Source organism: Natrinema sp. LJW11 (genome assembly GCF_056135975.1).
Genome location: NZ_JBWBDM010000001.1, coordinates 225660 through 280698 on the forward strand (window position 1 = coordinate 225660; position 55039 = coordinate 280698).

Annotated in this window: 54 protein-coding genes (2 of these 54 only partly in view); 31 read left to right on the top strand and 23 right to left on the bottom strand. The window is 65.7% G+C overall.

The features are described from left to right. Positions 1 to 71 carry the beginning of a TiaS agmantine-binding domain-containing protein gene (locus AC0QDI_RS01095; RefSeq protein ID WP_474664401.1) on the bottom strand. Its footprint begins 1252 nt before the window's first position, so the window shows 71 of its 1323 coding nt (coding positions 1-71); the start codon lies at positions 69 to 71; the stop codon falls past the left edge of the window. A gap of 164 nt (positions 72 to 235) precedes the next feature. Here AC0QDI_RS01095 and AC0QDI_RS01100 point away from each other — a divergent pair, with 164 nt between their 5' ends. Then, positions 236 to 1201, top strand: coding sequence for a transcriptional regulator (locus AC0QDI_RS01100; protein ID WP_474664403.1), 966 nt, complete (start codon positions 236 to 238; stop codon positions 1199 to 1201). 330 nt (positions 1202 to 1531) lie between these two features. Here the strand turns inward: AC0QDI_RS01100 and AC0QDI_RS01105 are convergent, their stop codons facing one another. After that, positions 1532 to 1789: a glutathione S-transferase N-terminal domain-containing protein gene (locus AC0QDI_RS01105; RefSeq protein ID WP_474664405.1), complete on the bottom strand. Its 258-nt coding sequence runs from the start codon at positions 1787 to 1789 to the stop codon at positions 1532 to 1534. Between the two features lie 132 nt (positions 1790 to 1921). Beyond that, positions 1922 to 3358 (bottom strand): NCS2 family permease, encoded by a 1437-nt coding sequence (locus AC0QDI_RS01110; protein WP_474664407.1) that lies wholly within the window; start codon positions 3356 to 3358, stop codon positions 1922 to 1924. Positions 3359 to 3596: 238 nt separating this feature from the next. Here AC0QDI_RS01110 and AC0QDI_RS01115 point away from each other — a divergent pair, with 238 nt between their 5' ends. Next, the gene (locus tag AC0QDI_RS01115) at positions 3597 to 4259 is read left to right on the top strand and encodes a potassium channel family protein (RefSeq protein WP_474664409.1); all 663 of its coding nucleotides are present in this window, start codon (positions 3597 to 3599) and stop codon (positions 4257 to 4259) included. Between the two features lie 224 nt (positions 4260 to 4483). Here AC0QDI_RS01115 and AC0QDI_RS01120 read toward each other — a convergent pair whose 3' ends face one another. Beyond that, on the bottom strand, positions 4484 to 5638 hold the full coding sequence (locus AC0QDI_RS01120) for a DNA methyltransferase (RefSeq protein ID WP_474664411.1): 1155 nt from the start codon (positions 5636 to 5638) through the stop codon (positions 4484 to 4486). A gap of 119 nt (positions 5639 to 5757) precedes the next feature. On the opposite strand from AC0QDI_RS01120, the gene AC0QDI_RS01125 reads away from it, so the two are divergent. Together AC0QDI_RS01125 and AC0QDI_RS01130 are read left to right on the top strand one after the other, a co-directional pair. Continuing rightward, positions 5758 to 6747, top strand: a complete 990-nt coding sequence (locus AC0QDI_RS01125) for a calcium/sodium antiporter (protein WP_474664413.1) — start codon at positions 5758 to 5760, stop codon at positions 6745 to 6747. Positions 6748 to 6848: 101 nt separating this feature from the next. Beyond that, positions 6849 to 7859: a glutathione S-transferase family protein gene (locus AC0QDI_RS01130; RefSeq protein WP_474664415.1), complete on the top strand. Its 1011-nt coding sequence runs from the start codon at positions 6849 to 6851 to the stop codon at positions 7857 to 7859. A 38-nt stretch (positions 7860 to 7897) separates the two neighbouring features. On the opposite strand, the gene AC0QDI_RS01135 is transcribed toward AC0QDI_RS01130, so the two are convergent. From AC0QDI_RS01135 to AC0QDI_RS01145, 3 genes are all read right to left on the bottom strand, one after another. Beyond that, on the bottom strand, positions 7898 to 8224 hold the full coding sequence (locus AC0QDI_RS01135) for a DUF7535 family protein (RefSeq protein WP_474664417.1): 327 nt from the start codon (positions 8222 to 8224) through the stop codon (positions 7898 to 7900). Positions 8225 to 8324: 100 nt separating this feature from the next. Further along, on the bottom strand, positions 8325 to 9131 hold the full coding sequence (locus tag AC0QDI_RS01140; RefSeq protein ID WP_474664419.1) for an NAD-dependent epimerase/dehydratase family protein: 807 nt from the start codon (positions 9129 to 9131) through the stop codon (positions 8325 to 8327). A gap of 289 nt (positions 9132 to 9420) precedes the next feature. Further along, positions 9421 to 10377 carry a winged helix-turn-helix domain-containing protein gene (locus AC0QDI_RS01145; RefSeq protein ID WP_474664421.1) on the bottom strand — a complete coding sequence of 319 codons (957 nt, stop codon included), beginning with the start codon at positions 10375 to 10377 and terminating at the stop codon, positions 9421 to 9423. 279 nt (positions 10378 to 10656) lie between these two features. On the opposite strand from AC0QDI_RS01145, the gene AC0QDI_RS01150 reads away from it, so the two are divergent. Beyond that, complete coding sequence (locus tag AC0QDI_RS01150) at positions 10657 to 11460, top strand: class I SAM-dependent methyltransferase (protein WP_474664423.1); 804 nt, start codon at positions 10657 to 10659, stop codon at positions 11458 to 11460. Between the two features lie 268 nt (positions 11461 to 11728). Here the strand turns inward: AC0QDI_RS01150 and AC0QDI_RS01155 are convergent, their stop codons facing one another. From AC0QDI_RS01155 to AC0QDI_RS01165, 3 genes are all read right to left on the bottom strand, one after another. After that, positions 11729 to 12022, bottom strand: a complete 294-nt coding sequence (locus tag AC0QDI_RS01155) for a GYD domain-containing protein (protein WP_474664425.1) — start codon at positions 12020 to 12022, stop codon at positions 11729 to 11731. A gap of 316 nt (positions 12023 to 12338) precedes the next feature. Further along, complete coding sequence (locus AC0QDI_RS01160; protein WP_474664427.1) at positions 12339 to 13352, bottom strand: alcohol dehydrogenase catalytic domain-containing protein; 1014 nt, start codon at positions 13350 to 13352, stop codon at positions 12339 to 12341. Positions 13353 to 13497: 145 nt separating this feature from the next. Next, positions 13498 to 14769 (bottom strand): DUF7405 family protein, encoded by a 1272-nt coding sequence (locus tag AC0QDI_RS01165; RefSeq protein ID WP_474664429.1) that lies wholly within the window; start codon positions 14767 to 14769, stop codon positions 13498 to 13500. 223 nt (positions 14770 to 14992) lie between these two features. Here AC0QDI_RS01165 and AC0QDI_RS01170 point away from each other — a divergent pair, with 223 nt between their 5' ends. The 3 genes from AC0QDI_RS01170 to AC0QDI_RS01180 all read left to right on the top strand — a co-directional run bounded on the left by AC0QDI_RS01170 (position 14993) and on the right by AC0QDI_RS01180 (position 18080). After that, positions 14993 to 15439, top strand: a complete 447-nt coding sequence (locus AC0QDI_RS01170; RefSeq protein ID WP_474664431.1) for an SRPBCC family protein — start codon at positions 14993 to 14995, stop codon at positions 15437 to 15439. Positions 15440 to 15547: 108 nt separating this feature from the next. Further along, a complete protein-coding gene (locus AC0QDI_RS01175) occupies positions 15548 to 17056 on the top strand; it encodes an HTTM domain-containing protein (RefSeq protein ID WP_474664433.1) in 1509 nt (502 codons plus the stop codon). Positions 17057 to 17381: 325 nt separating this feature from the next. Beyond that, on the top strand, positions 17382 to 18080 hold the full coding sequence (locus tag AC0QDI_RS01180) for a DUF6735 family protein (RefSeq protein ID WP_474664435.1): 699 nt from the start codon (positions 17382 to 17384) through the stop codon (positions 18078 to 18080). Position 18081: 1 nt separating this feature from the next. On the opposite strand, the gene AC0QDI_RS01185 is transcribed toward AC0QDI_RS01180, so the two are convergent. Together AC0QDI_RS01185 and AC0QDI_RS01190 are read right to left on the bottom strand one after the other, a co-directional pair. Continuing rightward, positions 18082 to 19857 (bottom strand): MutS-related protein, encoded by a 1776-nt coding sequence (locus AC0QDI_RS01185; protein ID WP_474664437.1) that lies wholly within the window; start codon positions 19855 to 19857, stop codon positions 18082 to 18084. 198 nt (positions 19858 to 20055) lie between these two features. Beyond that, the gene (locus AC0QDI_RS01190; protein WP_474664439.1) at positions 20056 to 20424 is read right to left on the bottom strand and encodes a hypothetical protein; all 369 of its coding nucleotides are present in this window, start codon (positions 20422 to 20424) and stop codon (positions 20056 to 20058) included. A 469-nt stretch (positions 20425 to 20893) separates the two neighbouring features. On the opposite strand from AC0QDI_RS01190, the gene purF reads away from it, so the two are divergent. Then, positions 20894 to 22366, top strand: coding sequence for an amidophosphoribosyltransferase (purF, locus tag AC0QDI_RS01195; protein WP_474665641.1), 1473 nt, complete (start codon positions 20894 to 20896; stop codon positions 22364 to 22366). A gap of 173 nt (positions 22367 to 22539) precedes the next feature. Here purF and AC0QDI_RS01200 read toward each other — a convergent pair whose 3' ends face one another. Beyond that, positions 22540 to 24363 carry an SLC13 family permease gene (locus AC0QDI_RS01200; RefSeq protein ID WP_474664441.1) on the bottom strand — a complete coding sequence of 608 codons (1824 nt, stop codon included), beginning with the start codon at positions 24361 to 24363 and terminating at the stop codon, positions 22540 to 22542. A 165-nt stretch (positions 24364 to 24528) separates the two neighbouring features. Between AC0QDI_RS01200 and AC0QDI_RS01205 the strand changes: the two genes are divergently transcribed. After that, on the top strand, positions 24529 to 24918 hold the full coding sequence (locus AC0QDI_RS01205; RefSeq protein WP_474664443.1) for a tautomerase family protein: 390 nt from the start codon (positions 24529 to 24531) through the stop codon (positions 24916 to 24918). Between the two features lie 119 nt (positions 24919 to 25037). Continuing rightward, positions 25038 to 25493, top strand: coding sequence for a universal stress protein (locus AC0QDI_RS01210; RefSeq protein ID WP_474664445.1), 456 nt, complete (start codon positions 25038 to 25040; stop codon positions 25491 to 25493). A 25-nt stretch (positions 25494 to 25518) separates the two neighbouring features. On the opposite strand, the gene AC0QDI_RS01215 is transcribed toward AC0QDI_RS01210, so the two are convergent. The 3 genes from AC0QDI_RS01215 to AC0QDI_RS01225 all read right to left on the bottom strand — a co-directional run bounded on the left by AC0QDI_RS01215 (position 25519) and on the right by AC0QDI_RS01225 (position 29454). Continuing rightward, positions 25519 to 26766 carry an ArsA family ATPase gene (locus AC0QDI_RS01215; protein WP_474664447.1) on the bottom strand — a complete coding sequence of 416 codons (1248 nt, stop codon included), beginning with the start codon at positions 26764 to 26766 and terminating at the stop codon, positions 25519 to 25521. Positions 26767 to 26838: 72 nt separating this feature from the next. Beyond that, positions 26839 to 28299: a glycosyltransferase family 2 protein gene (locus AC0QDI_RS01220; protein WP_474664449.1), complete on the bottom strand. Its 1461-nt coding sequence runs from the start codon at positions 28297 to 28299 to the stop codon at positions 26839 to 26841. Between the two features lie 54 nt (positions 28300 to 28353). After that, positions 28354 to 29454 (bottom strand): pyridoxal phosphate-dependent aminotransferase, encoded by a 1101-nt coding sequence (locus AC0QDI_RS01225; protein WP_474664451.1) that lies wholly within the window; start codon positions 29452 to 29454, stop codon positions 28354 to 28356. A 116-nt stretch (positions 29455 to 29570) separates the two neighbouring features. Between AC0QDI_RS01225 and AC0QDI_RS01230 the strand changes: the two genes are divergently transcribed. Beyond that, positions 29571 to 30095: a CinA family protein gene (locus AC0QDI_RS01230; RefSeq protein WP_474664453.1), complete on the top strand. Its 525-nt coding sequence runs from the start codon at positions 29571 to 29573 to the stop codon at positions 30093 to 30095. 207 nt (positions 30096 to 30302) lie between these two features. Next, positions 30303 to 30788, top strand: coding sequence for a metal-dependent hydrolase (locus AC0QDI_RS01235; protein ID WP_474664454.1), 486 nt, complete (start codon positions 30303 to 30305; stop codon positions 30786 to 30788). A 628-nt stretch (positions 30789 to 31416) separates the two neighbouring features. Here AC0QDI_RS01235 and AC0QDI_RS01240 read toward each other — a convergent pair. Further along, positions 31417 to 32409 carry a cell division protein CdpA domain-containing protein gene (locus AC0QDI_RS01240; protein WP_474664456.1) on the bottom strand — a complete coding sequence of 331 codons (993 nt, stop codon included), beginning with the start codon at positions 32407 to 32409 and terminating at the stop codon, positions 31417 to 31419. A gap of 138 nt (positions 32410 to 32547) precedes the next feature. On the opposite strand from AC0QDI_RS01240, the gene AC0QDI_RS01245 reads away from it, so the two are divergent. The 3 genes from AC0QDI_RS01245 to AC0QDI_RS01255 all read left to right on the top strand — a co-directional run bounded on the left by AC0QDI_RS01245 (position 32548) and on the right by AC0QDI_RS01255 (position 35001). Beyond that, positions 32548 to 32835 (top strand): DUF5789 family protein, encoded by a 288-nt coding sequence (locus tag AC0QDI_RS01245; protein ID WP_474664458.1) that lies wholly within the window; start codon positions 32548 to 32550, stop codon positions 32833 to 32835. 4 nt (positions 32836 to 32839) lie between these two features. Continuing rightward, positions 32840 to 33535 (top strand): CPBP family glutamic-type intramembrane protease, encoded by a 696-nt coding sequence (locus AC0QDI_RS01250; RefSeq protein WP_474664460.1) that lies wholly within the window; start codon positions 32840 to 32842, stop codon positions 33533 to 33535. Between the two features lie 380 nt (positions 33536 to 33915). After that, positions 33916 to 35001 carry an AI-2E family transporter gene (locus AC0QDI_RS01255; RefSeq protein WP_474664462.1) on the top strand — a complete coding sequence of 362 codons (1086 nt, stop codon included), beginning with the start codon at positions 33916 to 33918 and terminating at the stop codon, positions 34999 to 35001. A 46-nt stretch (positions 35002 to 35047) separates the two neighbouring features. Here the strand turns inward: AC0QDI_RS01255 and arcD are convergent, their stop codons facing one another. Together arcD and nreA are read right to left on the bottom strand one after the other, a co-directional pair. Further along, on the bottom strand, positions 35048 to 36484 hold the full coding sequence (arcD, locus tag AC0QDI_RS01260; protein ID WP_474664464.1) for an arginine/ornithine antiporter ArcD: 1437 nt from the start codon (positions 36482 to 36484) through the stop codon (positions 35048 to 35050). 261 nt (positions 36485 to 36745) lie between these two features. Beyond that, positions 36746 to 38047, bottom strand: coding sequence for a DNA repair protein NreA (gene nreA, locus AC0QDI_RS01265; protein ID WP_474664466.1), 1302 nt, complete (start codon positions 38045 to 38047; stop codon positions 36746 to 36748). Positions 38048 to 38374: 327 nt separating this feature from the next. On the opposite strand from nreA, the gene AC0QDI_RS01270 reads away from it, so the two are divergent. Both AC0QDI_RS01270 and AC0QDI_RS01275 read left to right on the top strand, forming a co-directional pair. Beyond that, a complete protein-coding gene (locus AC0QDI_RS01270; RefSeq protein ID WP_098726470.1) occupies positions 38375 to 38554 on the top strand; it encodes an HVO_2753 family zinc finger protein in 180 nt (59 codons plus the stop codon). A gap of 8 nt (positions 38555 to 38562) precedes the next feature. Beyond that, positions 38563 to 38829: an elongation factor 1-beta gene (locus tag AC0QDI_RS01275; protein ID WP_180841800.1), complete on the top strand. Its 267-nt coding sequence runs from the start codon at positions 38563 to 38565 to the stop codon at positions 38827 to 38829. Between the two features lie 216 nt (positions 38830 to 39045). On the opposite strand, the gene AC0QDI_RS01280 is transcribed toward AC0QDI_RS01275, so the two are convergent. Together AC0QDI_RS01280 and AC0QDI_RS01285 are read right to left on the bottom strand one after the other, a co-directional pair. Beyond that, complete coding sequence (locus AC0QDI_RS01280; protein ID WP_474664468.1) at positions 39046 to 39483, bottom strand: hypothetical protein; 438 nt, start codon at positions 39481 to 39483, stop codon at positions 39046 to 39048. 190 nt (positions 39484 to 39673) lie between these two features. Further along, complete coding sequence (locus AC0QDI_RS01285; RefSeq protein ID WP_474664470.1) at positions 39674 to 40351, bottom strand: MBL fold metallo-hydrolase; 678 nt, start codon at positions 40349 to 40351, stop codon at positions 39674 to 39676. A 162-nt stretch (positions 40352 to 40513) separates the two neighbouring features. On the opposite strand from AC0QDI_RS01285, the gene AC0QDI_RS01290 reads away from it, so the two are divergent. Beyond that, positions 40514 to 41509 carry a terpene synthase family protein gene (locus tag AC0QDI_RS01290; RefSeq protein WP_474664472.1) on the top strand — a complete coding sequence of 332 codons (996 nt, stop codon included), beginning with the start codon at positions 40514 to 40516 and terminating at the stop codon, positions 41507 to 41509. A 92-nt stretch (positions 41510 to 41601) separates the two neighbouring features. Here AC0QDI_RS01290 and AC0QDI_RS01295 read toward each other — a convergent pair whose 3' ends face one another. After that, on the bottom strand, positions 41602 to 42792 hold the full coding sequence (locus tag AC0QDI_RS01295) for a cystathionine gamma-synthase (RefSeq protein WP_474664474.1): 1191 nt from the start codon (positions 42790 to 42792) through the stop codon (positions 41602 to 41604). A 211-nt stretch (positions 42793 to 43003) separates the two neighbouring features. On the opposite strand from AC0QDI_RS01295, the gene AC0QDI_RS01300 reads away from it, so the two are divergent. From AC0QDI_RS01300 to AC0QDI_RS01340, 9 genes are all read left to right on the top strand, one after another. Beyond that, the gene (locus AC0QDI_RS01300) at positions 43004 to 44365 is read left to right on the top strand and encodes an MBL fold metallo-hydrolase (protein WP_474664476.1); all 1362 of its coding nucleotides are present in this window, start codon (positions 43004 to 43006) and stop codon (positions 44363 to 44365) included. Positions 44366 to 44624: 259 nt separating this feature from the next. Continuing rightward, complete coding sequence (locus AC0QDI_RS01305) at positions 44625 to 44933, top strand: 50S ribosomal protein L21e (protein WP_474664478.1); 309 nt, start codon at positions 44625 to 44627, stop codon at positions 44931 to 44933. 6 nt (positions 44934 to 44939) lie between these two features. After that, a complete protein-coding gene (locus AC0QDI_RS01310) occupies positions 44940 to 45296 on the top strand; it encodes an RNA polymerase Rpb4 family protein (protein WP_474664480.1) in 357 nt (118 codons plus the stop codon). Positions 45297 to 45490: 194 nt separating this feature from the next. Then, complete coding sequence (locus tag AC0QDI_RS01315) at positions 45491 to 46087, top strand: DUF655 domain-containing protein (protein WP_474664482.1); 597 nt, start codon at positions 45491 to 45493, stop codon at positions 46085 to 46087. A gap of 319 nt (positions 46088 to 46406) precedes the next feature. Further along, on the top strand, positions 46407 to 47246 hold the full coding sequence (locus tag AC0QDI_RS01320; RefSeq protein ID WP_474664484.1) for a 16S ribosomal RNA methyltransferase A: 840 nt from the start codon (positions 46407 to 46409) through the stop codon (positions 47244 to 47246). Between the two features lie 126 nt (positions 47247 to 47372). Further along, complete coding sequence (locus AC0QDI_RS01325; protein ID WP_474664486.1) at positions 47373 to 48560, top strand: mechanosensitive ion channel family protein; 1188 nt, start codon at positions 47373 to 47375, stop codon at positions 48558 to 48560. After that, complete coding sequence (locus AC0QDI_RS01330) at positions 48561 to 49133, top strand: HemK2/MTQ2 family protein methyltransferase (RefSeq protein ID WP_474664488.1); 573 nt, start codon at positions 48561 to 48563, stop codon at positions 49131 to 49133. A gap of 198 nt (positions 49134 to 49331) precedes the next feature. Continuing rightward, positions 49332 to 50336 carry a 5-methyltetrahydropteroyltriglutamate--homocysteine methyltransferase gene (locus tag AC0QDI_RS01335; RefSeq protein WP_474664490.1) on the top strand — a complete coding sequence of 335 codons (1005 nt, stop codon included), beginning with the start codon at positions 49332 to 49334 and terminating at the stop codon, positions 50334 to 50336. Next, positions 50333 to 51406: a methionine synthase gene (locus AC0QDI_RS01340; protein WP_474664492.1), complete on the top strand. Its 1074-nt coding sequence runs from the start codon at positions 50333 to 50335 to the stop codon at positions 51404 to 51406. Before AC0QDI_RS01335 ends, AC0QDI_RS01340 begins: the two co-directional genes overlap by 4 nt. 181 nt (positions 51407 to 51587) lie before the next feature. Here the strand turns inward: AC0QDI_RS01340 and AC0QDI_RS01345 are convergent, their stop codons facing one another. After that, the gene (locus AC0QDI_RS01345; RefSeq protein ID WP_474664494.1) at positions 51588 to 52178 is read right to left on the bottom strand and encodes a hypothetical protein; all 591 of its coding nucleotides are present in this window, start codon (positions 52176 to 52178) and stop codon (positions 51588 to 51590) included. 135 nt (positions 52179 to 52313) lie between these two features. On the opposite strand from AC0QDI_RS01345, the gene AC0QDI_RS01350 reads away from it, so the two are divergent. From AC0QDI_RS01350 to AC0QDI_RS01360, 3 genes are all read left to right on the top strand, one after another. After that, on the top strand, positions 52314 to 53438 hold the full coding sequence (locus AC0QDI_RS01350; RefSeq protein WP_474664496.1) for a Gfo/Idh/MocA family protein: 1125 nt from the start codon (positions 52314 to 52316) through the stop codon (positions 53436 to 53438). A gap of 671 nt (positions 53439 to 54109) precedes the next feature. Then, positions 54110 to 54505, top strand: a complete 396-nt coding sequence (locus AC0QDI_RS01355; RefSeq protein WP_474664498.1) for an acyl-CoA thioesterase — start codon at positions 54110 to 54112, stop codon at positions 54503 to 54505. Positions 54506 to 54591: 86 nt separating this feature from the next. Continuing rightward, positions 54592 to 55039 carry the 5' end (the start) of a zinc-binding dehydrogenase gene (locus AC0QDI_RS01360; RefSeq protein ID WP_474664500.1) on the top strand. The gene runs 557 nt beyond the window's last position, so only the first 448 of its 1005 coding nucleotides appear in the window; the start codon lies at positions 54592 to 54594; the stop codon falls past the right edge of the window.

Here is a 55039-nt window from a genome sequence, read left to right on the forward strand (position 1 = left end):
GCTCTGGCGACGTACGTCGTACACATACCCCGCTCGCGCGAGTCGGTATCGTCGATCCCGACGACGGTCATCGCCGGTGCTTGTACGCCGGTCGAGTAACCCCTTTCGGGATCCCGGTCGCCGCAGTCGCGTAATCACCTATATAAGTATACTCCCGATACGTCCCCCAATCGCGACACGGGACACGGACATCCCGGGGAAAACGTCTTATAGGAGGAATCGCTTACAACCCCGTATGTCCCGCTCCGCACTTGTCGGTAACGTGACCGCGATGTTAGAGGACGCGGGATTCATGGTGAGTGATCGGTGTGCGATTCGACCGAAGAGTTTCGATATCGCCGCACGACGCGGTGAGGACCTCGTCCTCGTCAAGATCCTCGCGAACATCGACGCCTTCAACCGGGCGACCGGCCAGGAGATGCGACGCCTGGGAACCTACCTCAACGCGACGCCCCTGGTTATCGGCCTGCGCAGCCGCGACGAAGATCTGAAACCGGACGTCGTCTACTTCCGACACGGCGTCCCCGTCTTCAGCCCCGATACGGCGTACAACCTCTTCATCGAGGAAGTCCCGCCGCTGATCTACGCAGCCCCCGGCGGCCTCTACGTCAACATCGACGGCGACCTGCTGGCCGACGAACGCGAGAACCGCGACTGGAGCCTCGGCCAACTCGCGAGCGAACTCGGCGTCTCCCGGCGGACGGTCTCGAAGTACGAGGACGGCATGAACGCCTCCGTCGAGGTCGCGATGACCCTCGAGGAGATGTTCGAGGCCCCGCTTACGAGCCCCGTCGACGTGCTCGAGGGGGCCGACGACGTCCACGAGAGCGAGGCGACGCCGGACGATCCCGACGCGGATCCGGACGACGAACAGGTAGTCGCCGTCCTCACGCGGGCCGGCTACAGCGTTCACCCGACGGCACGTTCGCCGTTTACGGCCGTCAGCGAGGACGAGGACGACAGCGATATCGTCCTCACCGGCCACTCGAAATTCACGAAGGCCGCGGAGAAACGCGCCCGGATCATGAGTTCGATCGGCCAGGTCACGCGCACGCAGTCCGTCTACGTCGTCGACAGAGCGAAACAGGAGTCCGTCGACGGTACCGCGCTGGTCGAGCGCGACGAACTCGAGAAATTCCGGAACACCGACGAACTTCGAGACGTCATTCGGGAGCGCTCCGAGTACGAAGAAGCGGCTTGAGCCGATCGGACCCCCTCACGACAACCAATAGTTTTTCGAGTACCGACCGCGAGGAACGCCGTTGGAGAGGCAGTGGAGCGTCGAGATCGTCGGTCGGCGACGCGCGTTCCGTGGACTCTCCGTCGCAGTTCTCGGACTCCGCTGCAAGTACGGGCTGACCGTCGCGACGGCGGCCGATGTAGCGTCGTTCGTCCGCGTATTCGCCGATTGCTGCTCCCTCGTATTCGCGGCACTTACCCTCTTGTCGAACCGATTTCGGTTGAAACAGTAATCGCAGGGATCGCCGGCGAACTGCCTGCTAAAAAACGGACTGCGGTCGACTCTCGGCCTTCAGGCCGCGCCGTTTCCGTACGTTTCCTCGAGGTATTCGACGATGTCGTCACTCTCGCTCATCCCGTCGACGCCGTTCGCCTCGTCGACGATGACCGGCACGCCGGTCTGGCCGCTGACTGCCTCGACCTCGGTGCGCTCGTCGTGCGAGCGGGGCACTTCGATGATATCGTACTCGAGCTCGAGGTCGTCGAGCTTCGAGCGGACCTTCGCACAGAACGGACAGCCGGGAAGCTCGTACATCGTGATGTCTGCCATACGGGTGTATTGCCGCGGAAGACGTATCAGCCCACCGATCGACCGGGCGGTTGCCGGAACCGCGACTGCTGAGGGTACCTGCGGTCAGATCGGGGAAGGCCGGTCGTCGACGACGGAGATCGGCGGTCGACGCTAGAACGAGACCATTCCGGCGTCGACGGCGAAGAAGACGGCGAAGTAGAGGATGAACGCGGCGGCGAGTATCCACTGTCCGGCGGAGACGTCTTCGGTTTCACCCGTCGCGGCTTTGACGAGCGGATAGCTGATAATTCCGGCGGCGAGTCCGTTCGAGATCGACGCGGTCAGCGGCATGACCGTGATCGTCAGCCCGGCGGAGATCGCCCAGGCCGGGTCCTGCCAGTCGATGTCTGTAACGCCTTGCAGCATGATGATGCCGACGACGACCAGCGCGAGGTACGACGCGTACTGCGGGATGGCACCGATCAGCGGCACGATGAGCAAGGAGAGCACGAAGAGCAGGCCGACGACGAGGGCGGTGAAGCCGGTTCGTCCGCCCTCCTCGACGCCGGTCGACGATTCGATGTACGTCGTTACCGTGGACGTTCCGACCATCGCGCCGAGGGTGGTGCCGATCGCGTCGGCCATCAACGGCTTCTCGATTTCGGGGAGGTCACCGTCCTCGTCGAGGAAGCCGCCGATCTGCGAGACGCCGATGAGGGTCCCGGCCGTGTCGAAGAAGTCGACGAAGAAGAACGTGAAGACGACCAGCGCGAACACGAGCGGGTCGTCGGTGATCATCCCGAGGCCGTCGACGAAGCCGGCGGCCAGCGGCGTGAAGTCGTACTGGACGCTCGCGATCAGGCTCAGGATCCCGTCGTTGGAAATCTGATCGTAGGTAGCGGCGGGAACGAGCGTTCCCGGGGAGACGACGTCGGCGACGGTCAGTACCCATCCGGCGACGGCGGTGGCGAGGATCCCGATGACGATCGAGCCGCGAGTCCCGCGTGCGTGAAGGACGAGCATCAGCGCGAGGCCGACGACCGAAAGCGCTGCGACCGCGCTCGTCGCGACGTTACCCAGCGTGACGAGCGTGTCCGGATGGTCCACGACGATCTGCATCTCCTGGAGTCCCAGAAAGAGCAGGTAGACGCCGATCCCGGCCCCGACCGCGAACTTGACGGGTTCGGGAAACAGTTCGATGATGTACTTCCGCGCGCCGATCGCCGTCAGCGCGATGAAGATAATCCCTTCCACGAAAACGGCCGCGAGCGCGACCTGCCACGGGACGCCGAGGCCGATGACGACCGTGAACGCGAAGAACGCGTTCAGTCCCATCCCGGGAGCGAGACCGAACGGTCTGTTGGCCCAGAACGCCATGACGAAGATGGCGACTGCCGACGCGAGGATCGTCGCGACGGCGATCATCTGCCGGACTTCGCCGGCGTCGTACCCCTCGAGTACGATCGCTTCGCTGAGAATGAGCGGATTGACGACGATGATGTACGACATCGCGAGGAACGTCGTTATTCCCGCGACCGTTTCCGTCCCGAGGTCGGTATCGTGTTCGTCGAACCCGAAGTACGCCGCGAGTGTCTCGAATACCCCCATATTGGATGCTCGAGCATAACAACACCGATTAGTTAAAGGTTCTTGTCCGAATCGGCCGAGATTTGGGCACGGACGTGGATATAGTTAGAACATTTATATTTCTTCCCTCGATTCTTCGCGGCGGTCGAGCGATCGGACCGAACCGTCGCGAGCGAGGCGATGGCCCGTCGCGGTCGAAACGGGAGTTCTCGCGGGCGGGGACCAACGTATTTCACTACGGGACGCGTACCGTGGTACCATGAGGTTTGTCATCGTGGGATACGGTCGGGTCGGGTCGCGAACGGCGACGATCCTCGCGGAGGAAGGCCACGAGGTCCGCATCGTCGACGACGACGCGGATCGGATCGAACGCGCCAGCACCGACGGGTTCGAGACGGTCCGCGGCGACGGCGCTGACGAAGACGTCCTCGTCGACGCGGGGATCGAAACCGCGGACGCGATCGGCGCGTTCACGCCCGATCTCAACGCCAACTTCGCCGCGTGTATGGTCGGTACCCACCACGGCTGCCGGACCGTTCTCCGGATCGACGAGGACTACCGCGAGGACATCTACGAGAAGTACGCCGAGGAGGTCGACGAGATCATCTACCCCGAACGGCTCGGCGCTGCGGGCGCGAAGACCGCCCTGCTGGGCGGCGACTTCAACGTCGTCGCCGACCTCGCCGCGAACCTCCAGCTGACCGTCCTCGAGATTCGGGACGGCTCCCCGGCGGTCGGCAAACGAATGAGCGAACTCGAGTTGCCCGAGTCCGCGCGGATCTACGCCCACGGCCGCGCCCGAGAACCGCTGACGATCCCGCTCCCGGGGACCGAACTCGAGGCCGGAGACGAGGTCGCGGTCATCACCGACGCGGATCGCGCCGAGGAGGTTCGGTCGACGTTGTCGCCCGTAAACGCCTAGTCGGGAAGTCTCCGGGATCGAATCGACCCTCGAACCAACCGCTGTGACTCGACCGGGCTGGTCGACGGGACAAAAGGGGGAGAGAAACGGGAGCAGGCGCGCAGGCGGATGGATGGGGAGGGGTGGGGGAGGCCGCCTCGCGCCTGTTCTTTCCGTCGTACCGGTGCCCAATAAAACCGCGTCAGACGATCGACTGACGGGGGTCAGACGGACCGTCGTCCGTCTCAGTTGCCGCTTTCGCCCTCGGCCTCGAGGCGGAAGACGAGGACGTTCTGGTGGACCATCGAGGGGACGAAGGAGAACGGATAGCCGTAGACGTGGAGGTCCTTCGTGGGATCGTACCAGATCAGGTTCGCTGCGAGGGTCAGCGGCGCGGTCGATTCGATCGCCCGCGCGAGGTCCGCCGAGAGGAACTCGTAGGACTGTTCGCGGTACATGTCGCCGATGAAAACGACGACGTGGCCGTCCGGCGCGACGGCGTCGGTGAACCGGTCAAACTTGCTCGCCATGTCCGCCAGCCAGTCGGCTTTCGTGACCCACTCCCGACTCTCCTCGGGGGAGTTCGAACCGTCGTCCGCATCGGACGGTTCCGAACTAACATCCCCGTTGGACGACTCCGAGGGGGAATCCCCTTCCGTCGGCTCCGAATCGGCGTCGACCGCCGTCTCGCCGTCTCGTTGCCCGTCGAACGAGCCCAGTTTGCTCTCGCGAGTCCGGCGCTCGTTGCGCGTCTGCTCGAGTTCGTCCATGTGCCAGTAGGGGACGTCGGTCAGGAGGAGATCGATCGAGTCGTCGGGTACGTCCTCGATCAGATCGACGCAGTCGCCGTGGCGCATCTCCTGCTCGGCCAGCGGCGCTTCGCCGCGCTCGCGGCGTTCGTCGTTCTCCCGCTCGAGGACCGTCTCGTAGATCTCGATCCATCGTCTGGTCCGCTCGAAGCCGATCGCTTCCCGAAGGCCGGTGCCCTCGTGTTCACAGAAACTCGCGCCCAGCAGGGTGCCGCCGACGCCCGCGAAGGGATCGAGGACGGTGTCGCCGGCCTTGCTGAACCGGCCGATCAGCTCCGCGCAGAGTCGCGGGGGCTTCTGACCGCCGTGTTCGCTGCGGAGGTCGTGCTGGACGGCTGGGGGATAGCCCTCGGGGATCACGGACTTCGTGGCGTACTTCCACTCCTTGCCCGTGAGGTCGTTCACCCGGTTGCGCTCGTCGTAGATCCCACGGTTCTCGACGTAGCGCTGGTGATCCGCGAGGTCGTCGGTATCGATCACCTCGCCGTCCTCGACCGGCAGGGACTCCTCTCGCGCGCGGTCGGCGTCGAACTCGCCGTCGTCGTCCGTGAACAGGCGGCTCTGGCGGTGTCGATCCCCGTCGTCTGCCATACCTCGAGTGCTCACTCGGATCGCTTAAACACCCGTGCCTCTGGTCGGCCCTTCCGATCGATCGTCCCTTCCGCTTGCCCGCCGTTTTTCACGCTGCCCTCCGAACGTGTCTGCTATCGATGGTGCCAGTCGGCGATGTCGTCCTGTTCGGTATCGGCGTTCTCGCCCTGTGGATCGGGGCCCGGCTGCTCGTCACCGGTGCCTCGAGGCTCGCCAGCGCGGCCGGCGTCTCCGCGCTCGTCGTCGGTCTCACGGTCGTCGCGTTCGGAACCTCCGCTCCCGAAGTCGTCGTTTCGACCGAGGCCGCGCTCGAGGGTCGAGGCGACGTCTCGGTCGGGAACGTCGTCGGCTCGAACGTGTTCAACCTCGGCGTGATTCTCGGTCTCGTCGCCGTCATTTCGCCGTTTCGCGTCGCGGAGACGCTGCTCCGCCGCGACGCGCTCGCGATGGCCGCATCGACGATCGTCGCGGCCCTCGTCCTCGCCGACGGCGTCGTCTCGCGGCTCGACGGCGCGATCCTGCTCGCACTGCTGGTCGGCTATCTGGGCGCGCTCGCCGTCGCGATCCGAGGGGATACCGTTGGCGACGGCGATGAAGGTCGGCCGGAGGCGGCCGGCGGAGCGACCGTTTCTCCCGGAGACCGTGACGAACGCGAGGTCCGGTTCGGCCTCGAGGCCGGGCGCGTCCTCGCCGGCCTGCTCCTCGTGATCGTCGGCGGACGCGTGCTGGTCGATTCGGCGGTCGGGCTCGCCCTCGCCGCCGGGGTCTCGGAGTGGGCGATCGGCGCGACGGTCGTGGCGGCCGGGACCTCAATACCGGAACTCGTGACCTCCGTCGTGGCCGCTCGCGGGGACGACGTGAGTATCGCCGCGGGGAACGTCATCGGATCGAACGTGTTCAACGTCGTCGGCGTGCTGGGGATCGCCGCCGTCGTCAGACCGCTGACCGTCGACCCGGCCGTCTTCGTCGCGCTGGCGTGGCTGGCCGCACTAACCGCGTTCGCGACGGCCGTGCTCGCGACCGGGCGGTGGCTGACCCGACTCGAGGGCGTCGCTCTCGTCGTCTTCGGAGCGGGGTACTCGGTCGCGAGTCTGGTGCTGGCGTTCTAGGCCGCTGATCGACCGAATATCGATCGATTCCGGCCGTCGTGAGACGCCGGTGACACGAGGGTTAGCGAGAGCCTTTGTCGTTCCGGGCCCTCCGTTCGCCCATGAACATGCTCGTCGACGGCGAGTGGCGGACCGACGCGGGTGAGTACACCGACGACGACGGCTCGTTCGAACGGCAGGAAACGACCTTCCGGGACGAGATTCGCGACGCTCCCGACGCCCGGTTCCAGCCCGAAGCGGGCCGGTACCACCTCTACGTGTCGTACGCCTGCCCGTGGGCCCACCGGACGCTGGTGACGCGGGCGCTGAAGGGCCTCGAGGACGCGATCTCCGTCTCGATCGTCGATCCCTACCGCGACGAGGACGGCTGGCAGTTCACCCCCGAAAAAGAGGGCTGTACGCCCGATCACGTCCACGGCGCGGATTTCTTGCGGGAGTTGTACGTGCGTGCGGATCCGGACGCGACCTGTCGCGTAACGGTGCCGGTGCTCTGGGACACGCGGGAGGACACCATCGTCAACAACGAGTCCGAAGAGATCATGCGGATGCTCGACACCGAACTCGAGGACGTTGCTTCGCGTGACGTGGATCTCTACCCCGAGGGCTATCGCGACGAGGTCGACCGGATCCTCGACGAGATCTACGAGCCGATCAACAACGGCGTCTATCGCGCGGGCTTCGCGACGAAACAGGAGCCCTACGACGAGGCGATCGACGACCTCTTTTCGGCGCTCGACCACTGGGACGAGGTGCTGGCGGACAGGCGTTATCTCGCGGGCGATCGGCTCACCGAGGCCGACGTCGCGATGTTCACGACGCTCGTCCGATTTGACAACGTCTACCACACGCACTTCATGTGTAACGTTCAGTACGTCCGGGAGTACGACAACCTCTGGCCGTATCTGCGCGACCTGTATGGAACAGCAGGCGTGGCTCAGACGGTAAACATGACCCACATCAAGGAGCACTACTACACGACCCACCCCGACGTGAACCCCCACGGGATCGTCGCCCGCGGCCCCAACCTCGAGTTCGAGGCACCCCACGACCGCGATGAGCTACCGGGCGGCCCGCCGTCCGACCTCGTCGCGGCCGCGAACGCCGACGACTAACGAGAACTCGGCCTCGAGAGAACGACGGGACTGCGGCGTCAGGATTCGGCTGCCGTCCGGTCGGCTTCCGCGTCTGCCGGTTCGGCGTCTTCGGCCTCGGTGTCTTCAGTATCGGCGTCTGCGGGTTCGGTTTCCGCGGCTTCGAGACGGTCGGAACCGGTGCGGCCGGATTGGCGTCGCCAGGTCTCGAAGCTGTGGTCGAACTCCTCCTCGGAGACGAACACTTTCCAGAGAATCCACACGGGAACGAGAACGGGGATCAGCGGGAGGAGAACGATCAGGAGTACTGCACCCATAATATAGCCGAACAGGGACATCTGAGTGTTCGGCCCGTAGCCCGACGACTCGGACACCTTGACTGACATGTGCGACGCTACGGACGTGGCGCTATTCCGTCTTTCGAATCCGTGAGTCCCTCGAGGAAACGAACGGACCCCGTCTCCGCGGTCGCCACGGATCCATCGATCACGTCGTCTCGAGACCGTCATGACCGCTCGAGTCGTCGCTCAGGACCGCCTCGGCGTCGTCTTGTGGCCGATACTCGAGGGCTTGCATGGTCTCGGCGAGCGAGAGGAACCGTTCCGAGTTGTCGGAGATTCCGTGGGCGATCAGGGGCGACTCCGGGAGCGTCGCCGTCGCGGCGGCGTCGAGCAGCCGCCGACAGTCGCCGGGGCTGAGCCACATCGCGCGGGCGTAGCGCTCGCCGGCACCGTCGCGTTCGTCGCACTCCTGGCGGAGTTCGTCCCGGGTGAGCAGCCAGCCGATCCGGAGGGTCACCACCTCGAACCCGTGTCGCTCGGCGTAGTACGACCCCATCGCCTCGCCGAAGACCTTCGTGACGCCGTAGAAGGTGTCCGGATCGGTCGGATCGTTCGGACGGACGATCTCGGGGCTCCCGACCGTCGACTCCGGCCGGATCGCCGAGACGGTGTTTCGCCTGTTGACCGCGTGGTTCGAACTCGCGAAGACCACCCGCTCGAGGTCGTTCTCGACCGCGGCCTCGAAGGCGTTGGCGAGGCCGTCGACGTTCGGTCCGCGCACCTCGTCCCACTCCGCCCGCGGCGAGGCGTTGGCCGCGAGGTGGATCAGCACGTCCTGGCCCTCGAGCGCGTCGACGAACGCCGCTCGGTCGGTGATCTCGAGGGGTGTCGCGTTCAGATCCTCGGTCTCGCTGTGGGAAAAGAGCGTGAGATCGTAATCGTCGTCCGGAAACGCGTCGATGGCTTCCCGGCCGACGTTCCCCGCCGCACCGGTGATCGCGATGTTCGTCATACCCGAGAGACGGCGACGAGGCCGAAATAGGTCGGGCCAGCGCCTTCCGGCTAGTACTGTATAACCGAGTTAGTTACCAGTAGTTGGCACTACAGTTTCTTTGAGTAGAGTTGGCCGTGAAAACCACGTTTGGTATAGGGGGTACAATCACCGGTGCAAGACTCAACCCCCCGGGTTCTGTCAAGATCTGCTTGCTGCATACAGAGGATGTATGCAGCAAAGCGATCAAATTTCAATAGAACCTCTCCTCCGTGGTCGAACCGTGGGACGTCTCCCGGAGATCTCGGCCTCAACGGCTCACGTCGAGGACGGCCATCCGCTCGTCGAATGTGACGTGGATCTCGTCGCCCTCCAGCGGGATCGTGATCTGGATACGGACTGGCTCCTCCGAGAGGACTGCTTCTCGGTACTCGAGCAGGTGTGCGCGTTGTTCGTACGTGGCAAGGTCGAACTCGATTCCGTGCTCGTAGTAAAACGAGATCACTGCCGGCTGTCTCGACGGGTAGAACAGCGTCGGCAGTCGCCAGCTGTACCTGCAGACCTCACAAACGTGGGAAACGAGCATCCAGAAGATCGACCCGCAGGCTTCACAGAACTGGTAGCTGTCCCAGTCGGGCTGGTGGTCATCACAGATCGATATCGAACGAACGGGCATGGAGCCCGCACACTCGGGACAGACCTCGTCCATCACCGAGGCGCGCCGATGAGCAGACCAGATCCGATCGGCGTCGTTAATTTCGTCAGGCGTCCGGTCGAGCAGCCCGGACGGCGGGAACTCGTTCTTGCTGATCACCCCGGGCGGGAAGCTTTCGACACACCGGGCATCACAACTGGTGCACTCCAGGGAGCGCCAGCCGTTTCGATAGCTCCACTCGGGCTGGCCCCCGCAGTACCAACACGACATGTCCACCGCCACCGGCTCGATTTCCGGGTCATCTATCGCGGTTCCAGATAGCAGCACCCGGAGGATGCGTCGTCCCGATTCTCTGAGTTCGTAGCCGTCCTCGGTGCGGCGGATAAAGTAGGTCGTGAGCTTATTGAGGTGATAGTTGAGCCGGCCTGGGTCGTCGGCGCTGACGCTATCGCGAAGGTCGGCAAACCGTATCGGGGACGCATCTGTGGGGTCCTGGGCCTCCCAGAGAGCTCGCAGGATCTCGAGGCGAGTTTCATCCGAAAGGAGCTGAAACGCCTCGTTCCTAGTGGAATCGTCCGCCCGAATCCGTTCGCTCGTGAATGGATTGTCCATGCTAGCCATTGTCGTTCCGTGTCAAAGTTCTTCCCACGACACTGCTCGGCTGAATTATAGAATTCCGATTCTATCGGGATGCCAATAGAAACATCATTCTAATTATCTTTATCCTCGAACAGGCCGTAGGAACAATTGGGGACGACAACCAATGATACCCGTACCGATCCGTGAGGGCCTTCGAATCAACCCGCAACCAGAATCGATGTCAAGTTTACAGAAGAGGAGCCACATTGCCAGACCCGTCCCTCGATCCGGATGGGGCCCTGAGGTGGTGGCATGAGCGGACAGTTCACCGAGACGGCTCAACGGCAGGGTGACCTCTGGAGCGCCGCGGGGCAGAACTGGGCGGAACACTTCGCCCCACTGCTCGCCCCGGTCTGGGGGGCGTGCCATGATCTCGCCCGGGTGACGGCTGGCACGCGGTTGCTCGACGTCGGCTGTGGATCCGGTGGACCCCTTCGCATGGCCCAACTCCGAGGCGCTGATGTGGCTGGCCTCGACGCGGCTGCAGACTTGCTGGAAATCGCTAATGACCGCCTTCCTCACGGCGAGCTTCGCTGTGGGGACATGGAACACCTCCCCTACGAGGATGGCTCCTTCGACGCAGTCACCCACATCAACAGCATCATGTACGCTGACGACCCGTCCAGGGCGATCCGTGAGGCTCGACGCGTACTCGTCCCGGACGGCCGCCTCGCGATGGCGGTTTGGGCAGAGCCGGAGCGGTGTGAGTTCCGCCATATCATGGCTGCCCTCAGGGGCTTGCTCCCGTCACCCCCGGAGGGCGATGGACCGTTCACCTTGGCCGGCCCTGGCGCCCTCGAATCGGCGATGGAAGCGGAAGGATTCGAACCCCTCGAGGCGCGGCAGGTCCCGACGCCGTTCACCTTCGCGGACCAAGCGCAGTACCTGCGTGCTATCCAGGGGACCGGGCCAGGTCAGGGGGTCCGCCGGCACGTCGGTGAGGAGACCATGACCGAAGCCCTGCTCGAGGTCGGCGAACAGTTCCTCCAGGACGACGGTGCCTACCATCTCGAGAATACGTTCCGGGTCGTCTCAGCCATTCCCAGCGACGACTGACGGGCGAACTGGACCCGGCGGTCACCTCACCCCGGACCGCTCGCGGCCCAGAAGGCCATACTCACGAGAGGGGGCGCCGGCCAATTGGTTCCGCTGTCAATCAATTAGAATCATCGTGCGAGATACGTGTCCTGTCTGCAGCAGGCCCTCCAAGAACTACTGCGAGATCGTCAGAATTGGCGTGACCAATGCAGAGAACGGAGGATACATCCATTACCTTCCTGTAGTTGATAATCTCGGTTCGTTGTCTGCAGATCCGGCGAGTCCATCACGACACGGCTTCAACGATGCCGCGAAATTCGTCGAGTGTGAAGGCCCGGAGTGTTTCGGTCGTTACGTTGCCGCTCTCTGCGAGTGTGAGCACTGCCTGAGCCGCTGTAGCGTCATCCGGGAAGTCTGCAATGACGACGCCGTCGTACCGCCCCATCGTGACGAAAAATTCCTTCCATGTTCCGCCAAGTGACTCAACCATCTCTTTGGCGTGTTCCGTTCGTTCCGGACTGTCACGTACATTTTCGACGCCCTGCTGGGTGAAGGTGGTCAAGAGCACGTAAGTCGGCATGACATGCTTGAGTACGACGAATGGGTCAATAGTTGTATACCCGGTATCGTCACTCTCTGCGGAGACTGAGTCGTGCTGAATATGCGCTATGTATTCAGCACGATCCAGCGAACAGAATCAGTATCTGGTAGAGACACGACGATCAGTGCGCACACGTAGTTACTGGATCGCCCAATTCAATTTGAGCACGCCTCTGTATACGGAAACTGGGCTACTCTCTACCGTGACAAGAAACCCGTCAGCAGTACCTTGAAAGTCCCACCCAACAGTAGAACGCACGGGTCGGCGAGAAACGTTCAAAATCGGGGTTGCTGATCTACGGTTCGACGACGAGCTTGCCGACGCTCTCGCGACCTCGCATCGCCGCGAAGGCGTCGTCGATGTCCTCGAGCGCGTACGTCCGATCGATTTCGGGCCGCAGTCGGCCGTCGGCCGCGAGTTCGACGAGCCGCCGGAGGTCGTCCTGGGTGCCCATCGTGGAGCCGACGATGCGCTTGTGGCCGAGGAAGAGGTTCGTCACGTCGATCGCGGACTCGCCGCCGGCCGTGCGGCCACAGATCGCCATCGTCCCGCCGCGGCGCATGACGGACTGGCCGAGTTCGGTGAACTCGCCGCCGAGGTGGTTGATCACCGCGTCCGGCGCGTCGATCGCCTCGACCTCGTCGCGGATCTCGTCGAGGTCCGTCGATCGGATTCCGTGATCGAGACCGAGTTCGCGGACCCGCTCGAGCTTCGCTTCCGACGAGGACGTTCCGATCGTCTCGGCTCCGAAAACGTCCGCGAGCTGGATCGCGGCGACGCCGACGCCGCCGGTCGCGCCGGGGACGAAGACGAGATCGGCGGGGCCCACCTCGGCCCGCCGGAGCATGTGGTAGGCGGTCATGTACGCCGTCGGAATCGCGGCGGCGGTCGTCGCGTCGATCCCTTCGGGCAACGGAACGAGCCGATCGGCCTGCACGCTGGCGGTCTCGGCGAGGCCGCCGTGGAACAACGAGAATCGCTCGCACATGTTCTCGGGCCCCTCGCGGCAGAATCGACAGGAGCCACAGGTCTGGTTGGGACAGAGGACAACCCGGTCGCCCGGCTCGAGGCCGCGAACGTCCTGGCCGAGCTCGCTCACGACGCCGGCCACGTCGAGGCCGGTGACGAACGGGAGATCGTCGGCATCGACCATCGCCGAGTCCCCCTCGAGGATCCAGAGGTCGTGACGGTTTATCGAGCAGGCCTCGATGTCCACCAGCGCCTCGCCGGGGCCGGGTTCTGGATCGGGCCGGTCGATCACGCTCACTCCCTCGGGGCCGATCAAGTCGGTGAAAGCTGCGGCTCGCATCGATTTCCAAGTCGGTCTCGAGGGCAAAGGCCCTAGGGAAGGCGGCATCGAGCCTTGCGGTCCGCCGGTCGCAGCCAGCGGCAGTCGAACGCACGTCCCGACCGGTTCGGGCTGAGTGCTCGCGAGCCGATCGTCTCGTCACCGTTCACTCCGGCGACGGGTTCGGCACGGGTAGGGACCGGAGTTCCCGCGGCGGGACGAGGTAGTTCGCTCTGTTCGTGACGCTGATGTACTGGAGAATACCGCTGTTGAACGGCTCGGCATCGAGATCCGTCCCAGTCATCGCTTTGCGGGTTTTCACGAAGTCCTCGATCGATCGCTGGAGCGAGAGGAAGTGGGTTGCAGCGGTCTCGTCGTCGGTCGAATCGAAGTCCCGTCGGAGGATGATCGGCTCGCCGTCTTCGCGGGCGCGAGCGGCCTTCTGGGCGTGGCCGACCGTCCCCTCGTTTCGAGCGGTCACGGCCGGGTCGCCGCCGACCTCGGTCACCCGACTCGAGTCGCCGAGGTTGTGGCCGGCCCCCTCGACGAGATTCTCCGCGTTGTGATTCGGCGAGAACATCTTGGAGACGCGCTGACCGCGGCTGTCCTGATTGTACCACTGATGCAGGTGCAACTGGATCTTCGAGAGGTGGCTCGTCGTCCCGCCCGCGAACGGTCCCTCGTCGATCGTCACGCGGTCCTCGCTCGCTTGATTCTGCTTGAAGCCGGATTTGAATCCCATGAACATCGGCGCGTCTTCCGGAACGGGATCGCCGTCGGGGATGCCGTGGACGCCGGACTGATTGTCGGCCGGGAGGCCGCGACCGATGAACCCGGTTCTGCGGTCGCGCACCTCGAAGATTCCGTCGAACGTTCCGTCGACCTCGATCCCGTTGAGCTCGTCGAGTTGGCCTTTGAGAGCCTCCTCGACGCTCAGGGTGACGTGACCGTAGTCGCTGGCCACCTGGAGCAAGGCGTCGTACTCGTCGAGTTCCGGATCGTCGAGCGGCGTCAGTGACGTCGGTTCGGGGAGGCCGACCCCCGCGAGGTCGGCGTCGAAGCGATCGAAGTAGGCCGGGCCGTAGGCCATCGTGAACGCCAGTCCCTCGTTGCCGCGCTTGTACGCTTTCTCGAGCGTTCGGAACGCCGCCTCGAGTTGCTCGCGTTCGGCCGTCGCCTCGGCGGGACCGTCGCCGACGTACTCGAGACCGAGCAGGAGGTGGTGTTCGGGCGGCCGAACGTTTCCGTCCTCGTCCGTCGCGAGGAACTCGTTCCACGCGTGCTGGCGATCCGGGAGTTCCTCGGGGGCGAGCGTGGCCTGTGGCACGTCCTCGGTCTCCTCGCGCTGGAGGCAGGCGGACAGCGCGCTCGCACCGCCGATGGCGACGGCGCTGCGGACGAACGCGCGACGCGAGAGTCCGCGATTCGACCCGTTCATACACGACCCTCGGGGGTTGGCAGCTAAGGATATTGCGGTTACACTGACTGGCCGGACGACGGACAGCCGACCCGCGACTGTCGCTGCGATGCGAGGCCGATCGAGGCCCGAATCACCCGCTCCCGTGATCGATACGCGTTTCCACCCTTCAGCACGGACCAGTCGGAGCCACCGACGGACGGGTGACCGGTACAGCCATTCCCCTGTGTGCACTACGACACCTATGAACGTGGTCGAAGTGTTCGTCGAAATCGATGCGCCGCCCGACGCCGTCTGGGAGGCGCTGCTCGAGTTCGAATACTACCCGGAGTGGAACCCCGTCAGTCGGTCCGTCGAGGGAATCGCGATCGACGGGACGGAGCGACGGGGTGGGTATCAACCGGTCGATTCCCGTCGATTCCTCGACGGACCGATGATCGTCACCGTCGAGCCGTACAGACGACTCGCCTGGCTCGACCGATTCGTTCTTCCGTTCGCGCTCGATCGGTACCACGAGTTCCACCTCGTGCCGGTCGACGACGGGCGGCGGACGCGATTGCTACAGCGAGAGACGGTCAGAGGTGCGCTCGTCCCGCTGCTGTTCGACGAGGGGCGGGTCGAACGCGCGTTCGTCGCGATGAACGAGTCGATCGCGGCCCGTGCCGAACGACGGGCGAGGACGCCGGCGTAGCTGAGACGGGTCCGCCCGTCGGGACGGGGCGCTCGCGTTCTCGAGCGGCGGAGAGGAGAAAATACTTATATTCCGGTTGACAATCGGGGCTCGATCCGACTGCTCCGTATGACTGGCGATCGATCGACACCCGCGACGGCCGACGGCGAGTCGACGACGCTCGCGTCGCTTCGCGCGTTCGGTCGGTCGCGACTCGGGATCGATCCCCGCGCGCTGGCTGCGTTCCGGATCGGACTGGGACTCGTCGTCCTCTGCGATCTCCTCTTCCTCCGCGTTCCGGGACTGGTACCGTTCTACACCGACGCGGGGGTCCTCCCACGGTCCGCCCTCGCGGAGGCGTCTCCGACGCTCGCGACGTGGTCCCTGCACGCCCTCTCCGGCTCGGTGTGGCTACAGGCCCTATTGGTCACGATCACGGGCGGTGCCGCCGCGTGCCTTCTGATCGGCTACCGGCACCGACTCGCGGCGCTCGTCTCGGCGCTCCTCCTCGCGTCGCTGTTCGCCCGCAACCCGTACCTCGTCAACGGCGGCGATACGATCCTCCTCTCCCTACTCGTCCTCGCGGCGACGCTCCCGCTCGAGCGGCGCTGGTCGCTTCGCCCGCGTCGCCTCGCGGATCGACGCTCCGATCTCATCGATCCGCGGGTCGTCTCGGCGGCGACTGCGACCGTTCTCCTCCACGTCGCGGTGATCTACCTGCTCAACGCCGTCCTCAAGTTCCGGAGCGACGCCTGGATGAGCGCCACGGCGGTCGGGCGCATCTTCCAGCTTCAGGACTTCGTCTTCCTGCTCGGCCCGACCGTCGCGGAGTATCCGGCGCTGCTCACTGCGGCCAACTGGCTCTGGATCGCCGTCCTGTCGGCGTCGCCGCTGCTCGTGGTCGCGACCGGCCGGCTCCGGATCGCGACCGTCGGCGCGTTCATCGGCGCGCACCTCGGGATGGCGGCGACGATGCGTTTGGGAGCCTTTCCGTTCGTGATGATCGCCGCCCTGCTGTTGTTCCTCCCGCCGCAGCTCTGGGATCCCGTCGACGAGTTCGTGTCGCGGACCGCGTCGGGACGCCGTCTCGAGGCGCTCGCGAGGCCACGGGACGAGGGCGGAGCCGGTCCGCTGGATCTCCCGGGCGCGCCCCGGGTCCGACGCGGGGTTCGACTCGGGACGACGGTACTGTTCGCCTTCGTTCTCCTCTCCGTCGTGAGTTGGCAGGTGACCGCGGCCGGCCTCGTCGATACTGGGCCGGCCCCGGGCGGCGAGGAACTGGGTGGTGCGAGCTGGGCCTTCTTCGCACCCGATCCGCCCGACGAGTACAGCTGGTACGTCGTCGAAGCCGAGCGCGAATCGGGCGACCCGATCGATCTCGTCGACGGCGGGACGGTCGATTTCGACCGCCCCCCGGACGCCATGGACCGGTATCCGTCGACGCTCTGGAAGCGCTACGGAACGAAGCTGCGCGGCGGCGGTGGAGACGCCCACCTCGAGCCCGCGGCGGCGTACTTCTGTGACCGCGCACCCGACGACGTCGAGTCGGTGACCATCTACCGCGTCGATCAGGCGGTCGACGCGGACGGTCCGGTCGGCGAACCGGTCCCCCACGAGCGGATCTCGGCGTCCTGCTGAGGGGTCCCGGAACGGGTCGTCCACCCCCCACAGCCTCGCCGAACGGACAGCAGAGAGGAGGGACGCGTCTCCCGGAGAGCCAACCGATGTGCAGTGGTGCGCGCTGTCGGCGAGGCGCGGCTAGTGCGAGACCGCCGGTCTCGCAGACCATTCGCGCGGCGTTGCCGCGCGAAGAGACGGGAGCGTCTCGGAGCGACAGCCCTCGAGAACGCGGACGGCCGCAGGTTCAAGTACGGACGGGCGGCCAGAGCCGTCGTGACCCGCCACACAGTTCCCCGCTCGGCCCTCGAGCGGACCGAGCCGACCGCGGTAGACGGGGTGGACCATGGGGCATAGGGCGCTCGTCGCCTACCGGCGACCGGATCGGCTCTACGACCTGCGGTACAGTCACTGGGGCGGCGAGACGCTGTCGTTGGCCGGCGAGATCACTGCCGCCACGCCGCTGGCCGACGGTTCGGTCGCGGGGCCGCTGGTGGCGGACTCGATCAGCCGCGATCGAATCCTGACCGATCATCTCGACCCTTGCGTCCACGAAGCCCTGTTTCTGGTCGACCCGGCAGCCGACTACGCGGTCGACGCCTATCGGGTCTGCTGGCTCGAGTGGGGCGACGGTCGCGACGGCGGTCGAGGCGCGATCGTCGAAGCCGATTCCGAGGCCGCGGATCCGGTCGAGCGCTGGTTTCGCGCGACCAAGACCGCACTGGCGGACGTGATCGAGATGGGGGCGCTCTCGCGGCGAGCCGCGCAGGCCTACCTCGAGGCCCGGGTCTGCGAGGAGTGCGACGGGACGCTCTACACCTACGGCGAGCCAGTCGATGGCGAACCCGGAGCCGGGTACGAACCCACGCCGGACCGCTGGCTCGAGGACGAAAACTGGCTCGAGGGTCGAATCAACCGCGGAGAAGGGATCGACTCCGGCAACGGAAGCGAGGGAGGGAACGGGGACGAGAGCGGAAACGGGAACGAGAGCGGAAACGGAGGCGGGAACGAAGGCGGAAACGAGAGCGGGGGTGGACCGCCGTAGCTCACTCGCCGGTAGTCCAGCGAGCGTCCGCGAGCGTCCGCTGAACGACCTCGTTGCCGACGGCCTCGGCCAGCGTCTCGAACCCGGATCGCTCGCCCCGGTCGCCCGCGTTCGCAACGAGCCGCGAGACGATGAACTCCGGGGTCGAGCGACCCACCGTACCGAAGCGGGGCTGGTAATCGACGAGCAACTCGAGGTCGGGGTTCAGCCCCTCCGCGAAGATGCCGTCGACCCGCGCTTGCGGGGGCAGCGGCTCTAAGTCGTCCGCGAGGTGGGTGACGAAGACGCCCAGCGCCTCGCGGTCGACGGAGAGCGTAACCAGTCCGTGGAGCAGGTCCGCCGCGCTGCCCGGCTCCGTGATCGCCTCGAACTCGTCGACCAGCATGAGGGTGCGGCCGCCCGACGAGAGCGGGGGGACGATCGACCGCAACGTGGACTCGAGGACGCCGGCGTTGAAACTCGCGTGCCGGCGGTGGAAGACCAGCGAGTCCACGGGCGTCACCTCGGCTCGATCCGCGGGGACCGGCAGCCCCATCGTCGCCAGCAGGACGATCTGACACAGCGTCTCGAGCAGGGTCGTCTTCCCCCCGCTGTTCGCGCCCGTCAGGACGGCGACGCGTTGTTCGCCCGGGACCGCGTTCACGCCGTCCGGAACGCTCGTGATGCCGTGCTCGCCGAGCCCGTAGGTGACCGGCTGCACCGACTCGTCGTCTCGCGCGGCGAGCGTGAGGTTGCGCGCGTTGACCACGGAGACGGCCGCGTCCTCGCCCGTGACGAACACGGGGCGAGTGCAATCGTACTCGAGCGCGAAGCGGGCCAGCGAGAGGTGCAAGGCGATGTCGTCGACCGCTTCGACCGCCTGATCGACGGCATCGCGGGCGTCCGAGAGCGTCTCCCGGAGCTCGCTCGCGACGGATTTCTCCCGCTCGTCGACCGCCGACGTGAGGTCGGTCCGCAGCGTTCGCAGCGTGTCCCCGACGAAATCGGTCGCGTCCGCCGCGTCGGTCGGCATCGCGTCCCGGACCCGATCGATCGTCACGTCGGTCTCGCTCAACAGGCGGTCCTCGAAGGACTGCCGAAAGCCCTCGACGTCGTGGACGCCCTCCGAGCGAAGGTCCTCGATCAGCGTGAGAGCGTCGGCGTCCATGTCCTCGACCGCACCCAGCGCGTCCCGGAGGCGGTCGAGTTCATCGTCCGATCCCTCGCGGACTCGGCCGCCGTCTAACGCCGCCAGCGCCTCGGCGGCCGCCGCGAGCCTGTCGCGCTCGAGGCCGGCGATCGCGGCGAACGGCCCCGAATCGACGCCGGCCTCGAGCAGCGCGAGCGCGGCCTCGACGGCCGCGTGCTCGCTCCCGGCGCGCTCGTCGTAGCGTTCGTACGCCGCGAGGACGGCCTCGCGGTCGCCGTCAGCGAGATCCGCCCAGGCGTCCTTGGCCGCAAGTACGTCGTCGAGGCGGTCGTCCATCGCCGCCCGGCTATCGAGCGGTGTCAACACCCGAATTCGGTCCGCCGCGCGCTGCGTGACGGCGTGGTCGACGGCGAGGTCCAGCAGCTCCTTGTAGGCCGATCGCGCGTCGCTGGTCGCCAGAACGTCCATTCCCGCACCGCCGGTCGCTCGGCGCAGGATCCGCGTCGCTCGCCCGCGGGCGAGCCCGGCGTCGGCGAGCGCCCGCACGTCTCCGCTCTCGATCGCCTGGATCGCCCGCTCGTGACCCAGCTCCTCGATCAACGTCTCCCGCGTCTTCGGGCCGACCCCCCAGTACTCCTCGAGTCGCATACGGTGTGAACTCGAGGCAACGCTCTTGAACGCTGTGTCTCGAAGTCCCGGCTACCGGGCGACACGTGAGGACGCCGGTCGCTCGAGGGGCTACTCGGTGCGCCACGATATCTCTACTCGGGCCGGAACGAGCGGCGGACGCTTCGGGAGCGAACGTGTCTCCGTGGAAAAGGAAACGGTGAGACTCGAGAGCGACGGTTACTCGTACAGTTTCCAATCGTCGTCCTCGGTCCGGAGTTCGAACGTCGTTTCGTCGGTTTCCGACTCACCATCGCTTTCGAACGTGATCTCGGTATCGACTTCGGCGATACTGTCCGATTCGTCGGTGACTTCCGCTTTCTCGACGGTGATATCCGTGTCCTCGTAGAACGACATGTCGTCTTCAGTGATTTCTCCGACCGGAGAGTCGGAGTGAATCAGGTCGTTTGCGGCGTCTCGATCACCGTCATTGATGGCTTGATAGAACTGCTTGACTACCTCATCAGGACTATCCGAGAGAAAACCCAGACAACCGGCGAGTCCAGTGACGGCGGTCGCACCGACTACGAGATACTGTCGTCGTTGCATCGGTACATATCAGCAACTATGTTTGTTTAGTCGTTTCGGCCATTCCCTCCAACTATGTCTGAAATAGCGATAATAACTGACATTATTTTCAATAATTGCCGAAGAGTTAGGGGTGGTACCGTCCCGGAATATCGGGCGAATTGTGCCGACTGAAACCGGCATGAATTGCGTGACGGCTATCACACACCGAAGCGGGCCGGTCACGCTCATGGCAATACGCCCGACCGGTCGCAATTTGTCGACTTTGTGCCGTGGGACACCACGGACAGCGATCGGTTATCGGCCACTATCGTCGAGTGCTGGTATCGATATCCCGTTCTCCGATAGCTTCTCGAGAATATACACGAACGTGGATATAATTCTGGTTCGAACGGAGTCGAAGGAGCACAAACACGGGGATTTTTATCGTCTCGAAGCCCTACTGACTTCCATGACTGATGGGCGGGGCGAAACTCCCCGGCGAACAGGAATGACCGAAAAGTGCGGCGTCGTCGGCGTCTCACTTGACGGTCGGGACGCGGCGCGACCGTTGTACTACGCGCTCTACGCACTCCAGCACCGCGGGCAAGAGTCCGCGGGGATCGTCACTCACGACGGGTTTCAGCAGCACAGCCACGTCGAGATGGGACTCGTGGGCGACGCGTTCGGCGAGGGGGATCTCGACGCGCTCAACGGATCGGCCGGGATCGGCCACGTTCGGTATCCGACGGCCGGCTCGGTCGACTCCTCCTGCGCCCAGCCTTTCTCCGTCTCCTTCAAGAGCGGATCGCTCGGCCTGAGCCACAACGGCAACCTCGTCAACGCCGACGAGATCCGCGACGAACTCGCCGCCGCGGGCCACGCGTTCACCAGCGACGGCGACACCGAGGTCATCGCCCACGACCTCGCGCGAAACCTCCTCGAGGAGGACCTCGTCCGCGCCGTCAAGCGCACGATGGGACGGATCCACGGCTCGTACTCGCTGACGATCACCCACGACGACACGGTCCTCGGCGTGCGCGATCCGCAGGGGAACCGCCCGCTCTGTATCGGTGAACTCGAGGACGGCTACATTCTGGCCTCCGAGTCGGCGGCGATCGACACGTTAGACGGGGACCTCGTCCGCGACGTTCGGCCCGGCGAATTAGTCGTCCTGCAGGAGGACGGCGCAGGGTTCGACTCTTACCAGCTCGTCGAACAGGAAAACACCGCCCACTGCTTCTTCGAACACGTCTACTTCGCGCGCCCCGACAGCGTCATCGACGACACGCTGGTCTACGAGGCCCGCCGCAATCTCGGCCGCGAGCTCTGGGCCGAAAGCGGCGTCGAGACCGACGTCGTGATGCCCGTCCCGGACTCCGGCCGAGCGTTCGCCTCGGGCTACGCCGACGCCGCGAGCGAGACGACCGCCGACGGCGAGCCTCGAGCCGCGGACGACGACGGCGTCGAGTTCGCGGAGGGCCTGATGAAAAACCGCTACGTCGGCCGGACGTTCATCATGCCGACCCAGGACGAGCGCGAGCGCGCGGTGCGGCTCAAGCTCAACCCGATCAAGTCCACGATCGAGGGCAAGACCGTCACCGTCATCGACGACTCGATCGTCCGCGGGACCACCTCGACCCAGCTCGTCCAGCTGCTCAAGGACTGCGGGGCCGAGGAAGTCCACGTCCGAATCGGCGCACCGGCGATCGTCGCCCCCTGTTACATGGGCATCGACATGGCCACCCGCGAGGAGCTCATCGCGTCCGACAAATCGACCGCCGAAATCCGCGACGAGATCGACGCCGACAGTCTCGCTTACCTCTCGACCGACGCCGTCGCCGACGTGCTCGAGAAGGACCGACTCGACCTCTGTCTGGGCTGTGTAACCGGCGAGTACCCCTACGACATCGACGGCGAGGAGACCGACCGCGACGTGAGCCGTCCCGACGTGGGCGGGACGCAGTTGCCCGCGGACGACTAACGAAATTTTGCTCTGCGGGCCAGCAAAGCTGGCCATCGGCAAAATTTCGATCAAAAGCACTCCTCCCTCCGTTCGCTCGTACCACTCGCTCACATCGGTCGTCGGCCCGCTCGCGCCTCCGGCGCTCGCGGATGCAACGGTGTCTTACAGCCGCTAACTCGTTCGTCCGTCGTCTATCCCTGAAACGCTTCGGCGAATTCAGTTGGGAGCGTTCCGATCTCGATCCCCCACGCGATCGGGAGCCATCCCACCGCGACCAGCGTGATCAGGACGATCCCGATGACGTTGAGTCCGAATCCGATCTTGGCCATCTGCGGTAGCGTGATGTAGCCGCTGCCGAAAACGATCGCGTTGGGCGGGGTCGCGACCGGCAGCATGAACGCGAAGGAAGCCGCGGTCGCGCCGGCGATCATGAGTCCGAAGGGGTGGACGCCGATACCGACCGCGACACCCGCGAGGATCGGCATCAACATCGCCGTCGTCGCCGTGTTCGACGTGACCTCCGTCAGGAAGATCGTCATCACGACCACGGCGAACAGGATGGCGATCATGGGAACGCCCGCGAGCAACTCGAGGCGCTCGCCGATCCAGGCCGCGAGCCCGGTGTCCCCGAAGCCGCTGGCGATCGCGAGGCCGCCGCCGAACAGGAGGATGACGCCCCACGGGATGTCGACTGCGTTCGTCCAGTCGAGCAAGAAGGTGCGGTCGCCGTCTTCGGTTTCCGTCGGCAGCGTAAACAGGACCATCGCACCGCCGATAGCGACGATCGTGTCGGCGTCCTCCGGCGTCGCCACGCCGAGCACCGGCTCGATCAGGCTCGAGCCGATCCAGGCCATCGCCATCCCGGCGAAGACGACGGCGACCAGTTTCTCCTGTTTCCGCATCGGTCCGAGCCGCTCGAGTTCGCGATCGATCGTGTCGGCACCGGCGGGCAGTTCCGCGAACTGTGGCGATACCGCGCGGGTAACGTAAGTGTAGACGGCGACGAGACCGATCGCCGAGATGGGGACGCCGTAGAGCATCCATTCCGCGAACGAGACCGACTGGCCGAACAGCTCCGAGGCCTGTCCCGCGAAGAGGACGTTGGGGGGCGTCCCGATCAGCGTCGAGACGCCGCCGACCGACGCGCCGTAGGCGATACAGAGCATCAGCGCGATGCCGAAGGAGAAGTTCCCCTCGCTCGTGTCGACCTCGAGATCTGTCTCGTCGACCAGATCGGCGGTCTGATAGATGACAGCCAGCGCGATGGGGACCATCATCATCACGGTCGCGCTGTTTGAGACCCACATCGAGAGAAACGCCGTCGCGAGCATGAAGCCAAGGATGAGCCGCGAGGGTTCGGTGCCGACGGCCTTGATCGTCCGGAGCGCGATCCGGCGGTGGAGCCCCCACCGCTGCATCGCCATCGCGAGGAAGAAGCCGCCCATGAAGAGGAAGATCAGCGGATGACCGTAGGACGGCGTCGTGTCCGCGACGGGAAGCGCGCCGGTCAGCGGAAAGAGGACGATCGGCAGCAGCGACGTCGCCGGGATCGGGATCGCCTCGGACATCCACCAGACGGCGACCCACGCGGTGACGGCGGCGACCGCCTTTCCCGCCGCCGACAGCCCGTCCGGCGTCGGTGAGAGGAATATAAGCGCGAACAGGAGCGGTCCGAGGACGAAGCCGACCCGCTGTCGGAGGTCGTACGTCCCGCCGATGTCGAACGGGGACCCGCCGCCGTCACCACCGCGGTCGCCTCCGGAGCCGCCGTTGCCGGGGTTATTTCCCCTCCCGTCGCCGGAATCGCGTTCGCCGCGTTCGTCGCGGTCGCGACCGCCATCGGCAAACACCCGCTGGGCGAGGCGTCGCTCTTCGGGCTCGAGATCGTCCATATCCGCGATCATGGCCGGCGCGTCGAGCGTGATATAGGCCTTCGTTCGGGTGTTGATGGCCCACAGGTATGACCAGAGCCGCCGTGTAATCGATCGAGGGGTCGACGCTCGCTCCGTCTCCATGTTCTCCGATGCTCCCACGGGCCGGCCTATAACTAGTGATCGCTTACGTCGATTGCGCGGGCGGAAACGGAAGCGAACAGGGCGGACCGCTGCGCGGGCGGCGAACGGATTCCGGGTCGGGACCGACCGCGGAACACACAAGGCGCTGACCGGCCAAACCGGGGTATGCCGCTCCTGCAGTTCGATACGACGCTGTCGCCGTCGGACGCGGAGAAAACCGCACTCGCCGACCGGGTGACGGACCTGTACGCGTCCGAGATGGAGACGACCCGGGGACACGTCGCCGTGACGATCCGCGAACGCGACGCCGCCGATCTCCACCTCGGGCGCGCCGTCGACGGACCGTTGCTCTTTCTCGACGCCGAGATCCGTCGCGGTCGGCCGTTCGAACGGAAGCGAGCGTTCGCGCTCGCAACCATGGAGTACGTCCGCGACAGCTTCGACGTGCCCGACGAGAACATGAAGGTCGTCTTCACCGAACACCCCGGTGAGGCGATGATGGGCGTCGACCGCGTCGGCGGCGAGTGGAACGAGGGCGGCGACGGCGCAGAGTGAGCCTCGAGCGCGCCGTCGCTCGGCCGGTCGCGGACGGTAGCGTTCCCGGGACGTTCGAGCCAGCTGGACGGTTCGGGGCCGCTGAAACCACTATCCGTTTCGCTCCCGTACGAACCCGTATGTACTGCGTTCTACTTCCAGTCGACGAGAGCGAATCGCGAGCGCGGGCCCAGGCCACCGCCGTCCGCGACCTCCCGGCTGCGGCGACGGACGTGTCGGTCGACGTCCTCCACGTCCGCGAGGTGACGGGAGGAACCGACTCCGAGTGGGCGGCGGGCGGGTTCGCCGAGGAGTACGCCGACGAGATGGCGCGAGTCGCCGCCGACGAGTCCCTCCCCGCGTCGGTCGAGGCGGCGGTCGACGCGCTCGAGGAAGGGGATCTCGAGTGGACCGTCCGCGCGGCGACGGGTGATCCCGCGGACGCGATACTCGAGGCGGCAGCGCAGTACGATAGCGACGCGATCGTCGTCGGCGTCGACGGACGATCGCCCGTCGGCAAGGCGCTCTTCGGGAGCGTCGCCCAGTCCGTGATTCTCGAGGGGGACCGGCCGGTGACGGTCGTTTCCAACGAATAAACCGCGAGCGAGGAGAGCCGATCGACTACCGCAGGCAGGCCGCCACGACCTCGAGCATACCCTCGCCGCGAACCTCGTCGGCGAACAGCGGGACGCGCCGGACCTCGGTGCCGCGGAAGAGGTCCTGGGCCTCCGCCAGCGCGTTCTGCTGGACGTCCCAGCGCCGCTGGCAAAACGCGCAGTCGTCGAGGTTCGGCTGGAGGAACTCGCCGTCGATGTCGTCGGTGACGTTCGACAGCGGTTCCATCACTCGGTTGACGACGACGGTTCCGACTGGGATCTCGAACTCCCGGAGTTGCTGGCGCAGGCGCTTCGACTCGAAGACGCTCATCTCCTCGGGGACCATGACGATCCGGAAGTCCGTCCGCGCGGGATCGCGCAGGGCCGCCCGCAGGCGCTCGATGCGTTCGCGCAACACGTCCAGATCCTCGAGGTCGCCCTCGTCGGCGTCTTCGCTCCCGCCGAACATCCCCTTGACGCCGTCGATCATCCCGCCGATCTGCTGGCGGAACTTCACGAGCCGGCCCATCATCGTGTCCATGATCTCGGGCAACTGGAGCAGTCGGAGCGTGTGACCCGTCGGAGCCGTGTCCACGATCACGCGCTCGAAGCGGTCGTCGTCCATGTACTCGAGCAGGAGCTGCATCGCGGCGGCCTCGTCGGCTCCGGGCATCGCGCCGCCGAAGAGGGCGTCCATCGGCGATTCGCCGCCGAGCATCTCGCCGAGGCCGCCGAGCGGGCCGCCGCCGTCGCCACCGGGAAACGGGGAGCCGCCGTCCGCGTCGCCGCCGAAGGGCGATCCCTCGTCGGATCCAGCCCCAGGTCCCGAATTCGCGTCCGTCCCCGCGCTCGAGCCCCCGAAGGGAGTCTCGCCCTCCTCGAGCGCGGCCTCGGGATCGATCTCGGCCGCGTAGAGGGGGATGTCGTCGCGAATCCGTCCCGGGTCGGCCGGGATGTCGGTCTCGAAGGTGTCCGAGAGCGAGTGCGCCGGGTCGGTCGAGACGACCAGCGTCCGGGTGCCGCCGCGGGCGCTGTCGAGGGCGGTCGCGGCCGCCATCGTCGTCTTCCCGACGCCGCCTTTCCCGCCGTAGAGGACGTACTCGGGGCCGTCGATCGGCTCGTCCGACGGCTCGACGTCGATGGTCTCGCGGTCCGCCGGCTCCGCGTCGTCGACCGAGTCAGTCGGCGTCACCTCGATGGTGTGTGCGTCGTCGTTGTTCCCCTCCCTCGCCTCGTCTCCCTCGTCGACCGGTTCGACGTCGATGCCACTCATACGGCTCGGTTCCCCGTCCCGACACGAGTATTCGTCGGTCTCGACTCCCGATCTGTGCTGTTATCGCCGCGCTCACTCCGTCGGCGTCCCCGAAGCCGACGACTCGTCGCCGGTAACGGCGTCGCGAAGCGCCAGCGCGAGCGGCGCGGCCCACAGCGTCGCGTACAGCGCTTGCGTGAACGGGTTCGAGAGCAGCGAGTAGCGAAGCCGCGCCCAGCGGCTCTCGAAGGGCACGGCCTGCCAGGCCGCGCGATAGGACCGGAGGCCGTAGTACGTCCAGACGATCGCGTTGCAGGCGACGAGCGCCCCGAGGAGCGGGGAGAGGGAGAGCCACCCGGCGACGGTCGCCAGTGCGACCACCAGCCCGACCGGGATGCCGACGACGTTCGTGACCGCGAGCAGGTGCGTCAGACCGGTCCCGGTCACGAATCGGAGTCGATCGACCGCGGACCAGTTCGGCGCTCGAAGGCGTCGGTACGGCTCGGAAACCCGCCGTCGGTTCTCACGGACCCACTCGTCGATACCGGTCGGACAGCGGGTCCGGACGTACCGATTCAGGACACCGAGCGTATACCCTCGCCGGAACGCCGCAGCGTCGAGCGGCATCGATCCGGTCGCGCCGTCGCGCCGCCAGCGCTCGAGGTCGGCCAGCACGCCGGCCGGCAGGAAGTATCCCTCCTCGAGCAGTCGGTACGGTCCGGTGTTCGAGTTCGCGAACAGCAGCTCCGAGCGAATCGCGCCGCCCGCGGACTCGAGCAGCGGAAGGAGTCCGTCGTCGACGTTTCCAGCAGTTCGTTTCGCCTGCACGATGTCGTACTCCTCGAGGCCGGTGACGGCGAGTTCGAACGCGTCGACGGGGAGCCGCGTGCCGGAGCCGACGACGGTGACGATATCGTCGTCATCGACAGAGAGCGTCGCGAACGCCTCGGCAATCGTGGCTGGGCCGATTCGAACGCCGCCACGGTCGGTCCGCGTCGGGTCGTCCGTCGTCCGGTCGGCCGCACGAACGGCGTCGTCGGTCTCGACTCGTTCGACCGTCAGACCGCTCGTCCGGCCCGACTCGAGGGCGTCGGTCAGCTCGGCCACGTGGAGTTCGTCGGACCCGGTGATGACGGAGACGGAAACGCGGCCGGCGGGATAGCTCTGTCCCGCGATCGACGCGAGCGTTTCCTCGAGCGCCTCCCCCCGGCGACCGGAGACGGGCACGAGAACGTGAATTCGCCGCTGCGCGGTCGCTGGAAGCCGACAGTCGGGCCCGGGACCGTCCTCGACGGTCGGCGTCGGCCCCGTCGCGGGGCACTGGCCGTCGACGGTCGGCGTCGACTCCGCCGCGAGGCGCTGGTCGCCAGCCGCACGCATCTGCTGTGGACCCATCGCGGAGTCGGCCCCCGATTCCTCGAGTAGCCGACCGAGCGTCCGTTCGTCGACCGCGTTGAGCGGCCGACGGGCGAACAGCCCCACGAGCCCGCAGCTGACGACGAAATAACCGATCTGGCTCGCGACGAACGCGGCGACGACGACCTCGAGCAACATGACTCACCGGCCCGACGGCCCAGCCGCGTATTTGTATTGTGGCCGGATCGCGCGTCACTCGAAGTACGACGCTAACCGCTCGGCCGCCTCCTCGACGCGCGGCGTGACGAGCGCGAATCGCAGCCACTCCGCCCGCGAATCGCCGAAGGCCTCGCCGGGCATGCCGGCCACGCCGGCCTCGTCGATCAGTCGCTCGACGTTCGCGATCGTCCCCGGATACCCCTCGAAGCGAGCCATCACGTAGAACGACCCTCTCGGCGTAGTGTACTCCGCGTCCGCAGCGTCGAGCGCGTCGGTGAACGTCGCGACGCGCTCGCGGAGCCGCGCTCGGTTTCGCTCGTAGTAATCCGGTCCCGTCTCGCGCAGCGCCTGCAGGACCGCGAACTGGCCGGGGCGAGTCGTGGCGACGTTGACCAACATGTGCCGGCTCTTCGCGTCCGCGACGAGTTCCGGCGGGAAGATCGCGTAGCCGACTCGGGCTCCGGTGATCGCCATCGACTTCGAAAACGCGTTGGTGACGATCCGGTGGGCCGAATCGGTCTCGAGCGCGCTCGCGAACGTCCCCGAGAGGTCGTAGTGGTCGTACACCTCGTCGCTGATCAGGACGGCGTTGTACGCCTCGGCGACGGCGACGAGTTCCCGCATCGTCTCCGCGGGATAGACCGCACCCGTCGGGTTGTTCGGCGTGTTGACCACGATCGCCGCCGTTTCCTCGCTCGCGGCCGCGCGGACGTCGGCCGGATCCAGTCGCCCCTCTTCGTCCGTCGCGACGAAGCGCTGCGTTCCGCCGAGCATCGTCGTCTTTCCCGGGTAGTAGGGATAGACCGGGTCCGTCAGGAGGATCTCGCACCCGCTGTCGCGCTCGAGGGCCCGCGCCATTGCGAGGTAGTTCGCCTCGCCCGCGCCGTTCGTGACGACGATTTGATCGGCGTCGACGCCGCGACGCGCGGCGATCTCCTCGCGCAACTCGAGCAGCCCCTCGCTGGGCGGGTACTGAAAGCGGTCCGGCTCGAGGTCGGCGTACTCCCGAAGCCCCTCCCGGAGCGCCTCGGGGGGCTCCCAGTCGGGGTTGCCGCTGACCATGTCGATGACGTCGCGCTCGGCGGCGTCCGCGTACTCCATCACGCGGAAGAACAGCGGCGTCTCGTAGTTCATGACGGGTACTCGGGGGGCAGGCTCCGTTTCTCTTTCCGTTTCCACGTCGAACGGGACGGATCCGTCCCTCGAGTGCAACCCCCGCTTTCACGTCGGCGCGACGCATCGACTCGAGTATGAACGACGACATCGACCGCGACCTGCCGATGGACGTCGCCGACGCGCTCCGCGATCGCGAGGAGACGCTGGCCGTCGCCGAATCCTGTACCGGCGGGCTGATCGGCGCTGCGATCACCGCCGTTCCGGGCGCGAGCGACTACTTCGACGCCGGGCTGACGACGTACGCCTACGGCGCCAAACGCCGCCACCTCGGAGTCAGTCGCGAGGCGCTGGACGAACACGGTGCCGTCTCAGAACCCGTCGCCCGCGAGATGGCACGGGGAGTCAGGGACGTCGCGGACGTGACGTGGGGTCTCTCGACGACCGGGGTCGCCGGCCCCACCGGCGGTAGCGACGATACGCCGGTCGGTACCGTCTACATCGGCGTCTCATACGCGGGACCGTGGGGCAGCGAGGAGTCGTACGCGACCGTCTCGAGATACGAGTTCGACGGCGACCGCGCCGATGTCCGCGCGAAGACCGTCGATCGGGCGCTCGCGGACCTGCTTTCGGAACTCGAGGCGCGGGAGACGAGTCGCTGACCGTCACTGGACGCCCGGTCGAACGACGGCCGTCCGATCGGTGTGTGAATCCTTCGATCGGGCCGACCGGGAGCGCACGAGCGACCGATTCGACTCGGTGAGACATCCGTCTGCACCTCGAATAAGTAACGAATCCGATACATGTCTGACTCGGTGACAATTCCGAAAGAAAAACTATTCCTTCGACGACTTCCCAGATGCGGACAGATGAACAAGAAGGGGCACGTGCTGAACGCCGTTCTGCTGAGCATCGGGTTGGGCTATCTGCTCGAGCCGGTGGGGGATATGGAGACGTTCAGGACGATCGTGATGATCGGCGTGCCCGTCACGCTCGGAGCGCTCTTCCCGGACGTCGACACCGCCTTCGGCAGACACCGGAAGACGCTCCACAACCTGCCGATCCTGATCGGCTTCGCGGCCTTCCCGTTCGTGTTCGGCAATCTCGAGTACGTCTGGATCGGCGTGTTGACCCATTACGTTCTCGATGTCGCCGGGAGCAAGCGCGGGATCGCGCTGTTCTACCCGCTCTGGAAGAAGGAGTTCGGACTCCCGATCGGCGTCGCGGTCAGCAGTAGGCGTGCGGACCTCATGATGGTGATCGTCACCGTCGGCGAACTGGCCCTCGCCGCTGCGCTCGTGTTCGAAGTCCCCCGGTGGGGCTTCGAGATGGGGCGACAGTTACTCGGTCTGTAGTCGACTGACGGTTCTAGTGCGGATTGTCCGAGTACCGACCCGTCATCCCATTACTTACCCGTCCGGCGGCCCGTCGAATACACGAATGCCAGCAGCAGATCGCCAGCGTCCAGGGTCGGATTTCACCGATGGCCAGCCGCCCATTCGCTGTGACGAGTGTCGGTCTGCCCTTCGATCAGATCGGCAGCAGGCCGTTTCGTTTCTCCTCCTGGACCACCTCACGATTCCCGTTCTCAGCTGTGACGACCACCTCGAGCGCTTCACATCGATCTGTGGGCTCACCACCGAAGCGACGGCCGATCTTCTGGACCATCGGCCGGCAGGTGGTATCACCTGTCCCGGCTGTCGCCTCGCACCGTACCGCTCGACTCGCCCCGCGATACCGATTCAGGACGGGGTAATCGTCCCCATAGCGTGCCCGGAGCACCACTCGGAAATCGTACAGCGGTTCCATACGGGACTGCAAACGCACCGACAGCTGTCGGCCGGTCTCAGCACGACCGCGAACGGTTCACTGTGAGTTCCTGCGCGAGTGCGAACCGGCGCGCGCACGGTGTCCGTCCGGCCGAGAAAAGCCACGGGCGAAAAAAGGATCACGACCTGGTTCCGAACCGGTTTCGGCGTCCGACTACTGCCGGTTCGGCGTCCACTCTTCGCAGGCGTCCATGTCGTCCATCGCCGTCTCGTGACGGGCGCAGTAGGGGACCATCCCCTCCGAGGAGCGGACGTACTCGAAGTGCGTGCAGTTCCCGCAGTAGCGGTCCGTCGGTTCGTTCGGCTGCTCGGTCGGCGATTCGACGATCTCCGCGTCGGTGCCGTCGCCCGACTCGAGCGGCGAGGAGATGTCCGAGGCGGCGGACCCGCCGTCGCTGGTCGCAGCGCCGACGGATCGGTGGGCGGATGAGCCGGTAGCTCTGCCGCCGGACGCCCCTGTTCGACCCGTCGACTGTCGCGACGCGGCCCTCCGCTCCGCTTGCTCGTCGGAGACCGACGTCCGGCTCGGCTCGGCGTCGGCGTTGGTCTGGGTCTCCACGTCCCCGTCCGGCGTGCCGCCGAGGAACCCGATGCCCCCGAGGCCGCCCGGGTCGCTCCCGTCGGATTCGATGACCGTCTTGTTGTGTCGGGTGACGTTCATCTGAAGGGCGCCGCCGGGGTCGTTGCGTCGCTTGAACGTCGCGACGGCGGTGAACAGACACCAGACCGCGGTCAGGAGCCCGAGCAGGTAGACGACGCTCACCTCGAGCGTGAGCTGGTCGCTGCCGAAACGCCATTGGTCCGGATAGGCGTGCCAGAAGAGCGCGACGCCGAGCAAGCAGAGGCTCGCGCTAATCGCGGCGGCGGCCTGGACGCGCCGGCCGGCCGGTAAGACGACGAAGACGCCGACGAGGATGATCGGAACGCTGAGTCCGGCCAGAACGCCCGCGGCGCGGACGGTCGCGAACTGGGCGGCCATGTCGCCCGAGAACTCGACCGCGAAGCCGCCGACGAAGTCGGTCGTCGCCACGAGGACCGCAACGACGGCCAGCGCCGCGCCGAGCACCACGAACGCCGTTCCCGTGTACAGCCGGCGACTCGTCACCTCCGGTGCCGTCCCGTCGTAGACCTCCGTCAGGCTTGTCATACGCGGCCGTTCGGCTCCCCACCACAAAACGATACGTCAGACACATATCTAATTTTCTATACTAATGGGGTTGCAGCCCGGCCCGAGCCGACCGGCGGAAGCGAAAGCTTGAATCGCCGCCCTCGCAAACGACCGCCCATGAGTGACGAGGACGAGGAGGCGGAGCCGGCAGTCTCACTCGGGGAGTGGACCCCCGTCGAGGGCGCGCCGCTCGCCCGCGTGAGCTCGCGACTGACCTGGCCGAAAGAGAAGAGCGAAGTCGACCGACTCGAGGGCGAGAGCGTGATTCGGACTCCCGACGGGCCCCGCGAGCTCTCTACCGTGCTCGAGGACGTCGACGAGACGTACTTCCAGCGACACCAGGAGTTCGAAGCGAACGTCCGGGACGTGATCGGTACCGGACCGATTCCGACCGCGGACGAGTAATACCGTGGCGTCCGAGCCGGATCGACTCGACGGCCGCTGGCTCCGGGGCCGATTGGACCTCTCCTGGGTCCAGAAGTCGGTCGTGGTCGGAGCCGTGCTCACGCTGTTGTGGATGCGATTCGTCCCCAACGAACTGGATCAGCGGATCGTCGTCGACGGCGTCCTTCTGATCGGCGGACCGCTCGCACTCGGACTGTCGCACGGAAACCGCATCGGGTGGCGCGTCGACCGCGTCGCCGTCCGAAATACGGTGTTACTCGCGCTGTTCGTCCTCCCGTTCTACGTCGTCGGCTCGACGCTACCGACGATCCGGGCCTATTACCCGATCTGGGAGACGACCGCAGCGCCGGCCGTCTTCCTCCCGCACGCGATGAAACTGTTCCTCCTCGCGCTGGCCGCCGAGACCTACTACCGCGGCCTCCTCTGCGTCGGCGTCAAAGAGATCGGCATCAGTGCGGTGTTCATCAGCCCCGTCGTCTACATGCTCCACCACACCTCGAAGCCGCCGATCGAGTTCCTGCTGTCGGGGCCCACGGACGTCCTGTTCGGTGCCGTCGACTACAAGTCCGATTCCATCCTCCCGTCCGTCGTCGCCCACGGTGGCGGGCTGATTCTCCTCGACTGGCTCGTCATCCACGACCCGTTGTTCGATCCGAATCGATTGATCCGATTCCTCGAGTGGGCACCGATTCCGCTCTGAGACGGTCTCCTGCCAGTCAGTTCCGGCGCGACCGCGACCGAACCGACCTGCGGTCGCGCCGGGAAATCGTCACGGCAAACCGTATGAGGGCGTCCCGAGGCCGGTTCGGGACTGCGCTCGGTTCGCGCGGGTCCCGAGTATACGGATTGCGTCCCGGGTTCTCAGTGCGACGACAGCCGTCCTGCGTTGTGCCACAACCGACTGACAACAGTCAGTAAACGCGACGAAGCCGACGCTACTCTGAAGGCCGACGCTACCCTGTAGGCGGTCGATGTCCCGTCCGAATGGTCGGGCGGTGTCGGGGTCGGACCCCCGTTTCATTACTGTGGAGGACAGTATAGAATACCAACACTTATGCGTCCGATCGGAGTGGCTGAACTATGGACGCTCGGACCTCGTTTCTCGCCCTCTCGGTCTGTGTCCTCGGCGCGCTCGCGGCGCTGATCGTGCTCCCGCTGGTGGAGTACGTGCTGGCGGCCTGTTTGCTCGCGGTCGTTCTCCGTCCGCTGTACGAGCGGCTCGCACCGCGAGTCGGCGCACGAACCGCCGGACTCGCGGCCACCGGCCTCGCCGTGGTCGGCGGTGTCGTCCCGCTGGTGCTCGTCACCCTGGTCGTTCTCCGCACCGCTACGTCGATTCGCGAGACGACGTCGATCGACCACATCGCGGCGAACGTCGGGGAGTTCGCTCGGACCGAACTCGGACTGGCCGACGGGACGGTTGCGACCCTCGAGTCGTCGGTGTCGGCCGAACTCGAGGGAGCGTTCGCGGGTGCGGCCGACGCGACCCTGGCTCGGACCGTCGGGCTCGTGACCACCGCCGCCGACGTTATCGTGGGGACCACCGTCCTCGTGGTCGTGCTGTACTATCTGCTCGTGGATGGGCCGGCGGCGGTCGACTGGATCCGGCGGCGCGTCCCGCTCGATCCCTCCGTTCTCGACGACCTGTTGGCGGAGGTTCACGTCGTCGTCTGGGCGGTCCTCCGCAGCCACGTACTCGTCGCTGTCATTCAGGGGATCCTCGGCGGGCTGGGCCTCGCCCTCCTGGGGGTGCCCTACGCCCCCGTATTGGCCCTCGTTCTCGTTCTCGTCTCGTTTCTCCCGACGATCGGGGTCTGGCTCGTCTGGGGTCCGGTGACGGTTGCCCACGCGGTCTCGAGCGGTCCCGTCCGCGGCGTGGTCCTCTTGGGGTACGGGATCGCGGTGCTCGCCGTCGTCGACAACTACCTCCGTGCGATCCTCGTCGACCGGCGGGCCGACCTCCATCCGGCGATCGTCCTCGTGGGTGTCATCGGCGGCGTCTTCCTGTTCGGGATCGTCGGGGTGTTCGTCGGTCCCGTCGTTCTCGCGACGTTCAAAACCTGCGTGGCCGCCGCCGATCGGATCGACCGAACCGCACCGGACGCCGACGCTGCCGATGGTGCCGAACTCGAGGGAGAGCAACTCCTCGCGGACACGAAGCGGTAGTCGGCACGCTCGCGACTGGAACGCTCGTCGCTCGCTCGCTCGACGCTCAGTCGGCGCTCTGAGCTCGCTCGGTGCGGCCGGTCGTCGGGACGCCGCGACCGGTCAGCGCCATCGCGAACAGTACGAGCGGCGAGAGGAACCCGAACAGGTAGAACGGCGCGTACTCGAGCGTTGGGACGTTAGTCGCCGAGGCCATGAAGACGCCGCCGGCGTGCCACGGGATGAGCGCGCCGGTGGGCGTCCCGGCGGCCTCGACGGCCCGGGAGAGTTCCTCGCTGTCTAGCTCGAACTCCTCGTAGAGATTTCTGAGCGTCAGCCCGGGGAGGACGATGCTCATGTACTGCTGGGCGGTGAGCGCGTTGACGAGGATCGCGGACGCGCCGGTGCCGGCGATCAGCCCGCCGGAACTACGCACGCCCCGTGAGAGACGGTCCGCGAGCACCGCCAGCACGCCGGTGTGCTCGAGGAGGCCGCCCAGCGAGAGCGCGGCGACGACGACCGTGATCGTCCAGGCGGAGCCGGTGAGGCCGCCGGTCACGAGGAGTTCGTTCACGAGGGGAGCCCCGGTTTGGGGCTCGGTGCCGCCCATGAATACCTCCCAGGCGGCGACGAAGCCGGTTCCTTGCACCAGAATCGAAGTGAAGACGCCGGCGAAGACGCCGGCCACGAGCGTCGGCAGCGCCGGGTAGCCGTAGAGCGCGAGGCCGAAGGTAACGACGAGAGGGAGAAAGACGAGCACGGAAAGGTCGTACGTGCCCGCGAGCGCGGTCTGGATTTCTGCGACGCGGTCAACCGGAATCTCGCCGCCCGCCTGGAGTCCGAGCGCGGCGAATCCTAGTACCGTAAGACCGAACGCGACGGCCGTTCCCGTTCGCATGCGGCGGATGTGGTCGTACAGCGACGTGTTCGTCACGCCGGCCGCGAGGTTGGTCGTATCGGAGAGAGGCGACTGCTTGTCACCCGCGTACGCTCCGGAGATGACCGCACCGACGGTCATCGGTCCGGAGACGCCGAGTCCGGCCCCGATTCCGACGAACGCGACGCCCAGCGTCCCGACGGTCGTCCACGAGGATCCGATGGAGAACGCGACGACGGCTGCCAGAATCGCTGTGACGGGCAGGAACACCGTCGGGGTCAGCAACTCGAGGCCGTAGTACATCATCGCCGGAATCGTTCCCGCGTCGACCCAGGTCGCGATCAGCGCGTAGATCGTAAAGAGGATCAACAGCGCCTGTATCCCCATGAGGAGACCGTTAGAGATGCCGTCCGAGAGCTCGGTCCACTGGTACCCCAGATACCGACCGAACGCGCCGACGAAGACGATACTCCAGAGCAACGGGACGTGGGGTGCCAGCCCGAGCAGGGCCGATCCGATGCCGAGAAAGACGACGACCGCGAGTACCGGGACGAGTGCGAGACCGACCGACGGCCGACGATCGGGGTCGAGATCGTCGATCGTCGTCGGCGTAAAGTCGAATGTCATTGGCCGGTTTATGCCCTTGGAGCATAAAAGAAGAACGCTTTATTACCACTGTGTATGCACTACGATATCAGTTGCCATATTCCGGTTCGAGAACCAATCAGATCTCCGCCCGTCCGAGCGGAGATACCTCGAGACGGTCGCCGGAAAGTGGCGATTCTCGAACGGTCGGGTCGAACGCACCGCTTGCCACCGATTTTCGGACGGAGAAGGAACCGCTTGCCACCGGCTTCCGGTTCGGCTACGGAAAGGCGCGCTGGCGGATCAGTCTACGCTCGAGAAGGCGCTCAGATTCGACTGCAACCCGGCTGCGAGCTCGGACTTTCGACGCAATCGCGCGTAGGAAACCGGCAAGCGCGTGGCGACCTCCGACACGGCCTCGTGGAAGGTCTCAGCCTCCCCGTACTGCCCCTCGAAGGCGTTGCGGACGCTCTCGCGGACCTGCCAGACGCCGACCGGGGCCCAGTAGTCGTCGGACACTTCGCGGAGAACGAGACACTTCGCCTGCCGACCGATCGACTCGAGGTACTCGAGGACGCCCAGTCGGGCGGCGTAGTAGGCGCCCGCGGTCTCCTCGACGTAACTCGAGCGGCCCTCGTAGCCCTCGCTGGCGCTGGCGAGCCAGATGTCGTCGCCGGGGTCGGGATTCCAGATGCTCCCCGGGGCCTTCATCTCGACGAGCTCGAACTCCCAGTTGCCGGGCGCGAGCACGACCCAGTAGCGGTTGCCGACGTACTCGTTGGCCCAGACCTGCACCTCGTCGATGCTCGGTGCGTTTCGAATTCGCCCGCGCAGGTACTTTCCGACGGTGTCGTCGACGGCCGTGATCGACCACCGCGTCGGGACCAATCGGCGCTGTTTCGTCCGGCCGAGCGCGCCCGCCGAGAGGATCGAATTGATGTCGTAGACGTCGAAGCCGCGCCGGTAGAGGTAGGTCATCGCCCCCTCGGCCTGCCAGTCGTCGTCCTCGAGCGTCTTCTTGACCGGTCGGGGCACGTAGGGATTTTCTCGCAGTTCCGCGTTCCGGGCGTTGGCGCGCGGGCCCCGCGGCGTCGCCACGTCCGTTCCCGTCTCCAGCCCGAGATCCGGTTTGTCGTCCAATCCGATCTCGAGGTCGACCGGCCGATCGGCGATGGCGACCTCGCGTTGCACGCCGACGAAGCCGTCCCAGACGTCGTCCACGTTCGGCGTCATTCGGCTCGCGATCGAGGGCGAGTCGACGTTCGCGCGCTTGCTCGAGTTCAGGAGTCCGGTCCGGCGCTGGAGCACGTCGTCGATGGCGTACCCCTGCTGGTACCAGTCGCCGTCGGTGACGTACTCCTCCGCGTCGTCTTCGTTACCGACCGGTGAGAGCAGCCCGATGGGGATATCAGGATAGTTGGATCGCCCGACGAAGATCGACGGCGAGGTCGAGCCGACGAGAGTGTCGCCGCTCAGGGCGTCGTCGAACTTTCGCTCGAAGTCCTCGAGGTGATCCGTGATCGCGTAGGACTTCTCCTTGGCGAGGCGGCGGCGCTCGGCCTCCGCGTCGGGCTCGAGATCCTCGATGTAGTCGTCGAGGCGCATTCACTCGAAAGAGGGGCGGCACGGTGTTGAATGTTGAGCTTCCGGAGCACAATCGCTGTCAGCGTGGGACCAGCAGAGATGTCAGAGGCAGAGGTTCGGCATCCGTGTCGGGCCACCGAACCTCACTCACGACTCCGTGCCGGATCGATAAGTACCCCACAGCGCGTTTTCAGAGTCGGAAAACGCTGCACGAGGAGGGAGTCCGCTCGCTCGCCGACCATCGCCAAACCGTCGGCGGACCGATGCGCTACTCGACGGCGGTTCGGATCGACGACGACGGACTCGAGAAAGACAATCGTTAAAAACGGCGGGCGGGAAAGGAGGAGTATGAGTACGACCGACGAGAGAGAGACGCGTTCCTGTGTCTCCTGCGGACTCAACATCGCAGGCACGAACGCGGCCGCGTTCAAGTGTCCCGACTGCGGCCAGCAGATCTACCGCTGTGCCAAGTGTCGCAAGCAGAGCAACCTCTACGAGTGCCCCGACTGCGGATTCACCGGCCCGTAAGATCTCCCATGGGAAAAGTCGCTGCCAAAATCAAAGTCATGCCGGACAGCCCCGAAAACGATCTCGACGCGCTCCAGGAGCGCCTCGAGAGCGCCCTCCCCGAGGGCGCGAAGATCAACGGCGTCGAGCGCGAGGAAGTCGCGTTCGGCCTCGTCGCTCTCTACCCGACCGTGATCGTTCCCGACGGCGCGGGCGGCACGGAGACCGTCGAGGAGAACTTCAGCGAGGTCGAGGGCGTCGAAAGCGTCGGCGTCGAGAACGTCGGTCGGATATAACCGGCCCTCGCCGATCGGTTTTGCCGTTTCGCTATTTCTCGCGAGCCGCCGGTGTGTGACTCACGTGCGCGTCTCGACGGCTTCCTCGCTCGAGTGATGGGGAAGGAACGACGTTCACCGGCTGGAAGAGGGACTGATACCCGTGTCGGCGGTGGTCCGTTGGTTCCGTATCTAGTCGGTTCGCTCGTGGCTCCTCGAAAACGTGCCCGTTCGCGGTTACTGCGGTTGCTCTTCCCTGTTCGCGCCGAGGTTGGCCTGCGAGACGATCTCCGCGCCCATCGAGGAGAGATCGACGGTCACGTCCTCGGTGACGGCCTTGCTGATCTCGTCTAAGTTCCCCGCGAGGACGGTCAACACGTCGTCGGGGTTGGTGTAGACCAGCATGTTTCCGTCCTGGCCCTCCGCGACGAGTTGCGTGTCGTTCAGGACGACCTGATCGTTCTGGATCGTCGCGGAGACGACCGGTAGCGCCGCCGGTTTCCCCTGTTCGTCGTCCCTGACTTTCCGGATGTGGACCGCCTCGAGGTCGATGACCTCCTTGTGCGCTTTGATCTGTTCGGCGCAGTCGACCATGTCGTTGAGGAGGGCGGTTCGGCGCTCGTTGCCGTGATCGCCGTCGAGACAGTGCTGACAGACGCGGAGTTCGATTCGCATTAGCCGCAGTTCGTGCTCGATACCGATGAGAATTCCGCTTCGGTACCACGCGGACGCGAGACGTTCAGAGACGAGAACCCGTTCCGGACGGACACGGTGAAACTGAGACCGCGGTCCCCGCTGGTGACCCGTCGCTGGCGATCGCCGGGTTCGGTTGTCAGCCGATGATGGACGAGTGAAGCCGCGGCGCTCACTCTCGCAACTGCTCGTAAATCTCTCGAATCCGATCGCTCCCCTGATCGACGTAGCCGCCGTGATAACACAGCGTGTGGTCGATCTCGAGGGCCGCCAGCGCCCCGACGGACTCGGTCGCGCGATCCATGTCCGGCGTGAAGTGGGGTTTCGGACCGGCGAGCGGTTCGTCTCCGTCCGCCACGAGCGCATCGCCGGCGACGAGCAGGTTCCCCGTCGGGAAGTAAAGCGAGAGGTGGCCGGGCGTGTGACCCGGCGTCGCGACGAGTTCCATCGGCCCCGCGAGCGTCGGGACGCGGACTCCGTCGACCAGTTCGAGATCGACATCGACGGGCGGATAGCGGTCGCCGTCGCCCTTGATCGGGTCGCGCTCGCCCGACACGTACGGCGCTTCGTCGCGGTGTGTCGCGACGACTGCATCGACGTGCTCGAGGAGTTCCGCCAGTCCACCGACGTGATCCCCGTCGTGGTGAGTGAGGACGACGAGCCAGATATCCTCGAGTTCGTACCCCAGCGATCGCACGTGGGTCCTGAGACCGTCGACGGCACCGTCGGGACCAACGTCGCACAACACGAGTCCGCGTTCGGTCTCGACGACCGTCGGAGTTACCGTAATTTCCCCGCCTCCGTACTCGACCGCGATCGGGAGCGCGTGAACGCCAGCGTCCTCTTGCATACGAGGGACATTCGGTGCCACCACGATAGGTGTCGGTGATTCGGTCGCCGTCGGCGACGCCGAACGGGGAGAGCGTCGTTCGTCACTTCGGTGTGGCTTTCCAGTCGTTGCGCATAGCTCAATATGGATGATTTTATCACCATCTAGTCGGAAATATAACTGATGGGAGATACGGATCAACGCTTCGCCGTTGATATCGACGACGATACCCTCACGGCCGTTCGCGAACAGGACCTTCCCGAGTCGGTATTACCGCTTCTCGACGCGTACGACGACGTCATCGGGGACAGAGACCGGTTTCTCTGGCAGTGGCTCTATCACCTCTTCCCGACGTTCAGCCTCTCGTGTCTCGACGGTTCCCGCGCTCGCGAGGCGCGCAACGCGAAGCTGATCGCGTCGATATTCGTCACCGTCGCGGACGACGTCGCCGAACGACACGGTGATCGAGCCACGTTCGACGAACTGACGGCTATTCCGTTCGACCATCGCCAGCCGGATCCGAAGCGACGCGACGTCGACGGCGACGTCGTTCGATTTCTGACGGACGTCTGGGACGAGTTCGCCGCGCTGTACGATTCGGGCCCCCGTTCGGGCGAGTTCGCGGAGCTGTTGCAGTTCGATCTCCAACAGGCGCTTCAGGCGATCGAGTACTCGTACCTCGCGAACCGGTATCCCGGTCTCGTCTCGGAACGCGAATTGTGGACGTACGACGTCCACAACATGCTGGTCTTCCCCCTCGCCGGGATCGATCTCTCGAACGCCCCGTCGTTCGACTCGAGCGAACTCTCGGCCCTCCGGCGGGTTCTCGACCGGACCCAGCGAATGGCCCGCATCGGCAACTGGATCTCGACGTGGCAGCGCGAACTCGCCGAGGGCGACTGTAGCTCCGGCGTCGTCGTCCACGCGCTGGAAAACGACGTCATCTCGCCCGAACAGGTACGGGCGGTCCGGCGGAACCCGACGGACGCGACGGTCGACCCGGTCGTCGACGCGATTACCGACGCCGACGTCGAGGACTACTTTCTGGATCAGTGGGAAGTCGAGTACGAGGCGGTCCGCCGGTTCGAATCCGAGATCGAGAGCGTCGATGTCGGCGCGTCCCTCGAGGGGTTCGAGACGGTGCTGCGCTATCACGTCGCGAGCGAGGGCGAAAAGTGAGCGGAGGGGGCTGACGGGTCGTCGGCTGACGATCGGGCTGACGGCTGCGGTCGCCAGGCTACGATCCGGACCGCCGATAGCGAATCGACGGGCTACGACGAGAGCGCCGTCTCGAACGCTCGCTCGAGGTCGCCGATCAGATCGTCGACGTGTTCGATCCCGACGCTGACGCGGATCAGGCTGTCCGAGAGTCCGGCCGCGAGGCGTTCCTCGCGGGGAATCGCGGCGTGGGTCATCGGTGCGGGCTGTTCGATCAGGCTCTCGACGCCGCCGAGACTCTCCGCGAGGGTGAAGACCTCGGTGCTCGAGACGACCGCACTCGCTTCCTCGCGACTCGCGTCGAGTTCGAAACTCAGCATGCCGCCGAAGTCGTCCATCTGCTCGGCGGCGATCTCGTGGCCGGGGTGGGACTCGAGGCCGGGGTAGTACACCCGGTCGACGGCGGGATGGTCGTCGAGCCACGTTGCGATCGCGCGGGCGTTTTCACAGTGGCGGTCCATGCGGACGGGCAGCGTCTTCGTGCCCCGGAGGACGAGGAAGGCCTCGAAGGGTCCCGGCGTCGCGCCCACCGAGTTCTGGTAGAACCCCAACCGCTCGTCCAGTTCCTCGTCGTCGGTCAGCAACGCGCCGCCGACGACGTCCGAGTGACCGCCGAGGTACTTCGTGAGCGAGTGCGAGACGATATCGGCGCCGAGAGACAGCGGCCGCTGGAGGTACGGCGTCGCGAACGTGTTGTCGATCGCACAGAGCGCGTCGCGGGCGTGAGCGATCTCGGCCGCCCCCTCGATGTCGACGATCGACATGAGCGGGTTCGTCGGCGTCTCGAGCCACAGCAGTTCCGTCTCGTCCCGAAACGCCGCCTCGATCTCGTCGAGGTCGGTCATATCGACGAACGAGAACTCGAGGTCGTAGTCCTCGTACACCTGCGTGAAGATGCGGTGCGTGCCGCCGTAGACGTCGTTCCCGGTGACGACGTGGTCGCCGGCCTCGAGCAGATTCAGGACGGTGTTGATCGAGGCCATCCCGCTGGCGAAGGCGCGGCCGTAGTCGGCACCCTCGAGGCTCGCGAGGTTCGCCTCGAGGTCGGTTCGGGTCGGGTTCCCGGTGCGGGAGTACTCGTAGCCGCGGTGCTCCCCGGGCGCGTCCTGCTCGTACGTCGAGTTGGCGTGGATCGGCGTCATCAGCGCGCCGGTTTCCGGGTCGGCTTTCTGACCGGCGTGGATCGATCTGGTTTCGATCCGAAACTGATCGTCGTCGCTCCGGCCGGTTGTGTCGTCGTCCATACCGGCACAACGTGATCGAGCGGGGTTATTCTGCCGGCTGCCGAGTAGTGTCGAGGTGCATCGGAAGCGGGCGCGGCGAATCGTAGCAGACCGTCTGACTCGACCGTGAGAGCGCGAGAACCAACTCGATTGTCAGTCACCACCCGAAATCAGTTCTCAAGCTGTGTGATTCTCGGGACGATATATGTGTTCGATTGTCATTTTGTCTCGTATGCGCGTCCAACACATCAAGTCCTCGACGGTTCTCGTCGAATCCGGAGACGTCTCGGTCCTCTGTGATCCCTGGATCCTCGACGGCGCGTTCTACGGTGCCTGGGCGCACTATCCGCCGATCGAGTTCGAACCGGAAGCGTTCGACCACGTCGACTACGTGTACGTCTCGCACATCCATCCGGATCACTGCCACCGCGAGACGCTCGAACGACTCGACTCCGAGATCCCGGTTCTGATCCACGACTACAACTGGGACTTCCTCAGACGCAACGTCGAGGCCGCCGGGTTCGACGTCCGCGAACTCCCGCACGGCGAGCGGATCCACCTCGGCGGCGACCTGCACATGAACGTCCTCGCGTCCGACGACTGCGATCCCGCGGTCTGTGGCAACCACTTCGCCTGCCCGTGGATGGCCGAAGACGCCAGCAGCCAGGGCGTCGACGGCTCGACGCAGATCGACTCGATGGCCGTCTTCGACGACGGCGACCACACCGTTCTCAACCTGAACGACTGTCGGTGGCCGATGTCTCAACGCGCCGCCGGCCGCGCGAAACGACAGTACGGCGAGATCGATCTGGCCATGCTCCAGTACACGTTCGCCGGCGGCTATCCCCAGGGCCGGATCGACTACTCCCACGAAACGTTGGTCGAAGAGCGCGAGGCCCGCCGGCTCCAGTCGCTCGACAACGCCGTCGGCTTCCTCGAGTTGCTCGAGCCCGACTACTACATGCCCTTCGCCGGCAGCTACACGCTCGCGGGCGATCTCGCGGAGCTGAACGAGTACGTGGCGCGGTCGACGCGGGCGCAGGCGCGCGACTATTTCCAGCACGAGGAGCGGATCGACGACGGCTCCGAGTGCGTTCTCCTCAACAGCGGCGAGTGGTTCGACGTCGCCGACGGCGAGCAATCGGCCACCTACGCGCCGATCGATCCCGACGAGCGCCGAGCGTACATCGAGACCGAACTCGCGGACCGGGAGTTCACCTACGAGTCGGATCCGATGCCGACCCTCGCCGAGTTCGAGGAGTACGTTCCGGCGGCCTACGAGAATTTCGACGCCAAGCGCCGCGGGATCGGGTTCGAATCGGAGACGGAAGTCGTCCTCTCCCTGGTCGACGATCACTACCTGCGGTTTACCGCGGACGGGGGCGGCCACGAGATCGTCGACGGATTGCCGGCGCGAACCGACCGTCGACGGGTCCGAATGGAGATGGATCCCCGCCTGACGCTGCGGATCCTGAAGGGGCCGCGGTACGCGCACTTCAACAACGCCTACATCGGCTCGCATCTCGGCTTTTCGATCGAGCCGGACGTCTACGAGCGCTCGCTGTTCTACTCGATGAGTTTCCTGCACGCGTGAGGGAGTTACTGACCGAGAGTCGGTGGTTCTTCGAGGTTCCGCGCCCGACGATGCGCCGAGGGGCCGAGAAACGCTGATCCGCGGCGACTGGTCCACCGAGAGAAGTCATACCGCGCGAGCGGAGCGAGCGCGGCCTTTTTTGGTGCAGATTTTTTGGCGGGGTTCGAGGTCAGCTACGCTGACCGAGGACCCCGCGAAAAAAGGTGCGTGGGAATACGTGTGTTTTATAACCGTCACCGGACAAAGCGGTCGTACGACTATGCCGAAATCTAATGGCCCTCGTCAGGGAACCCGGAAGAAGCTCGCGAACAGTCCTCGAGACCGCGGTACGTCGCCGCCACAGCGTGCGATTCAGGAGTACGAGGAGGGGGAGAAAGTCCACCTGAAGATCGACCCGAGCGTCTCGGACGGTCGCTACCACCCGCGCTTCGACGGTCGAACCGGCGAGGTCATCGGGAAACAGGGCAGTGCCTTCAAGGTCCAGATCGTCGACGGCAGCAAGGAGAAGACGCTGCTCGTCACCGCGGCCCACATGCGCGCACAGAACCAGGACAAGAACCGGATCTGATCAGGAATGACGATCTTCAAAGAGATCGTCGACGAGGAGTTCCTGACGGTCTCGGAGACGAAGGAGCTGCTCGCCGACATCGAAGCCGAACGCGCGATGGACGAGGATCGCGAGCTGCGCTACGAGCTCGCGCGAGCGATCGAACACGCCAACCGGTTCGCCGTTCTGGAACCCGAGGAGGCCCAGGCGCTCGTCGAGGACCTGCGGGCGCTCGAGAAGGTCGACGAAGCGACGGCCTACAAGATCGCCAATCTCCTGCCCCACGACCGGGACGAACTTCGGTCGGTGTACGCACAGCAGCGCTACTCGCTGTCGGGGGACGAACTCGACGAAATTCTCAACGTCGTCGCGAAGTACGCCTGAGACGGTCTGCTGTCAGTCAGTTCCGGCGCACCCGCATGACGGATCGCGGATGCGCTGGAAATAACTGACAGTCGCCCGCACGAGACGATCGACGGCGTTCGAGGGAGCGAATCGGCGAGCTCGTTGCCGACGTCCGTTTGACCGTCCGAGAGCGAGCCGACTCTTTAAGTACGCCGTCGCCGTATCGGAACCTAATGAGCGAAGCCGATGGCGACGAGACGGACGTTCGGCGCGCGGTCGTGTTGGATTACCTCGCACACGGGCTCTCTGACGACGGCCGACCGCAGTACGCGAAGTCACCGGCAGGCTATGCCGTCAGGATCGACGACTTTCAGCTCTACCAGGTCGCGTTCGACGAGGAGGAGCGACTGACCATCGGAAGCGAGGTCGTCATCGAACCGCCCGCCGAGCGCGACGTCGTCACGGAGGCCCACCCCGTCGAGTACGAGGACCTCTCCTCGGGCGCGCAGTCGGAACTCGAGTACGTCGTCGCCGATCTCGTCGAGGAGAACGAGCAGCGGTTCGTCGACTTCTACAACGACGCCCAGCCGATCACGCTGCGGCTCCACCAGCTGAATCTGCTTCCGGGAATCGGGAAGAAGCTCCGGAACGGTATCCTCGACGAGCGAAAGCGCAAGCCCTTCGAGAGCTTCGAGGAGTTGTCCGAGCGGGTGTCCGGATTACACGATCCGGACGAGATCCTCGTCGACCGAATCCTCGAGGAACTGCGCGACGACGATCTCAAATACCAGACGTTCGTCGGTCGGCGCGAACAGGAACAGAACCAGTAAGCTGACGAGCGGCTGGAGGGCTGCGAAACAGTGAACACCGCGAGCGAAGCGATCGGTTTCCCGCCGGAACGGGCGAGGCCCGTGAAGGCGGCCTTGTAGCGTCGGTTTTTGCACCCGATGAGGGAGCGAGGCGTCCCTCGAGCCGTGCGAGCGAGCCGTCGGCCCGCGAGCAGAGAGTGGTGAGCGAGTAGCGTGGAACCACCGGTCCTACGGACCATTCGCGCGGCAACGCCGCGCGAAAACGATGCGAGCGAACCGGAGGGCAAAAGCGGACGTGTGAGACGGTGCGTTTACACTCTCCCCAGCCGAAGCGCCGGCAATGAGAGATCCAGACGGACTGATCGCCCGGGCGGGCGTCCGCGGCGATCCGGACCGAGACCAGCACTTCCTCGTGGACGATCGAGTGCTGGACCGGCTGCCGACCTACCTCACTGAGATCGACGCCGACACGAGCCACCTGCTCGAGATCGGCGGCGGAACGGGCGCGCTGACAGACCGGTTGCTCGCGGTCGCCGACGAAGTGACGGTCGTCGAACGGGACCGCGAACTCGCCCGATTCTTGCGCGAGGAGTTCGCCGCCGAGATCGACGCCGGGAATCTGACCGTCATCGAGGGCGACGCGCTCGAGGTCGACCTCCCCGAGTTTACCGCGTCGGTGTCGAACCTCCCCTACGGCGTCTCGAGCCAGATCGCCTTTCGACTCTTTCCCGAGAAGAAACCGCTCGTGCTGATGTTCCAACAGGAGTTCGCCGAGCGGATGGTCGCCGAGCCCGACACGTCGGAGTACGGTCGGCTCTCGGTCTCGAGCCAACACTACGCGGACATAGAACTCGTCGAGTCGATCCCGAAGGAGGCGTTCTCGCCGTCGCCGGCCGTCCGGAGCGCGGTGGTTCGAGCGGTCCCGCGAGAGCCCGACTACGCGGTCGAGGACGAGGCGTTCTTCCTGCGATTCGTCAAGGCCCTGTTCACGCAGCGCCGGAAGACGATCCGGAACGCGATTCGGAACACGGGTCACATCTCCGGGCTCTCGGAGCCGGAGGCGGTCGTCGACGCGGCGGACGAGGACGTGCTCCGGAAGCGGGCCGGCGCTATGGCCCCGGCGGAGTTCGCCGCGTTGGCCCAACTCGCGCGGGACGTCGGAGCGCCCACGGACGAGTGATTTCGGTCGACGGACCGTGAGCGCTCGAGGTTCGTGAGTACCGATATCCGATCGAAGGGCTGAACGGAACGAACCAACCAACGGATACTCAAAGCTGCGCGGACGACAGATCGGCGAGACGAACGCATGTTCGAACTACTGACGGGGCTCGACTGGCTGTCGGAGGCGATTCCGTCGGCCGAGCTCAAACTCGCGGTGTCTCTCGTCGCGGTCGCGACCGTGATCGCCGTCCTTCTCTCCTACCGGCGGCTCCACGCGTGGCTCTGCGAGCGGGCGAGGCCGCTGTACGCGGACATCGCCTCGATGTCGCTGCTCATCGTCAGCTGCCTCGCGAGCATCGCCGTTATGACCGGCGTCTGGGGACGAACGAACGAGGTTCAGCAGCTCTATTCGGATCTCGGGTTAGGCAGCGACGCCGTAGCGCGCGCACTCTTTTCGTTTCTCCTGCTCGTCGTGACGGTCATCGTCACCCGGTTCGTCGGCCGGTTGATCGAGGAGGTCTTCAACTCGTCGACGGCCGTGACGGCCCACCAGCGCAAGGTGACACACCGGCTCTCGCAGGTGATCATCTGGTCCGTCTCGGTCGTGGTCGTTCTGGGTATCTGGATCGACGACCTCGGCAGCTTGCTCGTCGGGGCCGGCTTCCTCGGGATCGTCCTCGGGATGGCCGCTCGCCAGACCCTCGGGACGGTGCTCTCGGGGTTCGTCCTGATGTTCGCCCGTCCGTTCGAGATCGGCGACTGGATCGAAGTCGAGGACGACGAGGGGATCGTCACCGACATCTCGATCGTCAACACCCAGCTCCGGTCGTTCGACGGCGAGTACATCATGATCCCCAACGACGTCATCGCCTCGAGCACGGTGACTAACCGCTCGAGGCGAGGTCGCCTGCGACTCGAGGTCGAAGTGGGGGTCGACTACGGGACCGACGTCGAACGCGCCGCCGACCTCGCGGAAAACGCGATCGACGAGGTCGACGAAGCGATCGCCGCGCCGTCGCCGCAGGTCGTCGGGAAATCCTTCGGGGACTCGGCGGTCGTGCTCGGCGTCCGGTTCTGGATCGACAAGCCGAGCGCCAGACGCCACTGGAAGGCCCGGACCGCCGCGATCAACGCCATCAAGCGGGCGTTCGAGGCCGACGACATCAAGATCCCGTACCCGCAGCGCGAACTCTCGGGGCGCGCCGAAACCGACGGCTTCCGGATCGCTGACGAGAGCGAGGCGACGCCCACCGTGAAGAACGTGCACGCTGAGAACGCGACTGCTGACGGCGACGCGCGCGAACAACAGATGACGACGCCGGAGGAGAACTAGATGGGACTCGAGGACAGGCGCGCGCAGGAACCGGACGTCTACCAGCCCGCCGAGGACTCGCACCTGCTGGCCGAGGCGGCCCGCGAGCGACTCGAGCGGGGGGATCTCGTGCTCGAGGTGGGGACCGGCTCGGGCTACGTCGCCCGACGGATCGCCGACGGAACGGGGGCTCGCGTGATCGCGTCGGACCTGAACCCCCACGCGGTCCGTCAGGCCCGGTCGGCGGCCGTCGAGACGGTGCGGGCAGATCTCGTCTCGCCGTTTCGGGACGGCGCGTTCGACGCGGTCGTCTTCAATCCGCCGTACCTGCCGACCGATCCCGAAAACGAGTGGGACGACTGGATGGAGCACGCGCTGTCGGGCGGCGAGGACGGTCGGGCGGTCATCGATCCGTTCCTCGACGCGGTCGGTCGCGTACTCGCGGTCGACGGATGCGTCTACCTGCTCGTCAGTAGCCTGACGGGGGTCGACGAGGTAGTCGAAGAAGCCGGAAAACACGGGTTCAGCGCGGTCGCCGTCGCCGACGAGTCGTTTCCCTTCGAGACGCTGACCGTCCTCGAACTGTTCCGGTAACGCGGGAACGTTCTCGGTTCCTCGAGCCTGTCGGCTCCCGAATCGGTTCGCTTTCCTTTTGCGTTCCCCATACTGTGTCATCTGTTCACAAGAGTCTCGAATAGAACGGCGGAAACGGTTGAATCCCGGGGAAATTACTGTAGCGTATTAGATCGTATGGAAAATATTAAGCCTCGGTATACCTTAGCCGGGCGTACGATGACTGAGTACGTTTCGACCACGCCGGGGCTGTATCCGCTCCCGGACTGGGCGAAAGACGACCTTTCCGATCTGAAAGGGCACCAGAAACACGACCTCATCAGCGGTGACGAGGGTGAAGAAATCACCGCGGCCTACGAGGACGCCCGCGAAGAAGTGATCGAGGTCCAGCGAAACGCCGGACTCGACCGAATCGTCGAAGGCCAACTCCGTTGGGACGACATGCTCGCCCACCCGCTGGCGGTCGCGGACGCGGTCGAGACCCGCGGAATCGTTCGCTACTACGACAACAACAACTTCTACCGAGAGCCGGTCGTGCAGGACGATCTCGAGCCCACCGGCGACGTCGCGGCCGAACTCGAGGCGACCGCGGAACTGATCGATGGCGACGACCTACAGGCCGTCCTTCCCGGCCCGTACTCGCTGGCCGATCTCGCGACCGACGAACACTACGGCGACGAGGCGGCGTTCCTCGGCGCGATCGCCGAGTTCCTCGCGGGCGAGGTCGACGCCTTCCCCGAGCACGAAACGCTGTTCCTGCTCGAGCCCTCGCTCGTCGAGAACGCGCCCGCTGACGGCGACGACGAACGCGCGAGCGAGGCGATCGACCGGGTCGCGAGCGCGACCGACGCCGACGTCGTCGTCCAGCCCTACTGGGGCGCGCTCGAGGAGAAGGTCTACGCGCACCTGCTCGACGCCGACATCGACGCGGTCGGCTTCGATTTCGTCGCGGATCAGGACGACAACCTCTACAACATTCAGGAGTACGGCGCGCCCGACGACGTCGCACTCGGCCTCGCGGACGGCCAGAACACGCTCGTCGAGGACCCCGAGGCGATCCGCGAGCGGACCGAGTGGGTCGAGGGGCAACTCGGCGTCACCGAGTTCGAGACGGTCTACCTGACGACGAACACGGAACCGTTCTACCTGCCATACGGCAAGTACGTGGAGAAACTCGAGGTTCTCGCGGAAGCCGCGGACCTCGCGGAGGTGAAAGCAGCATGACGAACGAGAACAAAGACCAGTTCCGACGGCCCGACCACGAGCACGACAACTTCCTGCTGACGACCGTCGTCGGCTCCTACCCCAAGCCCAAGTGGCTCAACCGCGCGAAGGAGCTTTACCGGGACGAGGATCACGACTTCGACGAGGACGACTACCAGGAGGCCAAAGACGACGCCTCGCGACTCATCACGAACGAACACGAGCGCGCCGGCCTCGACGTCGTCGTCGACGGCGAGATGCGGCGCAACGAGATGGTCGAGTTCTTCGCCCACCGCATCGAGGGCTACGAGTTCAACGGCCCCGTCAAGGTCTGGGGGCACAACTACTTCGACAAGCCGAGCGTCGTCAGCGAAGTCGAGTACGACGACAGTTGGCTCGTCGACGAGTACGAGTTCACCGCGGCCGCAAGCGACCGGCCGGTCAAAGTCCCGATCACGGGCCCCTACACCCTCGCGAACTGGTCCTTTAACGAGGCCTACGATGACGACGACGAGCTCACCCTCGAGCTGGCAGACCTCGTCAACGAGGAGATCGAGAAGCTCGTCGACGCCGGCGCGCGCTACATCCAGATCGACGAGCCCGCGCTCGCGACCACGCCCGACGACCACGCCATCGTCGGCGAGGCCTTAGAGCACATCGTCGCGGACATCCCCGAGGAGGTCCGCATCGGCCTGCACGTCTGTTACGGCGACTACTCCCGCATCTACCCCGAAATCCTCGAGTTCCCGGTCGACGAGTTCGACCTCGAGCTCGCGAACGGCGACTACGAGCAACTCGACGTGTTCAAAGACCCCGAGTTCTCCAAGGATCTCGCGCTCGGCGTCTGCGACGCTCACGTCGCCGAGGTCGAATCGGTCGACCAGATCGAGGAGAACATCAAAAAGGGCCTCGAGGTCGTTCCGCCGGAACAGCTGGTCGTCTCGCCGGATTGCGGCGTGAAGCTGCTGCCCCGCGAGGTCGCCTACGGGAAGATGGCGAACATGGTCGAGGCGGCCCGAAACGTCGAGGAAGACCTCGACGCGGGCAACATCGATATCGAGCGCGGTGCGCCGACACCGGCCGACGACTAACTCGGTTCACCGAAACGCCGCGTCTCTGTATTCTTTCGTCCGATCGTTCTCTCCTCGGATTCCGTTTCGCGCCCGTCGTCGGTACCCGCGACGGCGGAGTTCGCGATCGTCGTCGACGCGAGTACCGCCGCGGCCGAGCGAACCGGGACGACACCGACGAGTTGGCTCTCGAGCGCAGCCGTCAGGGGAGGTCGATACTGGACGGGCACCCGTCACTCCCGATGACTATCGTCCCGTCGCAGCGGACGAGGATACCGTAGCCGAACAGCGCGAGTTCGAAGAGCACGTCGTTGCCCGATCCGCCGTCGCTTCTGATCGACTCCTCGACGGCGAATGTCACCGATTCGATTTCGGAGGTGTCGTCCGCGATGGCCTCGAACGTCGCCGTCGTGACGTCCCGAATCGTGCCCTCGACGGTAAACGCGATCACGTCGGGCGGCGATTTGATCGATCCGATTCCGTCGTCCGACGAGCGAAGCGCGTCGAGACTGGTGGGAACGTCGTCCGCATCCGGCGTCGCGACGCCGACATCGGCGTTCTCGAGGCGGAGCGTCGCGGGCCCCGTTAGGTCGATCTCGACGGGGTTCGAACTATCGGTCGACACCGTGATGCGGACGGGATCGAGTGTTGCACCCTCGAATTCGGCGAGCAGCGCTTCGGTCACGGTGAGACTTCCCTCGATGGCGAATTCGAGTCGGTCGGGCGGCCGTCGCTCGAGGGATGCGGTCAGGTGTATACTCTCGGTTTCGTCGAATTCGATCGTGACGGTCATCTGGTTCCCTCGGTACGTCGGAGAAGGAGTCACAGACGTGAAACGCTATCGTATACCACGAAACTGATCGGCGCGGTCGGAATCGATCGACGATCACGCCAAAGCGCTAACTACCGGGCCGATGAACGACCGCCCATGACCCTCGAGGTCGGTGTGCTCGGCTATCGGTTCATGGGTAAAGCGCACGCGAACGCGATGGCGCGGCTGCCGATGTTCTTCCCGGACGCGCCCGAGGTCGAACGGAGCGTCCTCGTCGGACGCGACGAATCGGCGTTGTCGGATGCCGCCGACCGACTCGGCTTCGACTCGATCGCGACGGACTGGAGCGACGTCGTCGACGACGTGGACGTCTTCTACAACCTCGGGCCGAACCACGTCCACCGCGAACCGTCGGTCGCCGCCCTCGAAGCCGGGACGCCGGTCTTCTGCGAGAAACCGCTCGCGCCGACGCTCGAGGAAGCCGAGGTGATGGCCGAGGCGGCTCGCGAAGCGGGCGACGACGTGCCCGCGGGCTGTGCGTTCAACTACCGGTTCGTCCCCGCGATTCGGTACGCGAAGGGGTTGCTCGAGGCGGGGGATCTCGGCGAGATCCGCCACGTTCGCGGGCGCTACCTGCAAGACTGGCTGGTCGATCCCGAGGCCCCGTGGTCGTGGCGCAACGACGAGGAACTCGCGGGGTCGGGGGCGCTGGGCGATCTCGGCGCGCACACGGTCGATCTCCTGCGATTCCTCGTCGGGTCCGACGACCTCGCGGGCGAGATCGAACGGGTCAGCGGCCACCTGCAGACGTTCGTCGACGAGCGGCCGGTCGAAGACGGCGACGAGACGCGTCCCGTCACCGTCGACGACGCCTACACCGCGCAACTCGAGTTCGAAAACGGTGCCGTCGGATCGCTCGAGGGCTCCCGGTTCGCGACGGGGCACAAGAACGACCACACCATCGAGATTCACGGCTCGAAGGGAAGTCTCCGGTTTTCGCTCGAGCGGCTGAACGAACTCGAGGTGCTCCGCGAGGGCGACCGCGGCTACGAGACGATCCTTGTCACCGACGAGGACGACCCCTACGTCGATCACTGGTGGCCGCCGGGTCACGTCTTGGGCTGGGAGCACACCTTCGTCCACGAGAACTACGAGTTCCTCAGCGCCGTCGCGGACGGCCGCGAGTTCGAACCGAACTTCGCGGACGGACTCGCCGCCCAGCAGGTGCTCGACGCGATCGAACGGAGCGACGACCGTGGCGAGTGGATCGGCCTCGAGTGAGTTCCGTATCCTGGTACTCAGTAGAGGCAATCTATGTATCACTTCGGGCTGGTCAACCGGCGTGCGGTGGCGCGCGCTGGGCCGCGGCGAACCGAGGCGAGGCGTGAACGAAGTGAGTGCCTCGGAACGCGAACGGTGACCGCAGGGAACCGCGAACCCGATGGGTGAGCCGCGGCTCGAAGCCGTGCGAGGTCTTCGTGAACGGAGTGAACGAAGGCTTGGAAGACGCGAAGCGTCTTCATGAGGATGAAAGAGCGAACGAAGTGAGCGAATGAATCGGCTGGGGAGGGCGTGGCGATTCCCTGTTGCCACGGGAGCAGGACACTTTGTTCATCGAACTCACTACTGAACGCTCTACTCAGTACACTGTCTCTATCGAACGACCGACTGAAACGGGAGTAGATACCCCGAAGCGTCCTGCTACCGTGCCACAGGGAGGAGCCACGTCCTCCCCAGCCGATTCATTCGCTCCGTACGTCGCTCGCTCGCCCTCGCACGACTTCGTGGTGCGGTTCGTCAGCGACTCACCGCACCACGGCGCGCGCCACCGCGCTCCGGATGATCGGCTCGGAGTGAGACGCCGCTCAGCCGTCGGTCGCCCCATCGCCTCGATGGAGGTCGAGCACCCGAACTCCGCAACGTATTCGGGGTGACTCCACCTCGAGCTAGCCATGGCGGCCTACGAGACGACGATCGACGTCAGGACCGACGACCTCGGGCGGGGCGGACACGTCAACAACTCGAAATTCGTCGCGTACACCGACCTCGCGCGGGACCGCTACTTCGCAAGTCACGGCTACGGGCCCGACGGCGGCAGGCATCTGGTCGTCCGGCTCGAGGTCGAGTACGAGCGCGCGCTCACGACGCTGGCACCGATCACCGTGGCCATCGGAGTGACCGACGTCGGCGAGACGAGCGTCACCCTCGAGTACGAGCTCCGGGACGACGACGGCGCGGTCGCGACCGTCACGACGGTGGTCGTCACGGTCGACGAGGACGGCCCGGTTGCGATTCCGGCGTCGCTGCGCGAGGCATTGCAGGCGGACCTCGAGTCGGCGGCGGGGTGACGTTCGTCTAACGGGGTCCGGCGAGCGGCTCGCGGACTGTCGAAAGCGTCGGATATTCCCGCCTAGCGAGCGAACTCCGAGCCGACATGTCTTCGGAGATGACCGCCCACGTGATCGAGGAGTACGGCGACCCGGACGTCTTCACAGAGACGACCCTCGAGGTCCCCGACCCCGGACCGGACGAGATCCGCGTCGCGGTCGAAGCGTCCAGTCTCAACCCGGTCGACTACAAGATCCGACAGGGTGCGCTGCCCGACTTCGCCCCCGAGTTCCCCGCGATCCTCCACTGCGACGTATCGGGCGTCGTCGACGCGGTCGGTGAGAACGTCGAGGCGTTCGCTGAGGGCGACGAGGTGTACGGCATGCCCGGCGGCGCGGGCCGGCAGGGATCGCTCGCCGATTACGTCGTCGGCCACGCCGGAACCTTCGCGCAGGCACCCGAATCGATCCCGCTCGAGGAGGCCGCCGCCCTCCCGGTCGTCGCGCTCACCGCGTGGGAACTGCTCACCGACAAGGCGAGCGTCGACGGCGGTG

What these genes read in the sequence shown, in the direction of transcription:
- AC0QDI_RS01100 (WP_474664403.1), top strand. Translation starts at nt 236, where the DNA reads ATGTCCCGCTCCGCACTTGTCGGTAACGTGACCGCGATGTTAGAGGAC.
- AC0QDI_RS01105 (WP_474664405.1), bottom strand. Translation starts at nt 1,789, where the DNA reads ATGGCAGACATCACGATGTACGAGCTTCCCGGCTGTCCGTTCTGTGCG.
- AC0QDI_RS01110 (WP_474664407.1), bottom strand. Translation starts at nt 3,358, where the DNA reads ATGGGGGTATTCGAGACACTCGCGGCGTACTTCGGGTTCGACGAACAC.
- AC0QDI_RS01115 (WP_474664409.1), top strand. Translation starts at nt 3,597, where the DNA reads ATGAGGTTTGTCATCGTGGGATACGGTCGGGTCGGGTCGCGAACGGCG.
- AC0QDI_RS01120 (WP_474664411.1), bottom strand. Translation starts at nt 5,638, where the DNA reads ATGGCAGACGACGGGGATCGACACCGCCAGAGCCGCCTGTTCACGGAC.
- AC0QDI_RS01125 (WP_474664413.1), top strand. Translation starts at nt 5,758, where the DNA reads ATGGTGCCAGTCGGCGATGTCGTCCTGTTCGGTATCGGCGTTCTCGCC.
- AC0QDI_RS01130 (WP_474664415.1), top strand. Translation starts at nt 6,849, where the DNA reads ATGAACATGCTCGTCGACGGCGAGTGGCGGACCGACGCGGGTGAGTAC.
- AC0QDI_RS01135 (WP_474664417.1), bottom strand. Translation starts at nt 8,224, where the DNA reads ATGTCAGTCAAGGTGTCCGAGTCGTCGGGCTACGGGCCGAACACTCAG.
- AC0QDI_RS01140 (WP_474664419.1), bottom strand. Translation starts at nt 9,131, where the DNA reads ATGACGAACATCGCGATCACCGGTGCGGCGGGGAACGTCGGCCGGGAA.
- AC0QDI_RS01145 (WP_474664421.1), bottom strand. Translation starts at nt 10,377, where the DNA reads ATGGACAATCCATTCACGAGCGAACGGATTCGGGCGGACGATTCCACT.
- AC0QDI_RS01150 (WP_474664423.1), top strand. Translation starts at nt 10,657, where the DNA reads ATGAGCGGACAGTTCACCGAGACGGCTCAACGGCAGGGTGACCTCTGG.
- AC0QDI_RS01155 (WP_474664425.1), bottom strand. Translation starts at nt 12,022, where the DNA reads ATGCCGACTTACGTGCTCTTGACCACCTTCACCCAGCAGGGCGTCGAA.
- AC0QDI_RS01160 (WP_474664427.1), bottom strand. Translation starts at nt 13,352, where the DNA reads ATGCGAGCCGCAGCTTTCACCGACTTGATCGGCCCCGAGGGAGTGAGC.
- AC0QDI_RS01165 (WP_474664429.1), bottom strand. Translation starts at nt 14,769, where the DNA reads ATGAACGGGTCGAATCGCGGACTCTCGCGTCGCGCGTTCGTCCGCAGC.
- AC0QDI_RS01170 (WP_474664431.1), top strand. Translation starts at nt 14,993, where the DNA reads ATGAACGTGGTCGAAGTGTTCGTCGAAATCGATGCGCCGCCCGACGCC.
- AC0QDI_RS01175 (WP_474664433.1), top strand. Translation starts at nt 15,548, where the DNA reads ATGACTGGCGATCGATCGACACCCGCGACGGCCGACGGCGAGTCGACG.
- AC0QDI_RS01180 (WP_474664435.1), top strand. Translation starts at nt 17,382, where the DNA reads ATGGGGCATAGGGCGCTCGTCGCCTACCGGCGACCGGATCGGCTCTAC.
- AC0QDI_RS01185 (WP_474664437.1), bottom strand. Translation starts at nt 19,857, where the DNA reads ATGCGACTCGAGGAGTACTGGGGGGTCGGCCCGAAGACGCGGGAGACG.
- AC0QDI_RS01190 (WP_474664439.1), bottom strand. Translation starts at nt 20,424, where the DNA reads ATGCAACGACGACAGTATCTCGTAGTCGGTGCGACCGCCGTCACTGGA.
- purF (WP_474665641.1), top strand. Translation starts at nt 20,894, where the DNA reads ATGACCGAAAAGTGCGGCGTCGTCGGCGTCTCACTTGACGGTCGGGAC.
- AC0QDI_RS01200 (WP_474664441.1), bottom strand. Translation starts at nt 24,363, where the DNA reads ATGGAGACGGAGCGAGCGTCGACCCCTCGATCGATTACACGGCGGCTC.
- AC0QDI_RS01205 (WP_474664443.1), top strand. Translation starts at nt 24,529, where the DNA reads ATGCCGCTCCTGCAGTTCGATACGACGCTGTCGCCGTCGGACGCGGAG.
- AC0QDI_RS01210 (WP_474664445.1), top strand. Translation starts at nt 25,038, where the DNA reads ATGTACTGCGTTCTACTTCCAGTCGACGAGAGCGAATCGCGAGCGCGG.
- AC0QDI_RS01215 (WP_474664447.1), bottom strand. Translation starts at nt 26,766, where the DNA reads ATGAGTGGCATCGACGTCGAACCGGTCGACGAGGGAGACGAGGCGAGG.
- AC0QDI_RS01220 (WP_474664449.1), bottom strand. Translation starts at nt 28,299, where the DNA reads ATGTTGCTCGAGGTCGTCGTCGCCGCGTTCGTCGCGAGCCAGATCGGT.
- AC0QDI_RS01225 (WP_474664451.1), bottom strand. Translation starts at nt 29,454, where the DNA reads ATGAACTACGAGACGCCGCTGTTCTTCCGCGTGATGGAGTACGCGGAC.
- AC0QDI_RS01230 (WP_474664453.1), top strand. Translation starts at nt 29,571, where the DNA reads ATGAACGACGACATCGACCGCGACCTGCCGATGGACGTCGCCGACGCG.
- AC0QDI_RS01235 (WP_474664454.1), top strand. Translation starts at nt 30,303, where the DNA reads ATGAACAAGAAGGGGCACGTGCTGAACGCCGTTCTGCTGAGCATCGGG.
- AC0QDI_RS01240 (WP_474664456.1), bottom strand. Translation starts at nt 32,409, where the DNA reads ATGACAAGCCTGACGGAGGTCTACGACGGGACGGCACCGGAGGTGACG.
- AC0QDI_RS01245 (WP_474664458.1), top strand. Translation starts at nt 32,548, where the DNA reads ATGAGTGACGAGGACGAGGAGGCGGAGCCGGCAGTCTCACTCGGGGAG.
- AC0QDI_RS01255 (WP_474664462.1), top strand. Translation starts at nt 33,916, where the DNA reads ATGGACGCTCGGACCTCGTTTCTCGCCCTCTCGGTCTGTGTCCTCGGC.
- arcD (WP_474664464.1), bottom strand. Translation starts at nt 36,484, where the DNA reads ATGACATTCGACTTTACGCCGACGACGATCGACGATCTCGACCCCGAT.
- nreA (WP_474664466.1), bottom strand. Translation starts at nt 38,047, where the DNA reads ATGCGCCTCGACGACTACATCGAGGATCTCGAGCCCGACGCGGAGGCC.
- AC0QDI_RS01270 (WP_098726470.1), top strand. Translation starts at nt 38,375, where the DNA reads ATGAGTACGACCGACGAGAGAGAGACGCGTTCCTGTGTCTCCTGCGGA.
- AC0QDI_RS01275 (WP_180841800.1), top strand. Translation starts at nt 38,563, where the DNA reads ATGGGAAAAGTCGCTGCCAAAATCAAAGTCATGCCGGACAGCCCCGAA.
- AC0QDI_RS01280 (WP_474664468.1), bottom strand. Translation starts at nt 39,483, where the DNA reads ATGCGAATCGAACTCCGCGTCTGTCAGCACTGTCTCGACGGCGATCAC.
- AC0QDI_RS01285 (WP_474664470.1), bottom strand. Translation starts at nt 40,351, where the DNA reads ATGCAAGAGGACGCTGGCGTTCACGCGCTCCCGATCGCGGTCGAGTAC.
- AC0QDI_RS01290 (WP_474664472.1), top strand. Translation starts at nt 40,514, where the DNA reads ATGGGAGATACGGATCAACGCTTCGCCGTTGATATCGACGACGATACC.
- AC0QDI_RS01295 (WP_474664474.1), bottom strand. Translation starts at nt 42,792, where the DNA reads ATGGACGACGACACAACCGGCCGGAGCGACGACGATCAGTTTCGGATC.
- AC0QDI_RS01300 (WP_474664476.1), top strand. Translation starts at nt 43,004, where the DNA reads ATGCGCGTCCAACACATCAAGTCCTCGACGGTTCTCGTCGAATCCGGA.
- AC0QDI_RS01305 (WP_474664478.1), top strand. Translation starts at nt 44,625, where the DNA reads ATGCCGAAATCTAATGGCCCTCGTCAGGGAACCCGGAAGAAGCTCGCG.
- AC0QDI_RS01310 (WP_474664480.1), top strand. Translation starts at nt 44,940, where the DNA reads ATGACGATCTTCAAAGAGATCGTCGACGAGGAGTTCCTGACGGTCTCG.
- AC0QDI_RS01315 (WP_474664482.1), top strand. Translation starts at nt 45,491, where the DNA reads ATGAGCGAAGCCGATGGCGACGAGACGGACGTTCGGCGCGCGGTCGTG.
- AC0QDI_RS01320 (WP_474664484.1), top strand. Translation starts at nt 46,407, where the DNA reads ATGAGAGATCCAGACGGACTGATCGCCCGGGCGGGCGTCCGCGGCGAT.
- AC0QDI_RS01325 (WP_474664486.1), top strand. Translation starts at nt 47,373, where the DNA reads ATGTTCGAACTACTGACGGGGCTCGACTGGCTGTCGGAGGCGATTCCG.
- AC0QDI_RS01330 (WP_474664488.1), top strand. Translation starts at nt 48,561, where the DNA reads ATGGGACTCGAGGACAGGCGCGCGCAGGAACCGGACGTCTACCAGCCC.
- AC0QDI_RS01335 (WP_474664490.1), top strand. Translation starts at nt 49,332, where the DNA reads ATGACTGAGTACGTTTCGACCACGCCGGGGCTGTATCCGCTCCCGGAC.
- AC0QDI_RS01340 (WP_474664492.1), top strand. Translation starts at nt 50,333, where the DNA reads ATGACGAACGAGAACAAAGACCAGTTCCGACGGCCCGACCACGAGCAC.
- AC0QDI_RS01345 (WP_474664494.1), bottom strand. Translation starts at nt 52,178, where the DNA reads ATGACCGTCACGATCGAATTCGACGAAACCGAGAGTATACACCTGACC.
- AC0QDI_RS01350 (WP_474664496.1), top strand. Translation starts at nt 52,314, where the DNA reads ATGACCCTCGAGGTCGGTGTGCTCGGCTATCGGTTCATGGGTAAAGCG.
- AC0QDI_RS01355 (WP_474664498.1), top strand. Translation starts at nt 54,110, where the DNA reads ATGGCGGCCTACGAGACGACGATCGACGTCAGGACCGACGACCTCGGG.